We start from the raw sequence: 57671 nt of genomic DNA on the forward strand, positions 1-57671 counted from the left end.
AAGAGCCTGATTAGAGAAGAGGGTAATAAGTCCTTGGACGTTCTTCTCTATATGACGGATAAGAAGAAGCTAGACAAAGCAATCAAGTTACATGAGAATGGAGAATTTACGGTAACATAAATTGAGGAAATGACAGGTGTAAGTAAGGGCTCACTTTACCGCGAAATCAATCGGAGAGAGCAAGAAGTAATACACAAGTAACCGAGACTGTTTGAGAAGCTATTGAGGGGATGTTTAGGGGCTTATAAATGGCGTGCCACCTTTAATGAGGGTGGCTTTTTAACTTTGCTCCAATTGGCTTGTAAAGGATACTCATTTAGACCCCCACCCAGTGCCAAATGAAACGGATTTGGCTATCTTGGTCAAGCTAACCCTTGTACGCCACGTATCAAATTTGTCTTTAAATAATTGTAAGCCCACGGGACTCATTCTAAAAGGGGATATTGACACATAATCCCACGTAATTTTATCATATTAAAGTGGTGCATCGGTGTTGTGGTGAAGCATTGGTTACTAATAGGGGGGATACTATGATTGAAGCAGTAGTTTTTGATTTTGACGGCTTAATCAGAGATACCGAAACGTTTGAGTTTTATTCATTTCAAGAGTTACTTTTGGATTACGGAATTGAGTTGCCATTAGATTTATACTGTTCTAGAATAGGTGGTCATTATAAATCTTTTGACCCTTATGAATTTTTACAACAAAGCATCGGAAAAACATTAGACAGAGAAATGCTTAGAAGACTAAGAAGGGAAAAATATGATAAGTTAATTATTCATCAAATGACTCTCCCAGGTGTTGAAAACTATTTAAATGAAGCCAAGAGGTTAGGAATTAAAATTGGATTAGCTTCTAGCGCACCGCGAGATTGGGTTATGCCAAATCTTGATGAATTAGGGCTTACACAATATTTTTCATGTATAAGAACTCACGAGGATGCAATAAATGTTAAGCCTGCTCCTGACCTTTACCTACAAGTTTTAGATTACTTCTGTGTTAAACCTATAAATGCAATTGCATTAGAGGATTCACCTAATGGTGCTAAAGCGGCGAAAGCCGCAGGAATGTATTGTATTATTGTTCCTAATAAATTAACAAGTGAATTACCCTTTGAATCATATGATTTACGACTTAAATCTTTAGAAGAGATGGACCTAACAACAGCAATCAGATTATTAACAATCGCGTCTTAAGTTGTGCCACGCTTTGTGTGGGCTTAGATGGCTAACAAGTTTATGTTTTATTTTGTGGTCTATTTTTAAAAGAGCAAACACATTCCTTTGGACACGTATATGGTTGTTGTCACTGTCTACTTGTCACATGCGGGTTTGATGACTTTGTTTTAGCACGGGTTTATAAAACTGAACATAAGGAACAGTTGCAATGTAACAGTAATGTTCAAACATGGTAAGGTCACGATGTATTTGAAGTGCAGTTAGTAGAAGACTTAGCGTAGCTGTGAGAGTGCCGGCAGTCAAAGGTTCAGAGGGTTCGATCACTTGGCTCCGTGATGAAGAAAAGAGCTTGTCCGTGAGGATCAGCCTCTTTTCTTATTTTTCATTATAGCAGGCTTGCGAAAAATCCAAAAAAGAGGAAAAAACCTCTATACATTGAATAAGTTTAAGTATTGAATTGTCATATTGATTAAGGTCGAGGGGAGATTAGCAATGGAGTTAACCCATACTCGCTTGCTCGTGGATTGCTTTAAGGAATGTTTTGTTTTTTACCGGGATGTGATGGGATTTGAGCCCATTTGGGGAACAGAAGAGGGCAAATATGCTGATTTCAATACAGGTAATACCACACTCGCTCTTTATGATAGAAAATCCATGGCTGATGCGATCGACTGTTCTTATTCAGTAAACGATCATTTTAATGATCGGGTAGTAATTGTCTTTCAGGTGAATGATGTAGACAAGGCATTTCTTGAACTGAAGGAGAAAGTCAACTTGATGTCGGAGCCGATTTCTAGACAATATGGGATAAGAAGCGTTAATTTCAGAGATCCCGCAGGAAACTTAATCGAGCTGTATCACGAAATTCCAATAGAATAAAAGGTGTTGCAGACAATGGAAGTATTAAATTATAGGGAATTTGTAGAGTTGGTTGAGAACTATAAGATTCTACCCTTTTCAGGCTTTGTTCCTGAATACCCATCACTAACAGATGTGACGGCAGACGATCATTGGCACACAGGAACCGATACCGATCCTTGGCAATGGCGAGTCATGATCGTTCAAGACGATGTTGCAGCTTATGGAAAATTCTTCGGTGATAAGGCATGTTTTATTCATAAAGATTTATTTCCCTTATTCAAAACTATAGTTACATTGAACAAAACGGTTGAAGAAAGATATAGCGATGGTCATATTTCCAGAACGGCTTTTCATCTCTATAAAGTTTTGATGGAGCATGGAAACATGGATTCACGGAATTTACGGAAAGAAGCGGGGTTAAATGCAAAAGAGGACAAAAAAGAGTATGAAAAATCACTTGTTGAGCTTCAAAATAATGGAGATGTAGTCATCACTGGAGCAGCAAAGCAAAGTGAAAATGATGCTGGTTGGAGCAGCATGTGTTACCAGACATCAGAATTATGGTTAAACTCGGTGAAAGGCACTCAGGACTATGTGTCTATTGAGGATGCCAAAAAACTGATGTTAGCCGAATTATCAATAACCTGTACGGATAAATCCTTAAAGTTTTTCACTCGGAAATTGAAGCTGTAGGCGTCACTGCAAGCTCGTCCTGGAACATGGCAGAGCGAGAACCCGACTGGCAATCGGTGCATGTGGAGAGTGTAGCGGTGTTGGTAAGAGATGTTGTAACCAATAAATAAACCCCAAAAATCGAATATAGACGTTATGAAATCGGGGAAGGGATGAATGGAGAAAGGGGACAACCCAGATCCATCAAGCCTTTCTTTTTTTATATAAGATGTACTTACCACAATTCAGATCTAGCTCTGCGTAGCGAATAGATCTGGATTAATGTTAATTTCACCCATGTAGTCACTAAAATCAATATAATTAATTGTATACACACTTAGATATATGAGGAGGCGAATGATCTGACGATAATGCCTGTTATAATAATGATATTTGTATTTGTACCTACCATTGTACTCATGGTAACTATGCCTTATTTAACAAGAGAGACGATTAGTTTTGGGGTCACCATCAGCGCTTTACAGTTCCACAGTGAGCCTCTGCGCCAGATGCGGAAGTCATATGCAAGGATTAGTGCTATCTTACATACCATCCTATTTATTGTTTGTATCATCTGTCTAATATATGGTGATGAACATTCCAAGCAACAAAGTTGGATCATTGTCGCTTATTCCCTCGTGATGGTCGTAATCTCCCTAGTCATAAACATTAGCTATCATTTCAAAATGAAAAGTTTACTACCTATGCTGCCTATTGCTCCGGAACCATCGATCATCGCAGTGGACACTGGTTTTCGGAAAAGAAACATTGGCTTGTCTAGTAACTGGTTCCTCATTCATGTTGTATTTATTGTTGTTAGTATTGTAACTGTGCTAACCAACTACGATTTGATTCCTGCTCAGATCCCGATCCACTACAACAGCAGTTGGCATGTAGACCGCTATGCAGATAAGTCCTATAGTTCTGTGTTTATGCCTACGCTAATCCAAGTGTTCATAACACTTGTGTTCTTATTTGAGAATTGGAGTATTCGCAGAGTGAAGCAGCAGGTTCAACCCACTAATCCGAACCGTTCCATCAGACAAGACGTAACTTTCCGCCGTGCTTGGTCATGTTTTATGATTACAGCGAGCTTCCTTGTAGTTATCCTGCTTTTCGTCGTGCAACTAAACATGATATCTCTGCTTAATATCAATTTCGCTATCCCCATGGTCCTAATCATAATAGCTTTTATCATCCTATACGCCTTCGCCTTATCGTTCTGGGCTGGCCAGGGCGGAAGCCTCTTGGAGCGATCTGCGGATCACTCGAGTGTCAGACCTGTCCATGATGATGATAAATGGCTATTAGGTATGATTTATTTCAATCGTAAGGATCCAAATCTAATGGTTGAGAAAAGGTTCGGAGTCGGCTGGGGATTAAATTTCGGTCACCCCGTAAGCTGGCTGATTTTACTCGGAATTATTGTACTGTTATTTGTAGTAACAAGGCTTAGAGGATAGTACTAGAGCTCACATCATCTAAGACCTAATAAAAGAACCTTTATAAAATTCTTATTGAGAAATATGAATAACTTTGCTAAGATACCTTTTGGAACAAATTAACCTTTAATACAGTCCAGAGAGGCTGACAAGGGATACTTGATATGTGAAGCTATTATCTAATTAATATCTTTGTTTATTCATGCCCTTTTGTCTATCTGACGAAAGGGCATTTTATTTTGCACGTTAGCTGTGATAACACAACTAACGTATCTCTTTTAAAGGAAGTCCAGTGAGGCTGAAAAGGAGAATGGAAAATTGGTTTTTTACAGGTACATCCATTCATTCGTAAAAAAAGAGAATCATTTCATCTAGAACATACTTGGAGGATCGTAGAATGGATTATCGTAAAAAAACCGTGGTCGCATCGGTAGCTGGTTTAACATTAGAAGGCATGGACATCATGTTTATCTCATTTGCGATGACAATGATTATTTCAGAATTTAACATTGATTTAGCGACTGGAGGACTTATTTCTTCTTTAACGAATGTAGGGATGCTATTAGGAGGAATTATTTTCGGAATTTTAGCAGATAAGTTTGGTAGGGTTAGGGTCTTTACCTACACCGTCATCTTGTTTGCAATTGGTACAGCTTTAACAGGACTTGCTACCAGCATTGAACAAGTATATCTATTCAGATTTATCGCAGGAATCGGTGCCGGAGGAGAATATGGAATAGGTATGGCGCTTGTTGCAGAAGCTTGGCCGAAAAACAAACAAGGGCGTGCGTCTTCATATGTCAGTGTAGGTGCGCAATATGGTGTTATTCTAGCAGCATTACTAAGTGCGATCATTCTTCCTACTTTAGGATGGAGAGCATTGTTCTTTGTGGGTATAGTACCTGTTATTTTCGCCTTTATCGTAAGGAAGAATTTGGATGAATCACCTGAGTGGCTCGCTGCTCAGAAAGATAAAAAGGCTAGTAATAAAGCTGAAAAGAGTAAGCTAACACAATTGTTTGAAACGCCACGGACAGCGATTACAACAATTTCTTTAATCATCATGGCAACTGTTCAAATTGCCGGTTATAACGGATTAATGATTTGGCTACCATCGATGTTGCAAAAGTCACAAGGTTTATCGGTTTCAGGCTCGGCTATTTGGACAATTAGTACTGCCGTTGGCATGATTGTTGGTATGTTAACCTTTGGACTTTTCTTAGATCGATTTGGTGCGAAGCGTTCCTTTGGCCTCTTCCTGATCGCCTCTGCATGTGCAGTGTTTTTATACTCTTATGCGACGGGTAGTATAGGTGTACTCATAGGTGGTGCAATTGTCGGATTCTTCTCCAATGGAATGTTCGCCGGATATGGAGCGTTGATTGGTAGTCTATATCCCGTTCAAATTCGAAGTACGGCAACCAATACAATCTTTAACTTTGGTCGAGCTATAGGCGGTTTTTCACCAATACTTGTCGGCTATATTCTACAAAATTATGATATGAAAGTTGCGATGCTCTACTTAGCAGGCTTATATTGTATTTCCTTTATTGTCATGCTAATGCTTAAAAAAGATGATCTAGGGAATGCGAGCAGCAAAACTATATAATAAAGTAAGTTTATTTAACCATCAATTGAAACGCATTTGCGTTTTAATTGGTGGTTTTTTATTGTAACTATATATTTTTTTGATTGTGGATAATCTAGGGCAGTTGTTGTCTAGGCTAAATCGCTATCAAATATTTATCGTAATTGTTTTAAGGCTTCATCTAGTTGCTCTTTATACTTCTCCAGATCCCCATCGGTGGCAAAATGGACCAGCAATAGATCACCGTTAATGTAATTCCGGAAGTTGGTTAGGGTTGTAATGGTATAATGTTGATCTGTCGTAGCTTGGCGTGCTTCGTCTGCGGATTTGTAGACATACACTAAGATGAAATCTTCATTCTGATCATCTAATTTGATTGTGTACTTAACCGGATATACATCGGCGAGCATATCGCCGGACTGCTTACCTTTATTTCCAAGGGTGAAGCCTTGGGCTTGCAGTGAACGTTCCAAGCGACCAAGAAGTTCAGATGAATTCCCTGTCTCTCTGTTTACGGTATTCTGCTTACTGCAGCCGACAGCAGCAAGCATCAGCAACATAAGCGCTAAAAAACCCAGCCATTTTTTAGTCATTTCTATCACTCCTAGTAAAGGTTTTATTTTCAGACGAAGGCAAAAGCGGATTTGTTTCAAATAGATTATTCATGGGAGATCCGGTGGATATTCAATTCCTCAAGGCGAGATGATATCCACATGTATGTGTAAGGCTGGCATATCTATCTGATGTAGAAGAACTTTTGAGCAATCAAAATTTCAATGAAGTGGTATAATCCATCATATCTTGCTGTTTTTAGAAGGGTACCAATGAAGGAGCCGTAAAATTGAAGAAAAAATACATAAAGATCATAAAAGTAAGTATATCTATGATTGTTTTGCTTCTTGCAATCGGATTGGTTTTTCCAACATGGACACCTTCCATTGAAGGAGACAATAGCATAAGTTCTCTAGAACAGATAGAGATTAATGGTACAGATCATGAAGTCATGATTAGGGGAGTGGATCGAAGCAATCCGATCGTCATCTTTGTGCATGGCGGGCCGGGCTGTTCTGAAATTCCTTATGTACGCAAATATCAAGATTTGCTTGAACAAAACTTTACCATTGTACACTATGATCAACGAGGAAGCGGGAAGTCTTATCACTTTTTTGAGGACTACTCTACATTATCGGCAGACTTGCTGGTAGATGATTTGTTGGCATTAACGGATTATGTTGAAAAGGAATTTGGACAAGAAAAAGTGCTGCTGATCGGCCACTCTTTTGGCACTTATATCGGGATGAAAGCAGCCGCAAAAGCACCTGATAAATTTGCTGCTTATGTTGGAATCGGGCAGGTTGCCGATCAGGGGAACAGCGAATTGGATAGCTTGAATTATTCTATCGAACAAGCAAGATTAGCCGGTAACTTAAAGGATGCAGAACGATTAGAACAGCTTCGAGGTCCAATAGAAAACAGGGAGCAACTTACCCCAAGAGATATGGTTCGAAAATATGGGGGAGCCGCTAGATTAATTGATGATAATAGGGATTATTACACAGGGTTTCTCTTGAATCCGGAGTATAATTTGCTGGATGTCATTCGCTATTTAAAGGGAGTTTCATTATCGCAAGAAATTTTGCTGAAGGAACAATCGAACAATGATATTACAAACATTGTGGATAAAGTAGAGTTACCCGTTTATTTTGTAATGGGACAATATGATTATATGACATCTGTAAACGCGGCAAAGGATTACTTTGAAGTACTAGAAGCGCCTAAGAAGGAATTTGTTATTTTCGAAAAATCCGCTCACTATCCTCAGTTTGAGGAGGAAGCGTTATTTGCGGAATGGCTACAAAAAACATGGAGTCAGGTTAGCCCCCGACCATAGTGATTGTTACATCTTTTGATAGTGATTTGATAGATTCTCTATTCGATCTCGGATCATTTGTTTTAACGATTCAGGTTTCACTGATGTAACATAATGACCAAATCTCATAAAATAGTCGGCTAAAAAATCCTCTTCTCCTGGATTATAAAAACCCTTGATAACGGCCTTATTACCACTTTCTATCCTCATCGAAGGATAATGTTCTTTATAAAAAATATCCTTTGCCTGTTCTAGAATCTCGACTTCAAAGTCAATACTAGTCTCAGAACGGTACATTTCTAATGAACGACTCACGAGTTCATCAAGGGAGAAGTGAGAATCGAAGTCGTCTTCTTCTATAAAGGTAATTCTGTCACATCTGAAAACTCTATGTTTATTCGAATTTAACTCTATTCCAGCAGCATACCATTGACCAAACTTGGCGGAAATTTTGAAAAATTGAACTTGGTAACTTTTTTCTTGATTATTTTTGGCGTATTGAATTCTACAGCTGCTCTCATTAAGAATGCTTTTTAGAATTTTATCTAAAAAACGACTCACATGATGATGTTGGTACATCTCAAATTGCAGGACCTTTTTCATGTTGTGAATCTGCTTGATTTGTTCATTAGAAAGACAGCTTTCAAACTTCTTATTTAGTTGATTGGCACTTAAATGAAATGGCGTGGATTGATAAGCTTCTAACGTCAACATGGCAAAATACAGAGCATAGACTTCATCCATCGTAAAAAGAATTGGCGATAATAATCTGTTTTTTAAAATGCCATATCGTCCGTGTCTGCCATGTTCAGAAAAGATGGGCATACCCAATTGCTCTAATGAACTAATATCACGCAAGGCTGTACTTTTTGAAATATTGTATTGTTCCATTAAGTCACTTAAATTAAAGAACTCCCGGCCATTTAAGTATCTAATCATGTCATTTAATCGCTCTGATTTCTTCACCGTAAATCCCCTTATAATGGTGTCAATAGTTGATACCTTTATATTCTATAATAAGCTTAAGGTATACATCAAATGACCTAACGTTATGATTCAAAAAGGAGACAGGTACAATGAGTTCAACGCTAGAAGTAGCTATTTTCTTGTCCATGAACGGAAAAGCAAAAGAAGCGATCGATTTTTACAAAAAACATTTTAACGCAGAGGAATTGTTGCTTGTAACCTATGAAGATATGGCAAAACGCGATAGCTCGATGCAGCTTACGGATGAAAACAAGCATTTTGTGACTCACTCCGTCTTATCCATCGGAAAAACCAAAGTCATGCTGGCAGAAGATCCAATGGATGCCACAGAAAAATATGTAGTCGGCAACAACACCTCATTGTGTATTCAAAGTGCAGACTTAGAAGAAATTGAACAATTTTACAAGAGCCTGACTACAGATGAAAGGGTGCGTATTATCGTCCCATTATCCAGTAATGTGTTTAGCAAAGCATACGGCATTATCGAAGACCCGTTCGGCATTCATATTCAGTTAATGTACGACGATAGACTAAAATAAAACATGCTTTATTGCTTATCAGGTTACATTAGATTAAAATTATAGATGAAGATTCCCCATTTGGCATTGGATCCTACAGATCTTGGGGAGTACAATAATTAAATGATGGCATTGTTAAAGTAGCTTCCTTTAAGGAACTGCTTTAATAATGCCTTTTTCTTTAAATAACAATAGAGAACAAAAAGTGCTTTGAAAATAAGTTAAAGTTGATCATTTGAAAAAGGTCATAAGGAAGCACCAGAGGGAGCGATAGAGATGGAGTTTGATACAAGTACAGTTGTCATTCAAGTAATCGGTGTGGGTGGCGGAGGTAATAATACAGTAAACCGTATGATCGAGCATGGGACAAAGGGTGTGGAGTTTATTGCAGTTAATACAGATATGCAAGCTATCAAACTATCACAAGCAGAGACTAAGATACAAATCGGTACAACATTGACAAAAGGTTTAGGAGCAGGTGCTAATCCGAAAATAGGTAAAATGGCAGCTGAAGAAAGCCATGAAACGCTCCGGAGGAAAATGAAAGGTGCAGACATGGTGATTGTCACAGCCGGAATGGGAGGTGGTACAGGCACAGGTGCTGCTCCAGCAATTGCAGAAATTGCCCATGAGCTTGGCATTCTCACCGTTGGCATTGTAACATATCCCTTTACGTTTGAGGGTCGTAAGCGTACAACACAAGCGGAAGTTGGAATCGCCTCAATGAAGGAGGCAGTAGATACTTTAATTGTTATTCCAAACGATCGTTTGTTGGGGATGATCGATAAAAGTACACCTATGCTTGAAGCGTTCCGTGAAGCAGATCATGTGCTACGCCAAACGATCGAGGGAATTTCGGATATCATTACCGTACCAGGTTTAATTAATGTTGACTTTGCTGATGTCAAAACAATCATGTCCAATAGAGGTTCAGCATTAATCGGTATCGGTAGCGCAACAGGTGAAAATCGTGCTGCTGAAGCTGCAAAAAAGGTTATTTCCAGTCCATTGTTTGGGGCTGAAACCTCCATAAGTGAGGCTCAGGGTGTACTGATGAAACTTACAGGCGGAACAAATTTAAGCCTATATGATGTACAAGAAGCTGCAAATATTATTGCTTCTGTGGGAGGCGACAAATCAAATATGATTATCGGTGCTGTCATTGACGAAAGCTTACAAGATGAAATTATCATAACTGTTATTGCAACTGGGTTTTAATGATTGGAAAGATCCAGTCCATTCAATCGTATTCCCGCCCTTCAACAGCAGAATAGAGGTCACAACCGGGTAATTAGGTGTTTAAGTAAGATTGTCTAAGAGAACCCAGCTAATCTTTTTTTTATGTTAAGGTAGTTGGGTTTCTCAAATTGGTTACTTCCAACACTAGGGATATTTGTAAGCGTTTTTATAAATTTTGAGCTTGCCCCAATAAAAAAAATTAAAAGAGGAGAGATCCCTTTGACACTATTATTAAAGAATGTGCGTTTGGAAACAGGGTATTTGGTTGACCAATCGTTTGTTACAGCTACAGAAACGAAAATAGTTGATGTCTTAATTGAAGATGGCAAGTTTATTGAAATAGCTCCAAATATCGAATCTAGCGATGCCGTAGTAGTAGATGCCAAAAACCAACTACTCGTTCCTTCGTTCAAAGAAATGCATACACATATTGATAAAACGTACTTCGGTGGTGAGTGGAAAGCGCCAACTCTAGCTACGGAAGGAATTTTTTCTCGTTTAAAAGAAGAAGCGACTTTATTACCTGAACAACTGGATGTAGCTGAAGAGAGAGCTCATGCAATGGTGCGACATTATATTAAAAACGGACATACACATATTCGTACACATGTGAATGTTGATCCCCAAATTGAGACGAAACATATGGAAATAGCCAAGCGTGTTTTAGAAAGTTATCAAGATCAAATTACGTATGAGATCGTTGCATTCCCACAGCATGGTGTATTACGTAACGGTCCAGAATTTTTAACAATCCTTGAAGAAGCATTACAAATGGGAGCTACTCATATCGGAGGGGTGGACCCGGCTTTGGTAGATCGCAATAGCAGGGAAGTTTTAAAAGCGACTTTTCAATTAGCCGAAAAATACGACGTAGCAATTGACATTCATTTACATGAACGAAACACATTAGGGGAATTTGAAATAGGGCAGATTCTAGCTGAAATCGAACAAAGATCTTTTAATAAAGAAGTAACCCTCAGTCACGCATTCGCATTTGCAGACTTGCCCCAACAATCATTAGACAAACTAATAGATCAAATGGCTACTCATAATGTCGGAGTGACAACGACGGTTCCAATTGGGTCAGGTCCGATAACAATTCCTGTGAAATATATGTATGATCGGGGCATCAAAGTTTCTTTTGGACATGACAGCCTTATAGATCACTGGTCTCCTTTTGGAAGTGGGAATATGATTCGAAAATTAAATCAATTTATACAACGTTTTGGCTACATTGATGAATGGCATATTGGACAATCCTTGAAATATGCTACAGGCGGATTAACACCATTAAATGACGCTGGCGAGAAGCAATGGCCAAAAGTTGGCGATACGGCTAATGCGCTACTCGTCGATGCAGTAAGCTCTGCGCATCTGATTGCCAGACAATGCCCTATTTCGAAAGTAATTTCAAAAGGGAATATAATTCACGATGAAGAGATAGAGCTAAAGGGGGAATTTCGATGAGTACGTGGCTACGTAATGTTCGACTGGAGATTGGTGAAACAACGTATGAAGATGGCAGTATTCAAACAATAACCGATTTGTTTCATATTCAAGTTGCAAATGAAGGAGTAATTCAGACGATTATCCCCGCAACTGAGAATGTATCGAATGCAGATGCCATTGATATGAAAGGGAAATTAGCACTTCCTGCATTAAAAGAAATGCATAATCATTTGGATAAAACATATCTCTCATTAGGATGGAGGGCTTGCCGTCCAGTGAAAGATTTATCCGAGAGATTGGCTCTTGAAGCAGCTGAGTTAGAGCAACTTGCTGAAACAGCGGAACAAAGAGCATCTGCCATGATTGAACTGCACTTGAGTAATGGTGTGAATCATATTCGAACACATGTGAATATTGATCCTTTTATTAAATTAAGAAATTTAGAAGGCGTTAAAAAAGCGCTGAAAGCCTACGAACAATATTTAACATATGAAATTGTTGCGTTTCCTCAACATGGCTTGCTAGCTCATGAAGAGATGCCGGACTTATTAAGACAAGCATTGGAGTCTGGTGCAACAATCCTAGGGGGACTTGACCCGGCAGGCATTGATAAAGACATCGAAAGATCATTACAAGTCACAATGGATATAGCTAAAGAGTACGATGTGGATGTCGACATGCATCTGCATGATCGAGGACAAGTAGGTTTCTATACTATGGATAAATGGCTAGACATGGTGAAAGAACAAGATTATAAGGGAGCCACTGCTTTTAGTCATGCATTTGGTTTAAGTAAATTGTCACCTCATATGCAAAAGAAATTTGCCGAAAAATTAAGCGTGCTTAATGTGGGAATTATGTCTACTATCCCTATTTCTATAAACTCTGAACTCATTCCAATTGATATTCTGAGAGAGGAAGGGGTTAAAGTTGCCTTGGGCTGTGACGGTTTTTTTGATTCTTGGAGTCCTTATGTTCCTGGAGATGTTTTGGAAAAAGTGCATAATTTTTGCGACTATACTGGGAAATCAAGTGAACGCTCGTTACGCGAAAGTTTAAGCTTAATTACACAAGGAATAACGCCATTGAATGGTGAAGGTGAACCAGTGTGGCCTAAGACTGGAGACGAAGCAAGTTTTGTATTTGTAGATGCTAGTTGCAGTGCAGAAGCAGTTGCCAGGCTGCCGAAAAAAAGACGGTTGATGCATAAAGGGAAGTTATACAACTCAAGACATTAGAAGGATGTAGATGACAAACAGTTTACTGGATTGTGTTGAGATGTATTAGCGTATACAGCAACGGAGCGGGAGAATTCCTGCTTCTTTTTTTTGTGGCTTTTATTTTCCAACGGTTGAGGGAGCCTAGGCGTTTTTATATATAAAAAATGTTATGTTGAAACTATTCAATGATCCGGAACGAATATACCTGTTGAAGGACAAAATGGAGGTGTGAACTTGAATGGGGAAATCAGGCTTATACGCAAAATACAAAGAACAGGCAGCAAGGCAGCGGCCGACATATTGATACGGGAGTATTATGATGAAATTTACATTTATGTTTTTAGGCAAATCTCTGAAAAACAATCGGCTATGGACTTAACCCAAACGATCTTTATTTCAATGCTGCAATCGATCTCCAATTATGATAGGAAGCAAGCAAGCTTTCGAACATGGCTGTATCGGATTGCGACTAATAAAACGATAGATTATCTTCGCAGCCGATCCGTAAAAAGCAAGCTTGTTCTTCTTGTAGAAGATGTTGATATCCCTGACGAAGCCGAGTTCGCACGTCAAATAGAAATGAAGGATTTATTACTGCGGCTGCAAGGTTATGTCAATACATTGGAAGTGGATATACAGCAAATTTTCAGGTTGAAGTTTTTTGGGGAGTATACCTTTTCTCAGATCGCAGCACTGTTTGCGGTTCCGGAGTCAACGGTGAAAACGAAATATTACCGCTTGTTGAAAATGCTCAGAGAGGAGTTTAAGGATGAATATCATTAAGCCATCTCCATACGAAAAAAACAGATCGATTGAAGATGTTTTATCGAAAGGTTTATCTAAGCCCAAAAGCTTGTGGACCTATATTTACGAGCTCTATTGCGCTCTGGGACTCCGATATATATTTTGGGATTCGGGGCCGGCAATCCTGATAACATTCGCTGTCACTCTGATATGGATTAAGATGTTTCCTCTTCCAGAACAGCACCCGTATGCGGCATTGTTCGCACTTGCTCCGGTTTTCTTTCTTGCTGCGGTGAGCATTACCGAAATCAATGAGCGGGTTCGAGGACTGTATGCCATCAAAATGACCTACAAATATACGATACAGCAAATAACCGCCTTCCGTGTTCTATGCTTTTCACTGCTGGGGGCTGTGTTTTGTACATTGATAAGTCTGTATTTTAGCCGTTCGCCGGTGGATTACAGCTTGCTTAAAGCATTGTCAGTTTCTTTTTGTACCCTATTTCTTTGTGCGGCTTTGACCCTGGTCACGCTACGGCTTTTTAACCGGGTATGGATTTATGGGGCTACTGCTCTACTTTGGTTGGGATTAGGCTTTGTTCTGGGTAATGTTTTCGGCCAGGTATGGGATCAGTTTTTAGCCCGGATACCGGTTGCCGTGATTCTGCTCATCACTATCATTGTGTTTGCTTTTTTTCTGGTCGAAATAAAACGACATATGAAGTTCCATAAAAGAGAGGTTGTATATTATGCTGGCCGTTAATCACGTTACGAAGAAATTTGGTAGTTTTACCGCTCTTGAGGACATCTCACTAGAGTTTACTAATGGGGTGTACGGATTGCTAGCGCCAAACGGTTCGGGCAAAACCACGCTCATCAAATTGCTTACTACTCTGCTGTTCCCTACAAAAGGAGAAATCTTATGGGAGGGAAGCGATATTGTCAGCTTAAACGAAGGCTATCGTGATGTTATCGGATACTTGCCGCAGGAGTTTGGCTACTATAAAAACCAATCACCTCGTCAGTTCCTCCATTACTTGGCCGCTCTAAAGGGGATTGACAGAACCACTGCTAATCACAAGGTTGAGGAGCTTTTGGGGCTAGTTTCGCTGAATGAAGTCATTGATAAAAAAATGCGCAAGTTTTCGGGTGGTATGATTCAGCGGGTGGGCATCGCTCAGGCTATGCTGAATGACCCTAAAATTCTGATACTGGACGAGCCGACTGCGGGGTTGGACCCTAAGGAGCGGGTGCGCTTCCGCAATTTAATTTCCGCTCTCTCCAAAGATCGAATTGTCATTTTGTCCACGCATATCGTATCGGACATCGAAACCATTGCTAATAATGTCATTATGCTCAAAGACCACAAGCTGTTGTGCTGCGATTCCCCCACCAATATCTGCAACACATTAAGCGGTAAAATATTTGAAACATGGGATATCGAAGCGATAAAGCAGCCGTTTCTTTCTTTGACGGAGCGGCAGGAGGATGGACGAAGACTTGTACGGTTTGCAAGCGATGTAGAATTTTCAAGCGAGTCAGTACGTCGTGTAACAACGAATCTTGAAGATGTTTTTTTATATGTCTACCAGGATAAGGTGCTCTGATGCTGATTTATTGGCTTGAACTAAGAAAGCTGCTGTCGTCCCTGGCGGTGTGGGGATTTATCGCAGTCTGTCTGCTGTATAACATTTATTTAGTTACAAGTTATTCTGGCGACCCATACGCGGATTTTGTTGGTACTGTATCCAAGGATACGGGGGATACTCTGGGACAATCCTTTAATGAAAAGCTCTCGCAATTCTCGGCAAGCGGCGAACAGAGAGGGTATTTAGAGCAGCTTAGAGCTGATACTCACCATGTGATCGATGTGTTTGAGGATTACGAGACGAAGGGGATCGGGGAAAGCTATATACTCGCAGGAGGGGCAACAGGCAGATTTGCTGAGGCTATACGGGATAAATACTTGGCCCTTCAGAAAGTTGTTGATGTAAAGGCCGCGAATGATGAAAGTCTGACGCTTTACTTTGGGGAGTCCACTTACAACCAGCATCAAAAGCTTTTTAACGGGTTAACAGGATGGCTGATCGTGGAAGGTGCTCTCATTTCGGTCCTTATGGTTTTTCTTTCAGTGGGATATGAGAATAACCAAAAGACAGGAGCGGTGGTATATTCCACTAGAGTAGGCCGCCGGATTCTACGTACAAAAATGACATCGTCCCTATCAGCTGGGATCGGTGTATATGCCCTTTTAGCTTTGTGTACTTTTCTCATTTATTTCTTGCTCAACGATTATAAGGGGATATGGGGTAGCAGCGTATCAAGTGTATTTAATTACCGGTTTGATGTTTTTGCCGGACACAGGCCATTCGTGACATGGTACAGCTTTAATGTCTTTACGTATTTTCTGGCCATGCTTGGCATGAGCGCAGGCGTAATTGTATGCTTATCGCTTACGGCTATCTGCGTAGGTGTGTTTATACGTAATCACTATATCGGCTTTATGGTTTTTCTTGCGATAAATGCGGCTTTTATCGTGTTCCCGATGCAAATACCTCAGACGATGACTGAAAGTTTATACGTCAAATATTATTCTATGCTCTCACCTGTTTGGTTGTGGCTGAAGCACAGTCTATGGTTTACGGATGGAGACTCTGACATTCTTTGGCCTCATTTTGAATCTCTGGGGCTCTGCGTATCGCTTATAGTATTAATCGCTTTATGCCTATTGGCCTTGATTTACTTCAGAAAGAGGGATTTGACATGAGGATTGTTTTGTATGAGATGAAAAAGATATGGAACGTCAAGATGCTTATAGTGATCGTGCTGATTTGCGTCTTATTTTATTCTATTTTTATGGGATATTACATAAATTATTTTTCGCATGGGCATTCGATGTCCGAGGAAGTCGGGTATAGTGTCGAAATGACGCAGAGGTATGGTCCGACACTGGAGGCTGAAGAGCATTCTGAATTTGTTACAGAAACCCGTGAAGATTTGATTGATAAAGCAGATACGTATATTAAGGTCACGCCAATATTATCTGAAGCTGGGATACATACCTATGAGGATTTTGAAAGGATTAGATTAAAAAGAGATATGACAGAAATGGAGAAGAATGCGATTTGGACATTGTTTGGAAGAGGAGAAGATAGTAGCTTTGTCGGATTTAATCTGCAAGCTATCAATATTATAGAGGGGCGTTTAGACGAATACCAATTCATTTTGGATCGCTTAGCTTCAGAAACCACAAGCGAAAAAAAGCTTGCTCGTATTATGGAAATTCGGGAAACGGAAGAGTATAGAAACATCATGGATAGATGGGTATTCGATAATACGGTCACCTATACCAAAGAACTGGCGATATTGGCGGTATTGGCAGTGCTGATATTCGTTTCGGCGCTTATAGTCACCGACCGTTCCAGAAATGTTCACTTGTTACAGTATACCGCTAAGCAAGGCAGGAGGATTCTGAAGCAGCAGCTTATCGCCGTGATCCTTTCGGCATTTTTATTGACGACAGCTCTAATTTTAGTGTTCGGGGCGATTTACAGTTCAAACGGTACATGGCTCTTTTGGAATAATGGGCTTACCTCTTTCCTTAACCGTCAATCCGTCGCCTTTTGGTTTGATATCACGTACGGCCAATATATCATGGTCTATATTGTGCTGCTCTATATGTTGTGTTTGGGAGCTGCAGCCGCTGCGTTCGTGCTTTCAAGGTTAAGTAAGAATTCGATAACATTGATCCTGAAGCTAATTCCCGCTTTCGCCTTGCTAGTAGCGTTAAGTCGCAGTGTCTTTGTTACATTATTCAGTTTTGATAATATTTTAGTTGAAGTAACAGGAATTATAGGGATAGAGTCTATTGTTTGCGGTGCTGTACTCATCTTAGGGTTAGCATTATCTCTCTACATGGTGCGAAGAGAGAAGAAAGTTGAAGTGATTTAAGCAGATTTGATACAAGCTTTATAGACGCTTATATGAAGCCACAAATTGGCATCACGAACGAAGATCTCTGGCGAAAATAACAGCCGGAGATCTTCGTTTTTGACTATGGCGATTATCGAAGGCAGTTCAGGCATTGGCCGTTATGGCAGCATCTGTCTTGGTATAAAAAAGTGATGTTTGAGAAATCTAATAATTAATGCTAGTGCCAACCATACGTGGTTCGACTTGGTAAATATGCTGAAATGGTTGGAGGATATCAGATGTCATTATTAATCGTGATCGGGATGGTAACGGGAATTTTATCGGGGATTTGGGCGGCGCTAAGCCTGTCACTAGAGTTGATTACTTTTGCTGGTTTCCTAGGATGGTCAACCTTTTTTGCTGTCGGTGGTGGAAATAAGGGGCTCAAGTCCACGTTGATTACGAATTTTAGCGGTGTGATCTGGGGTTTTCTTATGATGCAAATGTCGAGTGCTTTCGCTCTGTTCTTAGGTGAAACGCTAGGTCTCGGTGTTGCTGTAGCGATAGGTGCATGTGGCATGTGCTTGCAGTCGTATTTCAAATGGCTAGGGTTTATACCCGGGACATTTATCGGAGCATCTACATTTTTTGCAACAGGATTTAACCTTAGCGGTAGCACTGCAGCATTGATTCTGGGTGCTTTATTCGGATATATTTCCGAGAAGGGCGTGCATGTATTAAGCCCGAAGAATAGAGGATGAAGGGCTTCGTTGAATGATGAAGTGACATCTGGAAAATAAATAAACCGAAGATGCCATCTAACTTCAAGGCATCTTCGGTTATTTTGTTGTGACGCTTAGAAGCAATATTATGCACTAATCACGTTACCACAATAGTCGCATTCCTTCGCATCGTTAGCATTCACAATGATCCTGGCTCCGCAGCTCGGGCATTCCATGGATATAGGTCCGCGCTCCTGATCCTTGCTTATGTCATATTCATAATATTCCTCATCACCGTATTCGTCTTCCTCATCATACGCTTCATGGTACCCTTCAGGCTCAAGTTCGAGAATGCCATTTTGGATTCGGCCGAAGGGCAGCATCTGCTCTGTGATCATAAAATCCAAGTCTCGAATGACGTGGTTGGGAGATTGTTTCGTCTCCACGGCAATATGATCGATCTCACTGATCCCTTTGTTCATTACAAAGTAGAAATACTGGCGTAATAATCGGCTGAATTTGCGATCTGCCCGGCTCCCCATAATGAAACAAAATATAGCTGGTGTTAGGAGTATGATTCCATATAGCCAGATAGACTCCCAGAAAAGTTGAGCATCCTCAGGGACGTTAAAGTCAATAGAAATCACTAAGAGGCCTTCGAGTAAAACATAAGTATAGACCCAGAGCCATCCGATCAATCGGTGATTTCTTCCCCTGCGAGAGTGGTGAACATGAGTCGCTAGTACACGGATTAATAGCATCAAGAGACCGACGGGATATAATATGAAGGTGAGTGTTAAAATAATCTTGTCGAACGTGAAATATTTTGATTTATAAGGTAAATGATCTTCCATCTTTTCGTTCTCCTTGTAATGAATATTCGTATCATTCTAAGCTAAGCTCAGCGCCGTTCGCTTACCGTTCTGTCAATATCTCTGACCAATAGGAAGGCTTCTTGAATTAACCTCGGTCTTTCAGTTGCCGGGACTTCTATAATCAGCTTCATCTGGTCCTCTAGAAGTGAGAATTTCTGTTCTATTAATTGATTAATTTCATCGCTGGGTGCGTTCAATACCGGATCACTGAATTGAAGAGTTTCCTCTAATTCATGGATTTCAGCAAGCAACTCCTTTTGCTGAGGCAGCTCAGGCATCCTCTGGATTTGCTCACGCACAGAGATAGCTCTGTCACTCATTCTTCGCTTGGAGCTCAGTAATTCTGAGTCTTTACGATGCAGAGCCGCAGCATATTGTCCGAAGCGTTCGATGACAACGAATACAACTGCACAGCCTACAAAGGCGACAACATGCACTGCCATATATGAGCTGGGTGACAGCTTGAGTACAGAACCGAACAGCGTGATCTCTAGAATGCAGAAGACCGCATAGAACAAGATGACTAGCCCAGATGCTATACGAAAAGGAAACGGGGGATGCCCATGGCCCTTCCGAATGACCTGAGATATACTCCATAGAACCACAAGCTCCAAGCAGCCTATAGCCATGTCAAATATCCAGTGTTTCGTGCTGCCCCAACCTCTCACCAGTCCTATTACGACTATGGTAATCACGGATATCATAATCAGGAATAGCAGTTTCCAACGTTTAAACCTAGTTCCTGCATTCAAAATGTTGTTCCCCCCATTCAAGACACCGTTGAGCCACATTCTATACAAAACTTCTGTCCTGGTAAGACTTCGTGATGACAGCTTGTACATTTCAGCACATTGCTACTGCCGCAGCTTGGGCAGAATTTAGCCTTGGGATCCAGTAGCTCACCACAACTTTTACAAGGCTTCGGCAGTTCTGATCCACAGGACGAGCATGACTTTGCGTTAAGCGAGTAGTCCTTTCCACAAGTAGGGCAAGGAAGATGCGGATCGCCACAATGTTCGCAGAACTTAGCATGAGGGGGTATCGGATGGCCACAATCGCTGCATATGATAGGTTTTTCTGAAGATGTAGTAAGCATAGATTGTCCACACCCCGAGCAAAATCGTGCATTCTCTGAATTGAGTGTATTGCACTTATCACAAGCTCTCTGCAGAATGGGGGATTCATTGTTATGTGACGCTCTCAAATTTCCGGATATTTGATTTACCGTTTCGTACATCGTGCCTGCCATTCCGATGCCCATGCCAAGTCCTGAACCCATGATGGCTGCGCTACTTCCTGGATTTTTTGCTGCACCCTCTAGCGTGTCAAAGGATCTCTCTTGCTGATAGGTATAGCCGATGATGTCCATTTCTGCTTTTTTAGCTAAAGCCTCTTTGATTCTCATAGCTGCCGGGTCATTGGCAGGAGTATTGATCGAGTCGATATAAAAATTCAGAAGAGATATACCCATTTCCCTGAACGAAGGCGTAATAGCCTCTTGAATATGCTTGGATATTTCTGCGGCATAGGCATTAATTTCAACTACACTGATTTTTTTGTGGATAATGTATGAAGAAATGATTTCATTGATATTAGACATGAGGACGCCGCGGTAATATTTTATTAATGTATCTTGGTCGAATGTTGGGAGTGTACCCACCAGTTTAAGTAAGAATTTACGTGGATCTTCGATCTGAATTCCGAATTGTCCAAAGGCTCTAACGGATACAATAATATTGAATTTCGGGTCCTGCAGTTGTAGAGGAGTGCTTGTCCCCCACTTGATATCCAGTGAACTCAGCTTATTTATAAACCACACCTCTGCGGTAAATGGAGACTTGCCGCCAAAAGGAAGATTAATAATGTTAGAGAGGATTGGAATATTTGCAGTGCTCAATGTATGACGCCCTGCTGAGAAGGAATCCAAAGCTTGTCCTTCTTTGAAGAGAATCACCTCTTGCGATTCTTGAACAATCAATTGGGTCCATGTTCCTAATTCCTGATTCGGGTAACGCCAAGCGAATACGCCAGGAGGTCCGTCATACTTAACTACTTCAATAATAGCCATCCCTTGCACTCCTTTTTCATACGGTACAATCCATCGAATGTATAATAGTTCCAATATACTATCATTGTATACGATTTATAGCCTTTGTTGTTGCATAATTTGGAAAATCGATGCTGACAATCATAGCAGTGTACAAGTAATCGATCTATCGAATTGTTTTGAGAGGTTCGCAGTGATATAAATGATAGATAGAGCAAACCAAGCCAATAAGAAAGGAATGTGAATACCATGATTAATGATTTAGATATGAAGCATCTTAAGCGTTGTATCGAACTTGCAAGGACGGCTCTGGAAGCTGGTGATCAGCCATTCGGTTCTGTCCTTGTCTCAGAGAGCGGCAATGTACTTGTAGAAGATCACAACCATATTGCCGGTGGCGACCATACCCAGCACCCAGAATTCTACTTGGCACGGTGGGCAGCTGAGAATATGTCTCCAGAGGAAAGAAGCAAAGCAACCGTATATACCTCCGGTGAACACTGCCCGATGTGTGCTGCGGCCCACGGCTGGGTTGGCTTGGGACGGATCGTGTATGCTAGTTCTTCGGCCCAATTTGCACAATGGCTGAATGAAATGGGAATACCTGCATCTCGTGTGCGCAATCTTGCGATCCAGGAGGTTATTCGCGATATCACAGTTGATGGTCCTGTTCCCGAGCTTGCAGAGCAGGTTAAGGAGCTTCATCGTAAGTACTACGAGAAGAAATGATAGAGCTACAAAACTTAGAGCGAATCGTTGAAAGCTCCTCAAGACATTGAGGGGCTTTTTTCCTGTAGCTACAAGAAAAAGAAGACTTCGTTTGAAGATGATAAATGAATAAAGCTAGGGTATACTTTAAAATGATTTCGTTTCTCATTTTTAAATGAAGATTTGACGATTTACTTATCATGAGAGGATTTGAATTTATATATGGCAGAAAATTTCTGGGAGCATTTACCAAAACCGTTCTTCGTACTTGCACCGATGGAAGATGTAACTGATGTTGTATTTCGTCATGTGGTAGCTAAAGCAGGTAGACCGGATGTGTTTTTCACGGAGTTCACCAACGCAGAGAGCTATTGTCATCCAGAAGGAATGAAAAGTGTTCGGGGACGCCTATTGTTTACGGAGGATGAACAGCCAATGGTTGCACATATATGGGGAGACCAACCTGAGAATTTCCGCCTGATGAGCAAGGGCCTAGCGGAGATGGGTTTTAAAGGGATTGATATTAACATGGGCTGTCCGGTTCCGAATGTGGCACAAAGAGGGAAAGGCAGCGGGCTAATTCTTCGTCCGGATGTTGCGGCAGAACTTATTCAAGCGGCAAAAGCGGGCGGACTACCGGTCAGTGTGAAAACTCGTCTTGGCTTTAAGGAAGTAGAAGAGTGGAAAGAGTGGTTAGCACATATTTTAAAGCAAGATATCGCGAACCTTTCTATTCATTTACGTACTAGAGATGAAATGAGTCTGGTTGATGCACACTGGGATCTAATTCCGGAGATAAAAGAGTTGCGTGATCAAATTGCGCCAAATACACTGCTTACTATTAACGGTGATATTCTTGACCGTCAAATGGGGATGGAGCTTGCCACAAAATATGGTGTGGATGGCGTGATGATTGGGCGTGGTATTTTTAAAAATCCGTTTGCCTTTGAAAAAGAACCGAGAGAGCATAGTAGTAAAGAGTATCTTGATCTCTTAAGATTGCAGCTTGATCTGCATGATCAGTATATCGAGGCATTACCTCGCTCTGTTTCAGCGCTTCAGCGGTTCTTCAAAATCTATGTCAAAGGATTCCGAGGCGCAGGCGAACTAAGAAATCAATTGATGAATACGAAATCAACGGATGAAATCCGAGCGTTGCTGGATCATTTCGAAGCAAACAATTTTGAATAATATGAAATTAGAAGTTTGCTATAGCTTTTGGCTATAACTAGATATCGATTATAAGTGTTACTTCGATCGGATTCCTTCATGCTAGAATCAAAGCATTACATAAAGAGCTTTGTGACATGGAGGAGGAACTATAATGTGCAATAGATTTCAAATCGTAGGTAGCCTGTTACGTCCGTCGGATTTATTAGAATATAAGCATCAAATTGAACATCGTGATGATATTAACTATCCTTTTTACGATGATTTAAAGGGGTATGAGCAGTCAGAATCCGATGCGATTCAGGCTGTTGTCGATAAAGAAATTGAGAATGAATTGACCATTTTAACAGATGGGGAATTCTCTAAATCCATGTGGCATCTAGACTTTGTTTGGGGATTCCAAGGGGTTAACCGTTATATCGCAGACCATGGATATTTCTTCAGAGATACCGATGGAACTTCGAAATACGAGACTCGAAAAGATATTGGTTTACGCATTACGGATGAATTGAGTGGGAAGAACCATCATTTTATTCATGTATACAAAAAGCTTCAAGCCCTAGCTGGCGACCGTGAAACGAAGCTATGTGTACCATCTCCATCCCATATTTTTGGCGAGTTATCCTGGTCAGATAATATTGGTGGTAAAGATGCCGTGTATAAAGATAAACAGGAGCTTAAACAGGGCCTTGTTAAGGCGTATAAAGAATTTGTAGAGGAGTTCGCTGCGGCTGGAGGGAAAATCCTTCAATTCGATGATTGCTTATGGGAGCTATTTGCAGATGATAACCCGAACTCCCCCTATACAGGCGAGAGTATCAATCAAGAGGAAGTACAGGCTCTAGCTGCTGAATTTATAGATATTAACAATACAGTCATCGATTACGGTCATAGCCTAGGTTTGAAAATGTGGACCCATAACTGCCGTGGTAACTACGATTCCCGTAATATGGGTGGCGGTTCCTATGCCAAAATTGCGAATTTGTTCTTGAAGCAGCTTAAATACGATCGCTTTTTCCTGGAATGGGATGATGATCGTGCAGGTTCTCTTGAGGCACTTGCGGTGTTCAAAGATAAGCCTGACACGGAAATTGTGCTTGGATTATTATCTTCTAAGACGAACACACTTGACGATGAGGAGCGGGTCGTTAGAATGCTGGATGAGGCATCGAAAATTATTGATAAGGATCGATTGTTACTCTCTCATCAGTGTGGTTTTGCGTCCTGTGATGGCGGTAATGAGTTAACGGAAGATGAGCAATGGGCGAAGATTAAGCAAGGACAGCGTATTGCCGAGCAGTATTGGGCTAAGTAATATTTAACTAAATAAAAAGGGGAGTAGATTCCCTTACTGAGACTGTCGAAGGTTCTTGTCGACAGTCTTTTTTTTGTAAGGATATCTATATATTATGTTTGAAGTTGATTCAGGATAAATATGAAATAATGAAAATTTATTATTGTTGACTTAATATACCAGCTATTTTATCATTAAGGTAACAGATCCGGCCCGCGCCTCTCCGATGGAAGCGTAAAGAGGGCCGGACATTTTTTTTATAAAGGTGATTTTTATGACGATGAGTGATGTTGTGTTGAAGCCTCCTACCACATATGAGAAACAAATCGAAATACTTCGCTCCAGGGGCTTAATCATCTCTGATGAAGCCAGTGCACTTTCCGTACTGAAGCGAGTAAACTACTATAGGTTTACTGCTTATGCTTTAACATTCAAACAAAATGATGAGTTTTTCACTAATACAACCTTTGAGCGGATATATAGACATTATGAATTTGATTCTCTTTTAAGGCAGCACTTAATGAAAGTAATTGAATATGTTGAAATATCATTTAGAACACACATCTCTTATACTATTGCTCATAATTACGGTCCTGATGGGTATGAAGATGAAACTATGTTTAATAACAATACTTGGTGTAAGGATTTTAATGAAGAGCTTTGTAGAAACATAGCAAAATCGAAAGATCCATTTGTAATCCATCATATTTCAAAATACTCTGGTAAATTCCCTGTTTGGGTAGCTGTAGAGGTATTAACTTTCAGTTGGCTTTCTAAGCTTTTTAAGAATCTTAAGAGTAAAGATAAAAAAGAAATATCCAAGCATTATAATTTGCGATATGAGGAAATATCAAATTGGTTACACGTGTTAACTATTGTGAGAAATCGTTGTGCTCATTATAGTAGGTTGTTTAATCAAAAATTACCTATAAGCGTAAAATTCAAGAGACAGGACAAGACTAAAGATATTAAAGAAAATCAGTTATATGCTATGATATTTAATTTGAAATATCTTGTAACAGATTCTTCTACTTGGAATACATGGGTGATAGGATTGGAGTCAATAATAGAAGCATACAATGATGTTGACCTCAGACTATTGGGATTCCATGAGGAGTGGAAATTACAGCTTAAGAAGTGTTAATACGTAGACTGATCGATATTTCTAATCTCTCCAAATAAGGAGAGGTTTTTTTCGGTGTATACGATCGAAGAGAGCCCTAATGGAGAATACTATAAGTATCTTTCATCTTCAACATGCATGTACTAAATTCGCCTCATGATCATGAACTTTTGGGAGTGAATTTTTTTATAATATTCTATATAGAGGATTCAGCTTAACAGTAAAAATAGAGAACAAAGCGGAATAGGTATGGAGGCAGATATGAAACCAATCACAGAAGTTGCAGCACAACTAGGTCTTGAAGCAGATCAGCTTGAGCTTTACGGGAAATGGAAAGCGAAGCTTTCCGAGGATGTATGGGACTCTATATCTCAGCGGCCCAATGGCAAGCTTATTCTTGTTACGGCCATGAATCCGACGCCAGCGGGGGAAGGAAAGACGCTCACAACGATCGGACTTACACAGGGACTGAACCGAATTGGACGGACAGCAGCCGCTGCACTACGCGAGCCATCTCTTGGACCGTGCATGGGCATGAAGGGCGGTGCCACAGGCAGTGGCAAAGCGCAGATTGTACCAGCTGAGGATATTAATCTGCATTTTACGGGGGATATTCATGCGATTACATCTGCGCATAATCTACTTGCGGCGCTTATAGATAATCATCTGTTCCAAGGCAATGTGTTACACATTGACCCATCACGTATAGTATGGAAACGAGCGCTTGATATGAATGATCGGCCACTGCGCCAGATTGTGATCGGTATTGGTGACAACAATGGCACAGTGCGTGAAGATGGCTTTCTGATCTCAACGGCTTCAGAAGTGATGGCAGTGCTATGTTTAGCAGCGGATATGGCGGATTTGGAGGAACGGCTCGGCAGAATTGTCGTGGCATATAATATAGATGGGGAGCCGGTGACGGCGAAAGAGCTTCGGGCGGTAGATGCGATGTGTGCCCTACTAAAGGATGCGATCCATCCGAATCTGGTACAGACCATTGAAGGAGATCCGGTATTCGTTCACGGTGGTCCGTTCGCGAACATTGCCCACGGTTGTAGCAGCATACGAGCAACTCGGCATGCGCTCAAGTTAGCCGATTATGTCGTAACGGAAGCGGGTTTTGGTGCTGATCTGGGTGCGGAGAAATTCATGGATATTAAGTGCCGTAAGGGAAATCTGCAACCAGCAGCCGTGGTCATTGTTGCGACCGTACGTGCATTGAAATACAACGGAGGTGTTCCGAAGCAAGAGCTATTGGAGGACAATGCCGATGCGATCCAGTCCGGATTCGTTAATTTGCGTCGTCACATCGAGAATATGCGATTCTTCAACGTCCCAGTCATCGTCGCTATTAATCGCTTTGCGGCGGATACGGAGAAAGAGCTTACGCAGATTAGCGAACTCTGTGCAGAGCTTGGCGTGAAGGCGATTCTATCGGAAGCTTGGGAGCTTGGCGGCGAAGGGTGCCGTGAGTTAGCGCAGGAAGTGGCAGAGCTGGCCGATGGTTCATCGGCAGATGACTTTGAGCTGCTATACCCTGATGATATGCCACTAGTCGAGAAAATTGAGACGATCGTTACACGTATCTATCGTGGAGCTGGGGTTAGATACCGCCCGGCTGCGAAGCGAGCACTTCAGGAACTGGAACGCCTTGGTGTGCAGGATCTTCCGATCTGTATGGCGAAAACGCCCTATTCATTTACAGACCGACCGACTGTGCTCGGGGCTCCAGAGCAGTTCACCATTGAGGTGCAGGATGTCCGCTGGTCGGCAGGTGCTGGATTCGTTGTTGTATTAACAGGGAAGGTCGTCACAATGCCGGGACTACCTGCGGAACCAGCTGCATGGCGCATACGGCTGGATGAGGCAGGACATATTGAAGGCTTGAGCTGATTATGCAGTACAGAGAGATGAAGGACGTTAACGAATTATTGGATACAACGGTGAATGAATAAGACGTGATATAATCGAGGAAGGGATTATGGATGAGGGGATTTCCGATCCATTAATTCCTTCCTCTATTTTATAGGGTAGTATTTAAAGGTGTTAAAGTCGAAAAAAAAACGAACCTACCTGACAGTCACATATCTTATAGTCAGGCCTAGAGAACATAGGAGGATATATGTCCTGGAGTAAATTGAAGCAACAGTTGGAGAGTTTTCTCTGTCCTGCGCTCATCGGAAGAGTAGAATACCGAGCAACGGGTTATCGGTATGTACCGGATAAAGCGGGACTTTGTTATATTTCAGTAGATAAAAAGAACATACTCAATATGAACGATAAATCTAGCGTGATCAAATGGTATCAGACGGAGCTCGAAATTAAGAATGATCCAGAATTCCAGATTCCAATCAGCGAAGAAGAAATTGAAGCGGTCAGAAAAGATACGAAGGGGCCTGTCCCGGAGGATCGCCTAGTAGTCATTGCGAGAAACAGGAAAATAACAGAATGTGCAAAGGAACTATTGTCAGCACAGGCTGCATTAAGCAAGTCGAATTTCATTGTGGTGGCTAACAAGTTTTTATCTACATCCATAGATGAGAGTATCGAAAGCGACGATATCTTATTGAACATTCTAGCATTGGTTGATCGTCGTGTTGGTAAGAAGCGAATCTTAAACATGAGCGAGAAGATGAAGTTAAAGCATCCAGCAGTACAGTATTTTTATGAACTACGTCGTAGTATATGATGAAATGTTAGGTTAACGAATGGAAAGTATTTACAAAGTATGAACTCCAACTTATAATAAGTCCAAGTGTGGTTGAGGAGGTTGTTCTTATGATCGGTTGTGTAGTCATGCTTCCTAAATCCTATAGCCATCATCATCGTTAGGCGTTTGTATTACGGATTTTCTCCGTAGGTACAAGCGCTTATTGGCGTTATACCTACGGACTTGAATGATAAGAGTCATGTGGGTATTTTTATCCACGTGGCTCTTTTTTTGCTTATATCTAACACTGGAGGTAAAGATGATGCGAAGCCAAAGTATGATTTACACCATCCCAGAACAGAATGAAATCATTAAAGAACGGTTCAAAACACACAAAACATTGTTCAACAGGGATGTTCTAGATGGGGTTTTATCGATCTTTGATGAGGTTGCAAGTCACGGCGATGATGGGATTAGAAGTCTCACCAAGAAATACGACGATGCTGTATTGGATGAACTGATGCTATCAAATGAATACATTCAGAATAGCATTTCTTCACTGTCACCATCCTTTCGAATTGCTATAGAACAAGCGATTAACAATGTGCAGGATGCTAACTTAGCGATGTTGCCGAAATCCTGGGAGAAGGAGATAAGGCCTGGAACCGTGATCGGTGAAAGCATAAGTCCGTTAGAGTCTGTCGGTATATGGATACCTGCAAGAAAAGGTCCGCTAATCTCGACTGCCATCATGTTGGTCGTAGCTGCGAAAGTAGCAGGTGTTAGACAAATCGTTGTGGGGATGCCTCCGTTACCTGACGGAACTGGAGATCCGGGAACAGTCGCTGCCGCAAGACTTGCTGGTGCTGATCAATTCGTCGTAGGCAATGGGGTAGCCATCATAGCAGGATTCGCGCAAGGAACTGCTTCCATTCCTGAGGTTGATGGGATCTTTGGCCCTGGACCTGGAGGAATTGCAGCAGCCATGAGTGTTGCAATGACCTATGGGAAGAAGAGTGTGCTAGGTATTGGTCCCACAGAGTGTGTGATATTTGCAGATGAAACGGCTGATCCATTAAAGGTGGCATATGATCTCATCAATGAAGGGGAGCATGGTCCAGATTCTTCTTCTATACTGGTCACCACATCGGGAAGCCTTGCGCGAAAAGTCGAAGAGCTTCTATGGAGATGTATTGATGAGGTTGAGGGCGTGCGAAGATTATATTTAGAGAATGTCTTCGGTCCTCAAGGTAAGGGGGCAATCGTTGTTGCCTCAAGCGTGGATAAAGCTTGTGCGTTTATCAATTGGTTCGCTCCAGAACATGTCATGGTCGTGTGTGAGCATGATATTGAGGATCACGTGTTGACCCAGATACAACATGCAGGTGAAATTCTTATCGGTGAATACACCCCTTTTTCGGCGGCTAACTACGGGATCGGAATTACAGCCGTATTGCCGACCAACCATTTTGCTAGAGCCTTCTCGGGCATCACATCTAAGGATATGGTGAAGTATTCAACGATCGGAAGACTCAGTAGGGAAGCATTACAAGAGATTTATCCAATGATTAAAGAAATGGGTACATATGAGCAATTACCAGGTCACGTCAAAGCGGCTGATATTAGGCTTTTTGAATAGTCGTTCTATTCATTTTATTGAAGCTTCTTATCTTCTACATGCTCTTTACCTACTTTGATTTCATCAAATAAATTGATGCGATCTGATTCTGATTCTGAGTTGGAAGTATACACGGGACCATCTGTATGATTTATGTACTTGGTAAATAACTGTTCTAGCTGTTGGAGGGTAACTGGTTTCGCGGAATCCCGCAGTTCGTAACCGAGTTGACCATTGGATTCGATCGTAGCTGTCTTGATATCTTTCAGATTCGAAATGCCCTGTTGTCTCAGTTTCATCTCAAGACCATCAACGGTTAATCTTAATTTTTTTAAATTACCGACTACAAGTTGTCCATCTTCGATCACAATAATAGCGGGTCCTGTAATAAGCTTCTCAAAAAAGTTCCACTTCACTTGTATATATTCAACAAAGATCAGAACAGAAATAAAGATTACAGCTGCGATTAGAGTAAGAAATATATTTTCTTCAGCAATAGGCTGAACAATAATAGTACCAATTGAAATCATTGCTATGGTCGTAGGTACCGTCATTTGTGAAATGGATTTTCGACCGGACAAACGAAGAATTAGCATTCCAAATATGACCAAGCTTAGCGATTTCCATATTTCGTTCCAAAAATCATTCATATCTACAACTCCTTCACGTTCATTCAACACATGTATCTTTTGTTTTATTTGCTTAGGTTATTCCAATCTAGGAAGTACTCTTTCTAGAGAAAGTTTGATATTTCGTATATACTGATAAGGCCAATTTACTTTCTAGGAGTTGTGTATAGAACGATGAACAAGAAAGAAGTCGCACATATACGTAAGCAGTTTAAGCTGGATAATGATCTAATGAATATTTACGATATTCTGAATGTGTACATCATGAAAGAAACGAACGAAATCTATCACTGGGAGCGGCATCCCTTTGAATTAGTGGATAGAGAGAAGCAAGACTTATACATGGGGAATTTCAAAAAACTATTGACCGGGGAATTGGATCATAAGCTATTTGAACTAAAGTTTCTGCAGGAAACAGAAGATCCTACGCAGGTACTCCTTCACCAAGGGTTGTTGACTGGTGATCCCGAGGAATGGACGGATCTGATGTTGCTACTAGTGGAGAAAATGCTGGTGGATACCAGATATGAGCGGGATACCGTAGTTACGTTTATTCGAGGCCAGTATTATCGGCCGACCAAGGCAAGGAATGAAGATACCGAGGAGAGCGTGAAGGATGAAGTGTTCGGGCACCCGTTCATTTTATGCAGTGTGAACTCTACAGAGAAGCAGCGCAAGGCTCTCTTGTTTGATTATGTGGAGCGGGAATATAAGTACAATGTCATTGTAGATCCGATTATTAAGCTGAGTACACCGGAGCAAGGCTTCTTTTATCCTAGCGTAACTGACAATTATTCAGACGTGAACCGAGTTCTATATTGTACAGGGAAATCGAATGATCCGAATCCTCATTTCATCGAACAAGTCTTGACGGCCGAGAGGAACATGACGGCACTAGAAGAGAGAGCGATCTTTGAAGATATTGTGAGAGAAGTGGCGGGCGAGCAGGTGGACGCAGCTATCATCGGGCATGTGTATGAGGAGATTCACCAGATTATTGAGAGTAACCAAGAGGAGGAAGAACCTCCGAAGCTTGACTATAAAGATGTAGAGCGTGTGTTGACTGTAAGTGGTATAGAGAACGTGACACCGGAAAAAGTGGAACGAGCGTTTGAGACGATTGTCGATGATAAGAACTATGAGCTGAAAGCGAATAGTGTCATGCCGAAATTCACGACCAAATCGATCAAGATCGATACCAAAGTAGCTACCATTTCGGTCAGCCCGCAGGATTTAAAGTATGTGAGACAAGTCAGTTTCCAAGGCAAACGATGTATTATGATTGAAGTCGACGAAGATGCCGTCATTGAGGGCTTTACGCTCAGTACAGAGACACTATTGGAAAAAGCGGATTAAGGCGAGAGTAGCCTTTGGTCCTTATATAGCACCGAGACATACAATAAGTCCCCCATAAATAGCTTTTTTAGCTATCAATGGGGACTTTTTTTATGATATGGGGAGGATATTGAATTAATATTCTTGTTTAGAAATCTTTGGGAAAATGATATGATCAAAACGTACAATATATTTGGCGCCAAATTGGCTAAGGGGAATGGTGGAAAAAGTGACAAAGCTTAAAGATATAGCTGAGAAAGTAGGAGTGTCTATATCTACGGTCTCACGGGCAATCAGCAATGATAAAAACCGCCCGGTAAATGAACATACGAAACAAAAAATATACGAAGCGGCCATTGAACTGGGGTACTCTTTCAAAGAAAAAATTAGCCCGGTTATTCATGATAATGATACGTCATTGAAGCAGATTGCTTGTATTGTTCCTCGGCAACTCTTAGGAGACCACCCTTACTTTTCTGAAGTGTTGGCGGGATTTCATGATCAAATCAATGAATTGAAGAAGTTGCAAGCCATCATCCGTACTTCGGATGAAATTACAGGATCCGATGGAATCAGGGCACTCATCCAAGAATCGGGTGTTCAAGGGATCGTTGCGATCAGTTGGTATGATAAAGAGCTGTTTGAGCTTCTCGAGCATATGGATATTCCAGTGGTGGGAGTTAGTTTTAATGACGAAGAACTCTCAATACCTGTCGTAGATTGTGATCGAATTTATTCTTCTAGGGTAGCTGTCAGACATTTGATAGAGCAAGGGCATTCCAAAATTGGATTTATTGGTGGTCCCCCACATTCAGAATGTATGGACAATGAAGAGCGTTATATGGGGTATAAGTTTGCCATGCTTGAAAATAACTTTCCCTTACCCAAAGAATGGATTATTAATACCCATTGGAATTTAGACAACAGCTATAGCATGCTGTCCGAGTTGCTATTAACCCACCCTAAAGAGGAGTGGCCGACCGCGTTCTTTTGTGCGAGTGATATGATGGCTATTTCTGCGATGAGAGCTGTTGTGGAAAAGGGAGGCCAAATTCCGCAAGATATCGCCTTTGTTGGAATGGATGATATTACGGTTGCACAGTATACCAGTCCTCCACTTACTTCGGTGCGTGTTCCTAAATATGAAATTGGAAGAGGGGCCGCACAGTTTATGGCTAACTATTTAGACGGTCAGTATTCATTTTTGCCCAAAGTTTTGCTGCCCTGTGATCTGATTGTGAGAGAATCATCTACGTATAATCGAAGATTATATAACTCGGTGAGTTAAGCGAATAAGGATAAGGGAGAACCTGATGTCGATACAATGACATCAGGTTTTTTGTATCCAAAATACAATAAATAAAATCACATTCGATCCAAATATCCAAAAAATATTCTTGACACACCAAATATGGCTATATTATCATGAATGAAATCCAACTTGTTTGGAAAAAAATCCAAATAATACGAAAGGTATAGGAAATAACATAAATTATTATTTTTCTCTTCTCAATTATAACAGCGTTTACATTACTTGATAGAAGCCACCTCTGTATATACTCCTCTTGATACTACATCCTAACTTTTCTCAAGACGCTGGTAACCAAACTCTTATCCAAAAAAATAAATACGAACTGAGTCCCAACAAGAAACATCTAGAAAGGCAGGAAGACACATGAAGAAATTGTCAGCTGTTCTTATTGGAGCGGGAGACAGGGGAGCGCGTGCATATGCTCCATTTGCACTTAAGAATCCGCATGAGCTTAAGATTGTAGCCGTTGCAGATCCGAACGCGGATCGAAGGCACAAAGTTATGAAGGAGCACGAAATTGCTGCCGACAACGGTTATGAATCGTGGGAAGCACTACTGGAGGGTAATCAAAAGGCAGACATTGCGATTATCTGTACGATGGATCGAATGCATCTCGGGCCAACAATCGCAGCATTAAAGGCGGGCTATCATGTTCTGCTTGAAAAACCGATGTCTCCAGATCCGCTTGAGTGTATCGAAATGGAACGGACAGCGAGAGAGCACAACAGACTCTTAACGATTTGCCACGTATTACGTTATACCGAGTTCTGGTCAAATGTTAAGAAGATCATTGAAACTGGACAGATCGGGGAAGTCGTTTCGGTTCAATTAAATGAAAATGTTGAGTTTATGCACATGTCACACAGCTTTGTTCGCGGGAACTGGAAGAACAAGGAGCAATCAAGTCCGATGATTTTGCAGAAGTCTTGTCATGATATGGATATTCTCTCCTGGATTATTGATAAACCTTGCTTACGAGTGAGTTCATACGGTTCACTAATGCATTTTAACGAGAGTAACGCTCCCCTAGGTGCGCCAGAACGCTGCCTTGATGGGTGTCCAGCGGAGAATGATTGTCCATTTCATGCCGGTCGATATTATCTTGGAGAAGGTAAAGGCTGGGCGAGGAAATTCACCGAGGATCATACGAACGAAGGGATTATTTCTGCACTGGAAACAACGGACTACGGGAAATGTGTTTACAGATCGGATAATAATGTCGTTGACCATCAAGTCGTTAACATGGAATTCGAAGGCGGGGCTACAGCCACATTCAGTATGTGTGGTTTTACAAGAGAACAGACAAGAATTGTGCAGATTATGGGGACCAAAGGTGAAATTCGCGGGAACATGGACGACAATTCAATTTCTCTGTTTAACTTCTTGACCAAGCATGAATCGATTCTACGTCTATCTGAGCCTGTTGGTGGACATGGTGGTGGAGATGCGAAAATCGTTAGAAGCTTTTTGAATGAAGTAAGAAGTTACGGTGAAGGAGTCGCAAGTTTGTCTTCGGCAAGCGTATCTTTACGAAGTCACTTAATGGCTTTTGCAGCAGAAGAGTCTCGTATGCACAAGGGTAAGTCGATTGAACTGGATGAGTTCTACCGGGAAATCGCGTTGACAAGGGTTTGAGTTTTGAGAATAATCTTAAAGCTCATAGAGTCCAAAGTGTAAGAAGCAGTGAAGAGCAATCTCCAGAATGATGTATAAGGAAGTGAAATCGTAGATGAGTGAGTTAACACAGATTGAATCTAACAAACTGGATCCTAATCAAGTTCACATTCAACCTTCCCGCAACAAAAAGAATAAACTGAGAAATTTATGGAGCGAGCGTTATCTATTCCTGCTATTGCTTCCAGGCCTTGTCTATTTCATTGTTTATCGCTATCTACCGATGGCGGGAAACATCATAGCTTTTCAAGACTTCAGTCCCTTTCAAGGGTTTCTGAAGAGCGACTGGGTCGGATTGAAGCATTTTAGTACCATTTTTGAAGATAAAGAAGTCGTGCGCGTATTATGGAATACTTTATATTTATCTTTCCTTCAGATTCTCTTTGCCTTCCCAGTTTCGATAATACTGGCCTTGATGCTGAATGAATTGCGGAGTAATACACTCAAGAGAGTTGTGCAATCCATCGTGTATCTACCGCATTTCTTATCCTGGGTTATTATCGTGGGAATTTCGACTGTTCTTTTGAAGTACAACGGGATCCTTAATGGATTTCTTGGTAGCGTTTTCAACATGGAGCCTATCGCTTTTTTACAGGACCCTAATTGGTTTATGCCTTTAATTGTACTTCAAGTTATTTGGAAGGAATCAGGCTGGGGAACGATTATCTTCCTTGCTGCTCTTTCCGGAATCAATCCAAGTTTATATGAAGCTGCAGCAGTTGACGGGGCAACGCGTCTAAAACAAATATGGCATATCACACTGCCAGCTCTGAGAGCCACGATCGTTATCTTGTTAATCTTGAGACTCGGAAGTGTGCTCGATGTTGGATTCGAACAAATCTATCTCATGTTAACCCCATTCACAATGGAAGTTGGTAATGTTCTAGATACCTTTGTCTACTTCAAGGGGATTCAGGATTCCGACTTTAGCTTTGCTACAGCAGTAGGATTGTTTAAATCCGTTATTGGATTCATTTTGATCGTTGGAGCGAACCGGTTGTCGAAGCGGTTTGGCGGTGACGGAATCTACTAGAGGAAAGAGGGGAAACCTGTGCTCCAAAACACAAAAACGGACAAGTTACTTGATATTTTCAATATTGTTCTCTTGACATTCATTGCACTTGCGATGCTCTTCCCGTTCTATTATATGTTTGTTGTGTCTTTTGCTAGTTATGAAGATTATGTAGTATCTGAATTTCTTTTGTGGCCTAAAAAATGGGTACTTGATGCTTATGAATTCATTCTGTCCTCCAAAGAATTTATGCGATCGATTGGGGTGACGGTCTATGTAACGATTGTAGGTACAATTGTCAGTCTACTCGTCACAGCCATGATGGCGTATGCATTGTCAAGAAAGATAACAGGTCAAAAAGTATATATGTTCATGGTGCTGTTTACGTTCGTATTTAGCGCAGGTATGATTCCTTCCTACATGATTGTTCAGGAAACCGGTTTGATGGATTCCCTGTGGGCTTTGATCATTCCGGGAGCTGTTAGTTCTTTCAACCTGATTGTCATGCGGCAATTTTTCGTGAATGTTCCTTATGATTTAACAGAAGCCTCTATCATTGATGGCGCCAATGATCTTCAAATATTCGGGAGAATTATTCTTCCGTTATCGAAACCTGCATTAGCTGCATTTGGATTATTTTATGCGGTGGGGTTATGGAATTCATATTTCAATGCCCTGCTGTATTTAAATGATCCGGCAAAATGGACCTTGCAGGTCATTCTGAGACAAATGATTATCCTAAACCAAGGTAATCTTGTGGATCCTGGGACCCAAGCTGGTTTTGTAAATCCACCTCCAGCAGAAACGATTGGTATGGCGGCTGTGCTTGTGGCGACAGTTCCAATATTGATCGTATATCCATTCCTGCAAAAGCATTTTGCGAAGGGAGTGATGCTAGGTTCTGTAAAGGGATAGAGCATTATACTTCATAATTATTCGCGTTAGCTGTTTTGAAAAAATGAAGGGGGATCATAACATGAAGAAAAAGTATATGATGCTAACTTTGGCAGCAGTTCTGGCTACTGGGGTATTAAGTGGATGTACATCGAAAGGTGAGCAAGGTGCTTCAGGCGGAGACAAAGATTCAGCTACTGGAGATAAACCAATGGCAGTTACTTGGTTTGATGGAACTTGGTCATCTCCTGTTCCAGAGCTTAATAATGAAGCGAATAAGAAGCTTAATGAAAAGTTCAATATTGAGTTCAAAGCTCAATATATTCCATTCGATTTATATACAGATAAACTTACCGTAAAGATGGCTTCAGGGGATATCCCGGATGTTATTGGTACGGAAGGTGCTGATGCGAACTATGTAAAGTGGGCAAGACAAGGCGCATTTTTACCTCTAAATGATTATGTCGATAAGTATGAAACTTTTAAAGCTATCCCTCAATCCGTATGGGATACAGTAAGCGTTGACGGGAAAATCTACGGCATCCCGCTTTATTTCCCTGCAAGTGGAGGGAAGAAGCCGGTGATTCGTAAGGATTGGCTAGATAAGCTAGGTCTTGAAATGCCGACAAATTTCGAAGAGTTAAAAGAAGTTGCAATTGCGTTCGCTACGCAAGACCCTGATGGAAATGGGAAAAATGATACCATTGGATTAGGTTTAGCAAAAGGTATTGTGTATGACCCATCCTTCGGGTCGTACTGGGCTAACACTTGGTATCATAAGAACAGTGAAGGCCAACTCATTCCAGGACAAATCTCACCAGGCTCCAAAGAGAAGGTCACAGCAATCAATGAATTATATCAAGCTGGGGCAATGGATAAAGACTGGACGACCAAGCCGTACAATGATGTGTTTAAGGACTTCAACGCAGGTAAAGTGGGGATTTGGTACGAACAGGTAGGAACGAATAAAGGAGCACAGGCTGGAAATCTAGATATTCCAACATTGAAGAAAAATGTTCCGGGTGCAGAAGTTGTCTCCATGCCAGCATTTACGGCTCCGGATGGAACGAAGGGATACGTTGCCGGTTCAGGTTATTATCGAATTTGGATGCTCAGCTCCGCTCTGAAGAAGGATGAGCAGAAGGTAAACAAAATCCTAGAGGTAATGGATTACATGGAACAATATGTTCCAGCAAAAGATCAAAACCCTAGTAATGAATACTATGACTGGACATATGGCGGAGAAGGAAAAGGCTACAAAATGGTCGATGGTGTACCAGAACCGACGGAAGAATTCACGAAGTATGCTCCAATGGCTCTTTTCAATGAGAAGCTCGGTGGCTGGGCTGCTGGAGACGAATCGATGAGAGCTTATGAAGTTCAATCCAAAGATCCAGAATCCAAAGCATTTAACAAAGACATGGTTGGAATGCTCGAAAACTCCGATTTCTTCATTAGTCCGGTTGGTCGGGTCCATTCTTCCGTGTATTATTCAAAAATCAATGCATTGAATGAATTTGCAACCAATGAAATGACTAAATTTATGGTAGGCCAGCGTCCAATTGCAGATTGGGATAAATATGTTAATGAATATTTGGCTAAGGGTGGCAAAGAGGTTATTGATGATGTAAACAAGCTGCTGAGTGAGGCAGGTATTGAAGGTGAGTGGAAAAAAGCGGGACAATAAATAGAATAATCGCTGTTATCATTTGAATTGTTAATTAGCTAAGTAGCCAGTCATCCGGTAATCAATCAGGTGACTGGCTTTTTCGTTTTGTTGAATACGAATGATAGCAGTATCCTTAAAATGAAGAGGGGGATTATGATGAAGAAAAAGGTTACGATGCTGACTTTGGCAGCAGTTTTGGCTACTGGGGTACTTAGTGGATGTACATCTAAAGGTGAACAAGCACCTTCGTCTTCAGGAGGAGATAAGGCTTCAGCTAGTGGAGATAAAGCGATGACGATTACTTGGTTTAATGGGACCTGGGCAAATCCTGTCCCAGAGCCTAATAATGAAGCGAACAAGAAGATCAATGAGAAGTTTAATGTTACGTTCAAGCCTCAATATATCCCGTATGACTTATATACAGATAAGCTTACCGTAAAGATGGCTTCAGGGGATATCCCTGATGTCATTGGTACAGAAGGGGCGGATGCGAATTTTGTGAAGTGGGCAAGACAAGGCGCATTTTTACCTCTAAACGATTATGTTGATCAGATCGAGTCTTTTAAAGCTATTCCTGATTCCGTATGGGATGTAGTACGTATCGAAGGGCAAATTTACGGTATCCCCCACTATTTCCCTGCAAGCGGAGGGAAGAAACCGATTATCCGAAAGGATTGGTTAGATAAACTAGGACTTGAAGTTCCAACAAACTTTGAAGAGTTAAAAGAAGTCGCAATTGCTTTCGCCACACAGGATCCAGATGGAAACGGGAAAGATGATACCATCGGATTGGGACTTGCGAAAGGCATTGTTTACGACCCATCCTTTGGAGCGTACTGGAGCAACACTTGGTATCATAAGGACAGTGAAGGCCAACTCATTCCAGGACAAATCTCACCAGGCGCGAAAGAAAAGGTCACCGCAATCAATGAGCTGTTTAAAGCGGGGGCAATGGATAAAGACTGGACCAACAAGCCATATAATGACGTATTTAAAGATTTTAACGCTGGCAAGGTTGGGATTTGGTACGAACAGGTAGGAATTGATAAAGGAGCGCAGGCTGGAAATCTAGATATTCCAACATTAAAGAAAAACGTTCCGGATGCTGAAGTTGTCTCCATGCCTGCATTTACGGCGCCAGATGGAACGAAAGGTTATGTTGCGGGTTCAGGATATTATGGCGTTTGGATGCTCAGCGCTACTTTAAAGAAGGATGAGCAAAAGGTTAAAAAAATACTTGAGATGATGGAGTATATCGAACAATATGTACCTGCAGAAGATCAGAATCCTAGCAATGAGTACTATGACTGGGCAAACGGTGGTGAAGGAAAAGGCTACACGATGGTCGATGGTGTACCAGAACCGACAGCAGAATACACGAAGTACGCTCCAAAGGCCCTTTTCAGTGGCGATTTAGGCGGATGGGTTGTAGGAGATGAATCGATGAGAGACTATGAAATTAAAACCAAAACACCGGAATCTAAGGCCTTTAACAAGGACATGGTAGGAATGCTCGAAAACTCCGATTTCTACATCAGTCCGGTTGGAAGGATTCATTCATCGGTTTACAACTCTAAAATCTCTGCATTAAATGAATTTGCTACCAATGAGTTAACGAAAATGATGGTTGGCCAGCGTCCAATTTCCGATTGGGATAAATATGTTGATGAATATATAGCTAAGGGTGGCAAAGAGGTTGTTGATGATGTAAACAAGCTGCTGGGTGAGGCAGGTATTCAAGGTGAGTGGAAAAAAGCGGGTCAATAATTAGAACAATCTCAGTTATCATGTGAATTCAAAAAAACCTTGAGGGAGCAGTTTCTGACCCTTCAAGGTTTTTCATATTTCTAACTATTCATTGATCAGCGTCTCGAGCGCTACAGTAATCATGTCATTGAATGTGGTTTGACGCTCTTCCGCTGTTGTTTCTTCCCCTGTGATCACATGGTCGCTTACGGTCATGATACTTAATACATCAATGTTGTATTTAGCGCCAAGTGTGTAAAGAGCAGATGTCTCCATGTCTACACCGAGCACACCGTAATCAGCCAGTTTGTGGATCATCGTTTCATCATCTTCATAGAAGGAATCGCCAGTAAATACGTTACCTACATGCACTTTCAAGCCTTCATTCTGTTTGGATAGACGATAAGCACGCTCCAGAAGCGTAAAGCTTGCATTTGGTGCATAGTTGATCTGTGGGAAGATGATGTTTTGCATCTTGGAGTCATTCGTAGCCGCCATGGCCATGATGATGTCGCGGATTTTCACTTCCCGCTTCATCGCACCGATGGTTCCGATCCGGATAATGTTTTTCACACCATAATCTTTAATTAGCTCAGTAGCATATATGCTCATGGAAGGCGCGCCCATCCCGGAGGACTGGATCGAAATCTTATGTCCTTTATAGGTGCCTGTATAGCCATACATTCCGCGAACGGTATTATGACACTCTACATTTTCAAGAAAGGTATCCGCAATATATTTCGCGCGCAGTGGATCTCCTGGCATCAATACTTTATCAGATAGTTGACCTTCTTTGGCATTCAAGTGGATACTCATAATAAGGGTTACCTCCAAAAATAAATTTATTTAAATGGTCGTTTCATCTTTATTTCTAAGATTGTTTGCGCAATTGTGACGATGAATAAATCCAGCTCAAGACTAACCCAACGGCGAAGGTGAGTAATACGCCCAAGCTGTTCCCTTCAAAAATGCCTTTGGCAAACGGAGCAGGGAAGATTGGGTTTGAGGTGAATAAGAATCCTACAATAACACTCACAAACCATATGATAACGTTCCCTTTGTTCACAGCGATATTCTTATCACCAGAAATGATGTCTGGATCATAACCTTGCTTTTTGCGAAGGATGATGTAATCTGCGACGAATACAGCGGTCCATGCAGCCAGCCCAATACCGACAAGTCCCAAGAACATTTGGAATGCGCCTAAGAAGTCACCGTTGATGAACAATACGTAGGACGGAAGCAGAATCATAATCGCACCGTGAAAAATGATCGAGGTCCGATCCGAAAGCTTAATATTTGTCGCTTCTAGCGCGTTACGTCCGGACCGTAGAGAAATAACAGCTGGTGGAATAATGCCGCCTAGAGCTGTGATAAAGTACGGAATGACCATCCATTTTGGCATCTGTAACGCTAACGCCGCGATAGGGTCAGCGGAGCTAACCAGTTCAGGATTGGTTGCGTTCATGAGAACACCCAAGAACATGATGACGAACAGCGGTGTAGCTGATGCGAATGTAGTGGTCCAGAATATCGATTTGTTCGAAGATTGAGGACTTTGGTAACAAGAGTAGTCACTCGCACACATGGCCCAGCTAAGCGCAGATCCCGCAATAATAATGGATATCGCAGGGAGGACACCACCAATCCAGTCCCCGTTAGGCATATTCACAAGGGCAGACCAATCCGTCTGTGGAACCAGAATGATTAGTACCACGATAGTTAGCGCGCCAAAAATATAAGTGAAGATCGTCTGAGCTTTAACTAACGTCTCCTGTTTGACTAGAGACAGGGCCATGATCGCAATGGCAAGAGCGACAAGCCCGATGATTTGCGTTGTTGTTGTGACTTCCATACCAACAGCAGTAACGATGGCGTTAATGGAGAAGATACCTGTTGGAACGTTTCCTACACTCAACCATCCAATTAAGCAGATCCATGCTAATACAGCAGGAATCAAGTTTCCTTTATTTCCGAAGGGAGCTCTGGATAATACAAAGGTTGGCGCCTTTCCAAGTTTACCTGGCAAGCTAAGATATCCAATCAGTGCAAACGATGCAGCACCTAGAAAAGCAGCTACCACAGACTGAACGAAGCTTAAGCCGTAGCTTACGATAATACCCCCGTACACCAATCCCATAATACCGATATTTAGTGCAAACCAAATCCAGAATAACTGTTTGGGTTGTCCAACCCGTTCATGTTCTGGAATTAGATCAGGATGTGTTTGGCTCATTACCGAAAACCTCTTTCTCATTTGATGTTAAAGTTAACTTTTACGAAAGCGACGAAAATTATGAGTGATTAACAATTATTCGAATTATTCAAAGCAAAATACATGACCTCTCTTTAAACGGGGATATTTAATGCTCAAAAGCATGATTATTCTACCTTGATTTCTTTTGTAAGCGCGATCAAGGCCGATTGGATTTTTATTTTAACGTGCTCTTGAAAACGTCTACAGTGATTTTTTTAACACGGTATTATTTAACAGTTGTTGCTCATATAGATTCGCAAAATGTCTTGGTAGTCATTGACAATACACATGAATATGCTAATATCAAATCAATAGACAGACAGTCGGTCTAATGGAGGAGGTATTCAATGAGAGTTATTAAAGAAGCTGAGGAACGCAGGAACGAAATCCTGGATGCGGCGGATGAGCTTTTCTTTCAGAAGGGGTTTGATGGTACGAGTACCAACGATATTCTAGGTAAGGTCGGTATTGCAAGGGGAACCCTGTATCATCACTTCAAGTCTAAAGAAGATATCATGGATGCCCTCATTGAGAGGTACAGAATTCGTATGTTGGATGGTGCGCAGAAGATTGCCTCAGATAAAGGTATACCTGTCGTTGAGCGTATTATCCAAGTGGTGATGGCATTGAACATAAGTGGCGAAAGCAGCGCAGAAATTATGGATCATATTCACAAGCCGCAAAATGCACTTATGCACCAGAAGATACAGAAGGTTATGATCAGCGGCATCACACCGATTCTGGCGGATATTATTCGCGAAGGCACCAAGCAGGGATTGTTTAATACACCGTTCCCTTATGAATGTATGGAGATGGTTGTGATCTATGCAAATACGGTTTTTGATCATGAGTTTGAATTGACACAGGAGGAGCTCGCGACGCGGATGCACGCATTTGTCTTCCACATTGAAAGAATGCTCGGGGTTGAACAAGGTAGCCTTATGCACACCATGAGAATGTTCGACAACAACAAGGCCTAATCCGATCGAAGTCATGAATAATTGTTATTGGTTTTATTCAATTTTATTCAAGTCATTACATTCACTTGAAGACAGAGGTGACCTATGTATTATCGGATCATTCGCAGTGATGTGCTAAAGAGTAAAGTAATTACACTCGCAACCACCATTTTTGTCTCTGCTGCAGCCATGCTTGTCTCTCTTGCGGCCATACTTATTATCAATCTTACAGGTGCGCTAGATACGCTAATGACGCAAGCAAAAACTCCGCATTTTATGCAAATGCACGCAGGTGAAGTGAATACGGCCCGGCTTACCTCATTTGCGGAGCAGAATCGTAATGTCGATGAGTTCCAAATTGCCGAATTTCTTAACATAGACGGCGCTAAGATTATTATCGGTGATCAATCACTTGCAAGTAGTGTTCAGGATCATGGATTCAGCGTCCAGAATGAGCAATTTGATTATCTCCTCGATCTTGAAGGTAACAAGATAAGTGTGCTAGACGGAGAGGTTTATGTTCCAATAAGTTACATGAAAGATAACACGACGAAGGTTGGGGACAAGGCATTCGTAGCGGGTAAGGAATTTACCGTGGCGGGATTTCTGCGGGATTCGCAGATGAATTCTGCGCTCGCTTCTTCCAAGAGATTTCTTCTCAGCAACAATGACTATACCGAGATGAAGAGCCTTGGCAATACGGAATATCTAATTGAGTTCAGGCTGAAAGATATGTCGGAGCTCGGCGCATTCGAGACAGCTTATGCCTCAGCAGGACTTGAAGCGAACGGACCAACCATTACATACCCACTATTAAAGATGATTAATGCTCTTTCTGATGGCATGATGATCGGCGTAATTCTTCTGGTCAGTATTCTTATCGTTACCATCGCATTAATGTGCATACGCTTTACGCTTCTTGCGAAAATCGAACAAGATATCCGTGAGATCGGCGTGATGAAAGCCATCGGGCTTCGTGTTTCCGATATCAAGAAGATGTATCTTGCTAAGTATGCAGCCATAGCCGCTGCAGGTAGTGTGATCGGATTTGCATTATCGCTTATGGTGAAAGGGATGCTTCTTGAAAATATAAGCCTTTATATGGGGGATAGCGGGAATGTATCTCTTGCCATCCTGTTCGGACTTATCGGTATACTTCTTATATTCCTAACGATTATGGTCTATGTAAACGGCGTGCTGAGACGCTTTCGAAAGATATCTGCTGCAGAGGCCATACGTTATGGCACTACACAGGAGAAAAATGCAGGAACGAAGCGGTTTCGCTTGAGCGAAAACAAGTGGTTTACCACCAATGTTTTTCTCGGTATACAAGATGTGCTTGCAAGGAAAAAACTTTATGGCACCATGCTAGTAGTTCTCATCATTTCGGCATTTATTATGATGGTTCCTCAGAACTTGTACAACACAATTTCTTCAAAGAACTTCATTCAATATATGGGGATTGGAAACTACGATATGCGGGTGGATATTCAACAGACGGATGACATCTCTGCAAAAACAACGGAAATCGTAAACCACATGAAAAATGACAGCTCCATTTCTAAATACGCCGTCTTAACGACTAAAACATTCAAAGTAACAACAGATAATGGTTCAGAAGAGAATATTAAAGTTGAACTCGGAGATCATTCGAAATTCCCAATAGCCTATTCTAAGGGAAAGGCACCTGTTCAAGTTAACGAAATTGCGCTGTCGACAATTCAAGCCGATGAACTAGGTAAAAAGATCGGTGATCACCTAACCCTTGTCACCCGAGGGCAGGAGAAAGATATGACGGTAAGCGGCATTTACTCCGATATTACGAATGGCGGCAAGACTGCAAAGGCCGTATTTTCAGATAACACGGCGGATGTCATGTGGTCTGTGATTAGCGCAGATCTGTCAGACCCAACGCTTATCGTTCGCACAACAACGGAGTATGGAGAAAAGTTTTCTTTTGCCAAGGTATCCGATATTGATGAATTTGTTGCACAGACGTTTGGCTCTACGATAAATTCTGTCAAAAAGGCATCCTTTACATCAATCATCATTGCATTAGTAATAGGTCTGCTTGTAACTCTATTGTTTATGAAGCTCCTTGTTGTGAAGGATAGATACTCTATTTCTGTAATGAAGGCGCTTGGTTTTACGAACTCAGATATAAGGAAGCAGTATGTTACCCGTTCGGTTGTTGTTCTATTGATAGGTATCGTTCTGGGTATTCTTCTGGCAAATACGGTTGGAGAGCTGCTAGCTGGTGCGATCATCTCCTCCTTTGGAGCTTCGTCTTTCCGCTTTACTATCAATCCGTTCTCATCGTACTTGCTTATCCCATTGATGATGATTGGTGTTGTACTTATCGCGACGATCATCGGTACATCTGGCGCGGGAAATATCAAAATATCCGAGAATATAAAGGAGTAGGCATATGAAGAAAGTAATTATCGGGGAACAACTTGTAAAATCTTTCGGCGAGGGCAATGAACAGCGGCGTGTTCTCGATCAAGTGTCTGTTGAGATCAACGAAGGAGAGTTTGTTGCGGTTATGGGCCCTTCGGGATCAGGGAAATCAACGCTGATGTTTGCACTGAGCGGGACAGATGGTATTGATAGTGGAACAGTGATGGTGGATGGGAAGGAACTTTCAACGATTGGAGAGAATGAGCTGTCGGATCTTCGTAGAAGAATGATGGGGTTCATATTCCAGCAACCAACGATGCTCAGTAATCTGAATATTCTCGATAATATCATCCTTCCAGCCATGCGGGACAATCGAAAGAACGTAGTAGAAATTTCGCAAAAGGCAAGAGCACTGATGAATAGGGTTGGGATTACAGAGCTTGAGAAGCGAGATATTAAACAAGTTTCCGGCGGTCAGCTTCAGCGTGCGGGAATATGCCGAGCGCTGATGAACAACCCGAGAATTATATTTGGCGATGAGCCTACGGGTGCGCTTAATTCCCAATCTGCACAAGAAATCATGGATATATTATCTGAGATTAATGCGGAGGGGACTGCGGTGATGCTTGTAACGCATGATGCTAAGGTCGCTGCTCGAACGGAGCGTGTAATGTTTATGAGAGATGGTGCGATCGTAAACGAGCTGAAGTTTCCGAAGTTCGAAGGGACGGATATGGATGGAAGGGTGGAGGAAGTAACAGAGAGGATGCGAGAGATCGGAATATGATCGAGAACAATAAAACAGACCATCGTTTAAGATGATCTTTGTGTTGAAATATTTAGATATCCTTCGTACGAAGTGTTTTAAATTCTTTTGGTGTGACGCCGCTGTACTTCTTAAATACCGTTGAGAAATATTGTGCACTTGAAAATCCAAGTTTGGAGGATATCTCAGTGATGGAGAATTCAGAATTGCAGATATAACTCATCGCTTTATCTACTTTCGCAATACATATGTAATCTTTTACGGTGATATTCACATACTTTTTAAAAATTTTGGATAAATATCTCGTCGTTACGTTACAATTCTGAGCTACATCATCCAGCGAAATATTACTCTCCATATTTTGATTAATGAAATGGATCGCTTTAATCGCAATCGGATTATCAACACTAAATACTTGGCGAACACTTCGTTCTATCTCACGAGATAGTAGAAACAGCAATTCGTAGATATAGATATTAGCGAGTGGGACGTGATATTGATATGATTCATTATTCGTTTCTTCACAGATTCGCTCTACACAGGAGAGAAGCTGGTCAGTAAATGAATGGATCGTATACGCGCTATGTTTATCGGCCATATACTGCAGGAACTTTATATTCTCGTTGATTTTTGAGTCGGTTGCAATAAAGTTTTCAGGATTAAAGTGAATCTGTAGGAAGACGGCTGTTTGATTCGCCTTGACATGAAATGAATGAATCATATGAGAGAAGATGACCATCAACTCACCCTTGTGAACGGTAACCGTCTCACCATTTACAATGATGTCACATTCGCCTTCTTTCATTAAACAGATCTCCACATTACTATGGCAATGAGGTCCAAAAAAATATCCCGGCTTCAGCGTGCGCTGTAGTGCATTGTAGATCATGTTTTGTTCTAACTCATGGTATAAGAGTTCAACAGCCCTCTTCACATTAAGCGCCCCCGATCGTCTGAAGAAATTCAAGATCCTGTTTTCTATTTTTTTCTTATTTTGTGTGGTGGATGTATCCATGTCAAGTAGACAACACAACTAGAGTAGCGATTGAATGTCGTTTTTTTTTGAATAAAACACGAATTTTAGTTCCGTATTTCAAACAGTTTATCCATTTCGAGTACCTTTTTGGAAGCTAGTAAAAGAAAAACTTTGATAAGATTAATACGTTGTTGTAGGAATTACTCTAATTTTGTAATTAGAGTTTAACACTAAATAGAGAAGGGAGGATCAATCTAAATACATAAACATGAAACCGCATTCAATAGTTTTTAGTTGATTAATTGCAAACGCTTACTTGATATGCGAAGGAACTTGAATTCTAGACATTAGGGGGAATACATTAGTGCGAAGAAAACATAGTCGGATGATATCCAAATTATTTATTTGGATGATGGTTTTGTTGGTTGCTTCAAGTCAGCTGACGGTGCTCCCAAGTACGATTTATGCTACAGCAGGAGAGACGGGTGATCTGCCAATGATCGAAATTGAAAAAACAATCGAAAGTATCCCAGAAATCACGGTTGAGACTTTCGTGGGTGAACAGCCAGAACTTCCATCGGTAGTAGAGGCCGTATACAATGACAGTACAACTACGGAAGTTGCTGTGATCTGGGATACAATAGAGCCTTCTGATTATGCTCAGGTAGGTACATTTAACGTAGAGGGCAGTGTTGAAGGCACGGATATCAAAGCCGAGGCAATCATCTCGGTTATGGATAAAGAATCATCAGGTGACGACATAACGGAGAATAAAGATCTTGAAAATTTCCTAGCGGAAATTAAAAGTAATGTTCCAGTGGATCAAGTCCCTGCATCCTATACAAATAACTATCAATCTATGGAACCGGAAGCCATGACTTTTCTCAAAGGAAACGGATCAGCTTCCGTTAATAACGGATTGACAGTATCAATTAGCAATTTGGGAAGCGGAGCGGTAGCCACTTGGGATAAGGCTCCATGGCTTTCTTCAGGAATCATAGATACAACGATGCGTTATACGAGCACAAGCCAAGGAAATGTCGGTTTTGTTATTGGAGCTAGTGATCGTAATCAAGGCATGGCTATTCGTTATGATGCTGACACGACTTGGGTAATTCAGAGTCCGGATGGTTCAGGGGACTGGGAGCCATTTGCCGGACCCGAACTCAAGCGGGACACCGAGTATAACATCCAGCTTGGTTACAGTGGGAAGAAGCTGCTTGTCATTGTAAACGGTAAGACTTACTACAATAAGGAAACGAATTTATTGAGTCAGGTGTCTGGCTTAGGCCAGATCGGTCTGTATAAGCGCTATGCAACAGGAGATATCTCGATTAAGAGTCTGCGAATTGAAGGTGTAGGGTCCAAGGATAAACCTTCAAATATTATTAACTATGTGCAAGATTTTGAAGGTGAAAATTATATCCCGAACTGGAAAGGGCTAAATGCCAATGTTGTGACAGATCCTTTTACCGGGAATAAAGTACTTTCTCTTAAAAGAGGAACAAGTGAACGTGGTGTCGATTTGGATTCGCCTCAGATCCAGAAAGGTACCCTCTCATTAGATTTCAAACTGGTGGACCCGGTGAAATTGGGTAGTGGGGAAGGATTTGCTTTTGGTTTTAGAATGAATGATTCAGCGAGCATCTTCAATGAACTCGGGGTGGACCCAAGTAGCTGGATTCCAGAATCCAATACAGGCTGGGGATCGAAGCAGGAGATTCCTTATCCGATTCAAGGTCGCTGGAACAATCTGATGTTTAATTTTAATGAAAAGACAATCACAGTCTATTTGAATAAAAAGCTGATTGGTAATATTACCTTTGATAAATTTTCTGATGTAGCTGGGCGTTTCGGTCTTCGCATTCGAAGCAAGGTAGAGCTTCACATCGACAATGTACAGTATACGAATCAGATCATCGAGCCTAAGAAAATAGCACAGTACAGCAATGATTTCGAAGATGGAATTAAGGGAATCTGGGAGGGTGCTGTTTCAACCATTATTAAAGAAGGCAGCAACCGAGTATTGAAGCTTTCTGAGATCACAGACAAAGCGATGAATATGGATGCAGTGTCTTTACCAAGTGGAACATTATTGTTAAATGTGAAGCCTGCAACAAGTGAGATTGGGTTTGTGATTGGGAATGGTTCCGTTGTTAGATATGACGGTGCGAAATGGGTATTGCTCAATAAAGATGGAGGCAGCACTGACTTTGTTCCTTCTGCTTCTAATAACTCAGCTCCTTTACCTTATCTCTGGAATAAAGTTGGACTTCAATATTCCGATAAGTCGGTAACTTTAAGTATAAATGGCGCTGAATTGCTTGCCACTTTGCCGGAAGGAGAGCAATTCGGAGAAGGACGCTTTGGGGTCATCTCCCAAGATGATATTTACGTGGATAACGTGCTCTTTACCGAAGAATTCATTGATATGGATACATCTTCATCTCATACGGAGAAACTGAGCTATGAAGCGTATTATGAAGGTCTTTCCATCTTGAACTGGGATGGTTTTAATGAAGACCCGCAAATTTCAAACGGTTATTTGCAAGGTACAATTGCTGCGGGAGGCACTGCAATTAATCAGGATGTAACGAGTGTACCGAATGGCATATACCAAGTGAAGATGCACGCAGATAGAGCACTTGGCTTGAAACTCGGAAATATCGCGGTATATGAGGAAAGTCCGGGAGAATGGACATATAAGCTAGAAGGCAGTAACAATGCTAATTCTATTGGTAGCGCTGCAGCTCTTGAGTCCGGGAAAGAGTACACACTCCGTGTAGAAATGATTGAGAATGAGCTTGTTCTTTATGTCAATGGAATGCTGGTTGGCCGCGTCATTGTGGATGGGTATGTACCAGGTTCATTCGGCATTTACAATTCGGGTAACCAAGCAGTTCAGGTTAAGATTGATGCAATCACTGCAGAAGAGATTCGTGTGTATGCACCCGATTATAACTCACAGAACTGGGGGCCTTTGGATAGCAGTAAACCAACCGTGCTCTCTCATGGCGATGGTACAATCCAAGTCAACATGCCAGGCGTTTCATTAGCGGTGGATAAGGATAGCCCTAAATTCGCTGATCAGCGGCTTGAATTTGATGTTCAGACGAATGTGTCTGCTGGAGCAGATGGTGGTCGATATGGTTTTATTTTAAGAGGCTCGGCTGCTGACAAATATGTTGGTGTTGTTCACGATATCAATGGAAAGTGGAAGATCACTGCAAGTAGTGGTAACGAGGTGTCCTTCCCGAACACGTATCAGATGGAGGCAAATACGGAGTATCATATCGAGCTTCGTCTGGTGGGATCTACAGTCAGCCTCGCGATTACAGATCCGAAGGGTGTTACTACGGATATGGGCTCCGTATCGGAAGAGACACTGACTTCTATTCCAGGTTCGTTTGGTCTTCGTTCCTGGTATTCCGCCAAGAATATGACGGTGAGTAACCTGAAAATGGTGGAATTAGAGTCCCTGCCTAGACTTAAACTGGCACAGGAGACAGATACGATTGAGAAAGATGGTCTGATCGTTACTGTCTATCAAGACTTCCCAGGCATTGTAGATTATCAAATGGATAATCACACACTTCAGGCTGACGTGGAGCAAACGAATAGCTTGAAGATTAATAATATGGAATATGTACCAAGTACAGTATCGAAGAAGTTGGGCGAGAGCACATATCAGTACACCATGACGATTGATGAAATCGGCGTTGTGATTGATGGACATCTCGAAGTTAAGCGCAACCATATCGTTCGTTTTGAAATCGATAAAATCACTGAAAACTCAAGTTTCTTGGTGCGTTCGATTCAAATGAACAACTCTCTGATTCATGTGAATAGCGCGATGAAAGACGCTACGTATGCATGGAGCAAGTCAGACGGAGCGTGGCACGGAATCACGGAAGAAATCGTTGATAACATGTTGAAAATGAAACAAAGCGGAACATCCGGCGTTACGATGGCTATGGTCAGTGCCGAAGGCCTCGGCGCATCCGTAGAGAACAATGTAATGAGCGGTGGTAATAAACTAATCCTGACCTCAGAGAAGAAACCTCTCGTTAATAAACTGACGGTGAAGCCGGGCAGCTGGACTTATCGCCATCTTCAAAGCAGTGAGACGGAAGCATTGCCATGGTATGAAGTGGTGGTGACTGGGGAACGCAATAACGATGGAAAAACAGATTGGCAGGATGCAACCGTCGCTTACCGGACGGACATCTACAAAGAGCCATTTGGCGCACAGGACATCAAGAATAATATGATGTACATTGCATTCAACTTCGCAAGCCAAGCGAATGATCCATTTGTGAACAGTCTGGACACAGGGAAAGTTCTGTATAACTATACGGATGGATTTGGACAGATGGTTCTGCATAAGGGTTATCAGGCAGAAGGACATGATGACGATATTCCTTCCTACTCCAATATTGGTGTAAGACAAGGTGGAGTGGAAGATTTCAACTATCTGATCAATGAAGGGAAAAAGTACAACCTGAACATCGGTGTGCATCTGAATGCAACAGAATATCAATTGGATGCGAACGAACTGAAATACTCCAATTTAAGTGGCGCAACAGCGAATGGTCCGAAGACAGACAGGCTCCTTAAAGGTTGGGACTGGATTGATACCGCGTATTATGTAGATCAAACGAAGGATGTCCTGAGTGGCGAATTGAATTCACGATTTACGAATCTATATAATCTCACAAAGGATTCTAATGATCCAAACGATCCTGGGCTAGATTTCTTCTATGTAGACGTGTATACCGGCAATGATTATAACGCTTATAAATTGTTGCAGTATGCGAATGACCTTGGAATCAAGATCGGAACAGAATTTGCGGGTCCACTGGAACCGGGTTCAACTTTTGTTCACTGGGGTCCGGATTTAGGATATCCGAATAAAGGGAACAACAGCATCCTGTCTAGAATGGTGAAGAACAACCTGGATATTTTTGTGGGTAATGCACTATTTAAAGGGCAGAAGATCCCGGTTGTGACCACTTGGGGTGACTCCAAGCCGGATCTACAGCAAGGGGTAACGGTATTCTTCAATGAAGTATTGCCAACGAAGTTTATGCAGCACTTTGGTGTACTGAAATATGAAGAAGATCAAATCACTTTTGATAACGAAGTTGTATCGAAGCGCAATAAGAAGTCCGGAATGATTGAGCTTACGAAGAACGGTAAGCTGATCTCTTCTTGGAAGGATACAGGAACAACGACTGATGAATCGGTACGTCACACAGGCGAAGCGAACTCATTGATTCCATGGGTGTGGGATATTAAGACTAATAACACCTTGGGTGCGAATGAGGGTGCGAAGCTTTACCACTGGAACACAACAGGGGACCCAACGACTTGGGAGTTGACCGATGAGTTTAAAAATGTGACTAAGTTCAACATGTATGAGCTGACCCAACAAGGTAAAGTACTTGTCGGCACGGTGGTTGCTCAGAATGGATCGCTTACCATTAACAAGGCTAAGAAAAATACGCCATATGTGTTGTATCCAGCCTCAGCGGAGGCCTTGAATTTGGTCCCTAGTGCAGGAAATTGGGGAGAGGGCAGTCTGATCAAGGATTTCGCCTTCAATTCAGAGAAGTTTAATGTTCCTGGTTCATGGACCGTGGATGATGAGAATAACATTGCCATCAAGACCGTTGAAGGTGATGTGGAGTATGATACGACAAAGGAAATGAACCGATCGAACTGGAATAGATATGCCGAGGTCGGAAGTAAGGCGGGTGTCCTATCGCAAGAAATTACCGGACTTCAGCCAGGTCAGGATTACACCGTCGGGGTGTGGACTCAGACTGAGAAGGGAAGGAAATCTTCAATTCAAGTTACGATTGATGGTAAGACTTACATCAATGAAGTCACAGGGATGGATGGAACTCACAAGTCATCGTTCAAATACGTGGATACGAAATGGCAGCGAATGAGTGTTGAATTCAAGGTTCCTGCAGGAGTGACAACGGCTACAGTGAAGCTTGAAGCCGAGGCCGGAGCGGGTACCGTACAATTTGATGATGTGCGTATTTGGAAGCATACAACGGCCGAGAAAGATCCGACGAATAAAGGTTATGTGGTATATGAGGATTTCGAGAATGTGTATGAAGGATGGGGACCATTTGAGTACGGTGGTGGTTCTAGACAAATTCATATTGCGAGCGATCGAAGCAATCCACTTGACAATAATCCAATCGCTCAACCATCCGAGGACCGAGTAGGTCCGGTTATGACTTGGGTTCTAGATGGAGAAAATTCGCTCAAAGTGAATGAGACGGATGTTGGGAAATTTATTCAAACGAATGAATCCAGCGTCAAATTGAAACCAAACACAGAATATGACTTAGGCTTTATCTATACTCAGGAGAAGAGCGCCGTTTACGAGGTTTCTGTACAATCCCGCTCTACAAAGGAGATTTTGTTTAAGAAAGCACTTGAAAAAGTAGAAAATCCGGGTAATAAAGCAGGGAAAGATGGAGGCTATAAGTCATTCCAGCAGAACTTCACAACAGGTGATCAAGATGATTACCAAGTCATTTTCAAAATGGTGAAGAAAAATGCAGATAGTGGTCCTACATCGGATTTCGCTTTTATTCTAGATAACTTCTACATTAAAGCGTATAGTGTGGAGACTTCCAAAGAGATTCTTCAGGGATCCATCGAGTATGCTCTTACACTGAAGGACTCTGATTATACAGCCGAGACATGGGCTGTAGTTGCTACAGCTCTGGATAAAGCTCAGAAGCATCTCGACGATCCAAGCGCTACGATCGCATCACTAGATGCGGTGAGAGAAGAACTAGACAACGCAATGGCAAGTCTTGTATTAGTCAGAACAATTATATCCATTGCGGATGTACAGGTTGAAACGGTAGCGGGTACAGCTCCGAGTCTGCCTAAACAGGTGACGGTAACATGGAGTAATCATACGACAGAGAAGGTTTCGGTTGTATGGGATGCGATTAATCCTTCCAAGTATGCACAAGCGGGTACTTTCCAGGTGAAAGGATCGGTCGATGGAACGGATCTGAAAGCTACTGCGACTGTAAAAGTGAAAGCGAAGGACACCGGTAATCCGGGTACAGATCCAGGAACAGATCCAGGAACAGGGTCTAACCCTGACCATGGATCGAACCCAAGTCCAACTCCGAAACCTGAGGTTAATCCGAAACCAGATCCAGAAGCGGGTGGTGGATCGGATACGGAAGGAAACAAGCCTGAAGAGGGTAACAACAAGCCGAAAGTATTCGTGGATACAGTCGGTCACTGGGCGAACAAGCATATCGAAGCGCTTGCGAGTCGAGGAATTATCATGGGCGTAAGCGAGCAGAAATTTGCTCCGAATATGACCATCAACCGCTCTGAAATTGCGGCGATGTTAACACGCGCTCTTGGTCTTAAAGCAGGTGGTAGTGCCGTATTCAAAGACGTGGCAGAAGATAAATGGTACAAGGATGCTATCAGTGCAGCAGCAGATGCAGGTCTGCTTCAAGGGTACGCAGGGAATGTGTTTGCTCCTACGAAGCCTTTAAGCCGTGAAGAGATGGCTGTTATTATCGTAAGAGTGCTTGAGATGAAAGGGAAATTGCCAGAAGTTTCGGGTACGACACAGCAAATGCTTTCGAAATATAAAGATGCCGATCAGGCTGGAAATTGGTCTAAGAAAGCATTAGCCATTTGTACTGAGCTTGGTCTCATCCAAGGAACACCTGATCAGAAGCTCAATCCGAAGAAGCATCTGACTCGGGCTGAGGCCGCAGTATTATTTAACAAGTTATTAACGATTGTAGAATCAGATAAGAACGTGGACTAAAGAACTTGTGTAACACATAACAAACGAGCCTTGGGTGTATTCCTAAGGCTCGTTTTGTTTTTTCTATTATATAGCTATCCTCGTTACTACACGCGCCCTTTGGTCATAATCCGATAATCTCGTGGCGTGACGTCACAGCTGCGGCGGAAGCTTTGTGAGAAATAACTCTGAGAGGAAAAGCCCGTCGATTCAGCAACTTGTGAAATGGAAAGATCCGTTGTTTCTAGGAGCTCTTTGCTGGCACGAAGCCTGACCTCATTCAAATAATTGATAGGGGACATACCATAATATTTAGTGAATGTATGAGATAGATAGTATTTACTTATATGAGCTCGTTCTGCAAGAGAGTCGAGCGAGATATCTTCTGAATAGTTGGAGTCGATATAGCGTTTGATCCGGCTACAGACCTTGTTCGCCTTTTGAGTAGTGACGACAGAGAAGGGATGACCCGAGCTACGCATTAAGCTAATCACAACAACCTCAAGTAAGTTTTGACAGATGGCCTCGTAGTTTTCATGCTTATTCTCCGTTTCTCGAAGCATCGCGTTGAAATAGAACAATAGCTCATCCCGCTGATTTTGATAGTTAATGATCTCATGATTACGACTTCCTGTTCGATCTCCGAAATCGAAGCTCATTCCCTCGACCCCAAGAACAACATACTCCAGCGGATTATTGCTAACAGATACCTCGGTATGCTCTACATTCGGATTGACGATGACAAGATCATCTTGCTTCACTGGAAACATCTCATCCTCTACGATGAAATTGCCTTGCCCGCTTCGGACATAGAACAACTCAGAAAAATTATGAGAATGACGTATGCTGGACCAATCGCCTTCATAGATTGCGGAACTGACATAGATGAGCCGAGCTGGAATCTCTCCTTGTCTCTTCCCAGGTATCCAATATCGTACATTCCCCAAATATCTCAGTCCTTTCCTGTCATATAATTTCACTCTACCACTAGATTCGACAACAATAAACAAGGATCGTTATTAATTTATAAAATTGTAATATAGCAAGATATATAAAATGAAAGGCAATATGTCTGTTGAAATAAAACGACTTGGTGGGATAAGATGAAACAGTAATGTATACGGTTACACTATTCACAAAAAAAGATAAATACGGAGGGGTATTGTGAAAAAAGTTATTAGCCTTGCAGTTACAGCTTTATTGTCGCTTAGTCTTGCAGCCTGTGGTAGCACTTCAGAGAATGGTTCTGGTTCTACATCGACAGATACGCCTAATACACCATCGGATACGACAACTACAGAGACGCGTACGCTTAAGTTAGCCGCACTCGAAACGGCTTATGGCGCTGATGTGTGGGGAGAGATTACAGCAGCATTTGAAAAGGCAACCCCTGGAGTAAAAGTAGAAAGTACGATTGATAAAAATATTGAAGATGTCATTGGACCTGGCATGAAATCCGGCGAGTTCCCTGATGTCATCCATTTAGCAACAGGTCAGAAAAAGGGTCTGACTGAAACTTTTGTTAAAGATAACAACCTAACAGATCTTACCGATGTTCTATCGATGACTGTTCCTGGTGAAAGCGTTACCGTAAAGGACAAGTTGATCCCTGGATTCACGGATACGACAATTACGAATCCTTATGGTGACGGTAAGACTTACCTTATGCCAATGTTCTACAGCCCTACGGGATTATTCTACAATGCAGGTCTGTTTGAACAAAAGGGCTGGGAAGTTCCTAAGACTTGGGACGAAATGTGGGCTCTAGGTGATAAAGCTAAAGCGGAAGGTATTGCACTATTCTCCTACCCAACGACAGGATACTTTGATTCTTTCTTCTATGCTTTGCTTAACGAAGTAGGTGGTGCGGAATTCTTCACGAAAGCGACGCACTATGCTGAAGGAATCTGGCAGTCCCCAGAAGCGACACAAGTATTCGATATCATTACAAAACTAGCAACATATACAGAGAAAACAGTCCCAGCGAACGGTAACAAAGATAACTTTACTAAAAACCAACAACTTATTCTAGACAATAAAGCACTGTTCATGCCGAATGGTACTTGGGTCGTTGGCGAAATGAGTAAAGCACCTCGTGCAGAAGGTTTCAAATGGGGCTTCACAGCTCTTCCTGCCGTAAAAGATGGTGGCGACAGCTACTCTTACACATTCTTTGAACAAATCTGGGTTCCTGCAAAAGCGGAGAACGCGGATCTAGCAAAACAGTTCATCGCATATCTGTACTCTGATGAAGCAGCAGCTATTTTTGCCAAAGTGGGTGCAGTTCAACCGATTAAAGATATGTCCAATAAACTTGATGGTGACAATAAACTCTTCTA

At 41.7% G+C, this 57671-nt stretch carries 45 protein-coding genes and 1 pseudogene (2 of these 46 only partly in view); 36 read left to right on the top strand and 10 right to left on the bottom strand.

The features are described 5' to 3' along the window. The 6 genes from ACK8P5_RS04545 to ACK8P5_RS04570 all read left to right on the top strand — a co-directional run. Window positions 1-120, top strand: partial view of a hypothetical protein gene (locus tag ACK8P5_RS04545; RefSeq protein ID WP_422659798.1) — the 3' portion only. 24 nt of this gene lie to the left of the window's left edge; the window shows 120 of its 144 coding nt (coding positions 25-144); the start codon falls outside the window, past its left edge; the stop codon is at window positions 118-120. Between the two features lie 410 nt (window positions 121-530). After that, window positions 531-1196, top strand: a complete 666-nt coding sequence (locus ACK8P5_RS04550; protein ID WP_422659799.1) for an HAD-IA family hydrolase — start codon at window positions 531-533, stop codon at window positions 1194-1196. 474 nt (window positions 1197-1670) lie between these two features. After that, window positions 1671-2057, top strand: coding sequence for a VOC family protein (locus tag ACK8P5_RS04555; RefSeq protein WP_422659800.1), 387 nt, complete (start codon window positions 1671-1673; stop codon window positions 2055-2057). Window positions 2058-2072: 15 nt separating this feature from the next. Next, window positions 2073-2732 (top strand): AlkZ-related protein, encoded by a 660-nt coding sequence (locus ACK8P5_RS04560; RefSeq protein ID WP_422659801.1) that lies wholly within the window; start codon window positions 2073-2075, stop codon window positions 2730-2732. A gap of 365 nt (window positions 2733-3097) precedes the next feature. Beyond that, window positions 3098-4174 carry a DUF1648 domain-containing protein gene (locus tag ACK8P5_RS04565; protein ID WP_422659802.1) on the top strand — a complete coding sequence of 359 codons (1077 nt, stop codon included), beginning with the start codon at window positions 3098-3100 and terminating at the stop codon, window positions 4172-4174. 376 nt (window positions 4175-4550) lie between these two features. Then, window positions 4551-5762 carry an MFS transporter gene (locus tag ACK8P5_RS04570; RefSeq protein ID WP_422659803.1) on the top strand — a complete coding sequence of 404 codons (1212 nt, stop codon included), beginning with the start codon at window positions 4551-4553 and terminating at the stop codon, window positions 5760-5762. Window positions 5763-5896: 134 nt separating this feature from the next. Here ACK8P5_RS04570 and ACK8P5_RS04575 read toward each other — a convergent pair whose 3' ends face one another. Continuing rightward, window positions 5897-6334 carry a hypothetical protein gene (locus ACK8P5_RS04575; RefSeq protein ID WP_422659804.1) on the bottom strand — a complete coding sequence of 146 codons (438 nt, stop codon included), beginning with the start codon at window positions 6332-6334 and terminating at the stop codon, window positions 5897-5899. Window positions 6335-6624: 290 nt separating this feature from the next. On the opposite strand from ACK8P5_RS04575, the gene ACK8P5_RS04580 reads away from it, so the two are divergent. After that, window positions 6625-7632 (top strand): alpha/beta fold hydrolase, encoded by a 1008-nt coding sequence (locus tag ACK8P5_RS04580; RefSeq protein ID WP_422661371.1) that lies wholly within the window; start codon window positions 6625-6627, stop codon window positions 7630-7632. A 6-nt stretch (window positions 7633-7638) separates the two neighbouring features. Here ACK8P5_RS04580 and ACK8P5_RS04585 read toward each other — a convergent pair whose 3' ends face one another. Then, window positions 7639-8577, bottom strand: coding sequence for a helix-turn-helix transcriptional regulator (locus ACK8P5_RS04585; protein WP_422659805.1), 939 nt, complete (start codon window positions 8575-8577; stop codon window positions 7639-7641). A gap of 110 nt (window positions 8578-8687) precedes the next feature. Between ACK8P5_RS04585 and ACK8P5_RS04590 the strand changes: the two genes are divergently transcribed. The 10 genes and pseudogenes from ACK8P5_RS04590 to ACK8P5_RS04635 all read left to right on the top strand — a co-directional run bounded on the left by ACK8P5_RS04590 (window position 8688) and on the right by ACK8P5_RS04635 (window position 18441). Further along, entirely contained in the window at window positions 8688-9137 is a 450-nt protein-coding gene (locus ACK8P5_RS04590; protein ID WP_422659806.1) for a VOC family protein, read from the top strand. 255 nt (window positions 9138-9392) lie between these two features. Beyond that, window positions 9393-10331: pseudogene (gene ftsZ, locus ACK8P5_RS04595) on the top strand (cell division protein FtsZ); the annotation flags it as partial. A 243-nt stretch (window positions 10332-10574) separates the two neighbouring features. After that, window positions 10575-11822 carry an amidohydrolase gene (locus tag ACK8P5_RS04600; RefSeq protein ID WP_422659807.1) on the top strand — a complete coding sequence of 416 codons (1248 nt, stop codon included), beginning with the start codon at window positions 10575-10577 and terminating at the stop codon, window positions 11820-11822. After that, window positions 11819-13042 carry an amidohydrolase gene (locus ACK8P5_RS04605; RefSeq protein ID WP_422659808.1) on the top strand — a complete coding sequence of 408 codons (1224 nt, stop codon included), beginning with the start codon at window positions 11819-11821 and terminating at the stop codon, window positions 13040-13042. Before ACK8P5_RS04600 ends, ACK8P5_RS04605 begins: the two co-directional genes overlap by 4 nt. A 216-nt stretch (window positions 13043-13258) precedes the next feature. Further along, on the top strand, window positions 13259-13807 hold the full coding sequence (locus ACK8P5_RS04610) for an RNA polymerase sigma factor (RefSeq protein WP_422659809.1): 549 nt from the start codon (window positions 13259-13261) through the stop codon (window positions 13805-13807). Then, on the top strand, window positions 13794-14531 hold the full coding sequence (locus ACK8P5_RS04615; protein WP_422659810.1) for a hypothetical protein: 738 nt from the start codon (window positions 13794-13796) through the stop codon (window positions 14529-14531). The genes ACK8P5_RS04610 and ACK8P5_RS04615 overlap by 14 nt, the downstream gene beginning before the upstream one ends. Then, the gene (locus ACK8P5_RS04620) at window positions 14518-15375 is read left to right on the top strand and encodes an ATP-binding cassette domain-containing protein (RefSeq protein WP_422659811.1); all 858 of its coding nucleotides are present in this window, start codon (window positions 14518-14520) and stop codon (window positions 15373-15375) included. The genes ACK8P5_RS04615 and ACK8P5_RS04620 overlap by 14 nt, the downstream gene beginning before the upstream one ends. Then, on the top strand, window positions 15375-16535 hold the full coding sequence (locus ACK8P5_RS04625; protein ID WP_422659812.1) for a hypothetical protein: 1161 nt from the start codon (window positions 15375-15377) through the stop codon (window positions 16533-16535). Before ACK8P5_RS04620 ends, ACK8P5_RS04625 begins: the two co-directional genes overlap by 1 nt. Before the next feature lie 17 nt (window positions 16536-16552). After that, complete coding sequence (locus ACK8P5_RS04630) at window positions 16553-17719, top strand: hypothetical protein (protein WP_422659813.1); 1167 nt, start codon at window positions 16553-16555, stop codon at window positions 17717-17719. Window positions 17720-17979: 260 nt separating this feature from the next. Next, entirely contained in the window at window positions 17980-18441 is a 462-nt protein-coding gene (locus ACK8P5_RS04635; RefSeq protein ID WP_422659814.1) for a DUF1097 domain-containing protein, read from the top strand. A 107-nt stretch (window positions 18442-18548) separates the two neighbouring features. Here ACK8P5_RS04635 and ACK8P5_RS04640 read toward each other — a convergent pair whose 3' ends face one another. The 3 genes from ACK8P5_RS04640 to ACK8P5_RS04650 are packed head-to-tail and all read right to left on the bottom strand — an operon-like array spanning window position 18549 to window position 21345. Continuing rightward, entirely contained in the window at window positions 18549-19256 is a 708-nt protein-coding gene (locus ACK8P5_RS04640) for a hypothetical protein (RefSeq protein WP_422659815.1), read from the bottom strand. Between the two features lie 47 nt (window positions 19257-19303). Beyond that, window positions 19304-20029 carry a hypothetical protein gene (locus tag ACK8P5_RS04645; protein WP_422659816.1) on the bottom strand — a complete coding sequence of 242 codons (726 nt, stop codon included), beginning with the start codon at window positions 20027-20029 and terminating at the stop codon, window positions 19304-19306. Window positions 20030-20046: 17 nt separating this feature from the next. After that, window positions 20047-21345, bottom strand: a complete 1299-nt coding sequence (locus ACK8P5_RS04650; RefSeq protein WP_422659817.1) for an SPFH domain-containing protein — start codon at window positions 21343-21345, stop codon at window positions 20047-20049. Between the two features lie 228 nt (window positions 21346-21573). On the opposite strand from ACK8P5_RS04650, the gene ACK8P5_RS04655 reads away from it, so the two are divergent. The 7 genes from ACK8P5_RS04655 (at window position 21574) to hisD (ending at window position 29911) form a co-directional block, all read left to right on the top strand. After that, window positions 21574-22053 (top strand): nucleoside deaminase, encoded by a 480-nt coding sequence (locus tag ACK8P5_RS04655; RefSeq protein ID WP_422659818.1) that lies wholly within the window; start codon window positions 21574-21576, stop codon window positions 22051-22053. A gap of 201 nt (window positions 22054-22254) precedes the next feature. Beyond that, window positions 22255-23223, top strand: coding sequence for a tRNA dihydrouridine synthase (locus ACK8P5_RS04660; protein WP_422659819.1), 969 nt, complete (start codon window positions 22255-22257; stop codon window positions 23221-23223). Window positions 23224-23356: 133 nt separating this feature from the next. Then, complete coding sequence (locus ACK8P5_RS04665; RefSeq protein ID WP_422659820.1) at window positions 23357-24517, top strand: cobalamin-independent methionine synthase II family protein; 1161 nt, start codon at window positions 23357-23359, stop codon at window positions 24515-24517. A 259-nt stretch (window positions 24518-24776) separates the two neighbouring features. Next, window positions 24777-25640: an Abi family protein gene (locus ACK8P5_RS04670; RefSeq protein ID WP_422659821.1), complete on the top strand. Its 864-nt coding sequence runs from the start codon at window positions 24777-24779 to the stop codon at window positions 25638-25640. Window positions 25641-25868: 228 nt separating this feature from the next. Next, entirely contained in the window at window positions 25869-27515 is a 1647-nt protein-coding gene (locus ACK8P5_RS04675; protein WP_422659822.1) for a formate--tetrahydrofolate ligase, read from the top strand. A 229-nt stretch (window positions 27516-27744) separates the two neighbouring features. Next, the gene (locus ACK8P5_RS04680) at window positions 27745-28311 is read left to right on the top strand and encodes an SF0329 family protein (protein WP_422659823.1); all 567 of its coding nucleotides are present in this window, start codon (window positions 27745-27747) and stop codon (window positions 28309-28311) included. A 298-nt stretch (window positions 28312-28609) separates the two neighbouring features. Beyond that, complete coding sequence (gene hisD, locus ACK8P5_RS04685) at window positions 28610-29911, top strand: histidinol dehydrogenase (RefSeq protein WP_422659824.1); 1302 nt, start codon at window positions 28610-28612, stop codon at window positions 29909-29911. A gap of 14 nt (window positions 29912-29925) precedes the next feature. Here the strand turns inward: hisD and ACK8P5_RS04690 are convergent, their stop codons facing one another. Then, window positions 29926-30540 (bottom strand): DUF421 domain-containing protein, encoded by a 615-nt coding sequence (locus ACK8P5_RS04690; protein WP_422659825.1) that lies wholly within the window; start codon window positions 30538-30540, stop codon window positions 29926-29928. A gap of 153 nt (window positions 30541-30693) precedes the next feature. Here ACK8P5_RS04690 and ACK8P5_RS04695 point away from each other — a divergent pair, with 153 nt between their 5' ends. The 7 genes from ACK8P5_RS04695 to ACK8P5_RS04725 all read left to right on the top strand — a co-directional run bounded on the left by ACK8P5_RS04695 (window position 30694) and on the right by ACK8P5_RS04725 (window position 40182). Further along, on the top strand, window positions 30694-31875 hold the full coding sequence (locus ACK8P5_RS04695; protein ID WP_422659826.1) for a DUF4317 domain-containing protein: 1182 nt from the start codon (window positions 30694-30696) through the stop codon (window positions 31873-31875). Between the two features lie 208 nt (window positions 31876-32083). Then, window positions 32084-33142, top strand: coding sequence for a LacI family DNA-binding transcriptional regulator (locus ACK8P5_RS04700; RefSeq protein WP_422659827.1), 1059 nt, complete (start codon window positions 32084-32086; stop codon window positions 33140-33142). Between the two features lie 387 nt (window positions 33143-33529). Continuing rightward, window positions 33530-34801 (top strand): Gfo/Idh/MocA family protein, encoded by a 1272-nt coding sequence (locus ACK8P5_RS04705; RefSeq protein ID WP_422659828.1) that lies wholly within the window; start codon window positions 33530-33532, stop codon window positions 34799-34801. Window positions 34802-34895: 94 nt separating this feature from the next. Then, window positions 34896-35873: an ABC transporter permease gene (locus tag ACK8P5_RS04710; protein WP_422659829.1), complete on the top strand. Its 978-nt coding sequence runs from the start codon at window positions 34896-34898 to the stop codon at window positions 35871-35873. 18 nt (window positions 35874-35891) lie between these two features. Beyond that, window positions 35892-36767, top strand: coding sequence for a carbohydrate ABC transporter permease (locus tag ACK8P5_RS04715; RefSeq protein WP_422659830.1), 876 nt, complete (start codon window positions 35892-35894; stop codon window positions 36765-36767). Window positions 36768-36828: 61 nt separating this feature from the next. After that, the gene (locus ACK8P5_RS04720; RefSeq protein WP_422659831.1) at window positions 36829-38433 is read left to right on the top strand and encodes an extracellular solute-binding protein; all 1605 of its coding nucleotides are present in this window, start codon (window positions 36829-36831) and stop codon (window positions 38431-38433) included. A gap of 138 nt (window positions 38434-38571) precedes the next feature. Further along, window positions 38572-40182: an extracellular solute-binding protein gene (locus tag ACK8P5_RS04725; RefSeq protein WP_422659832.1), complete on the top strand. Its 1611-nt coding sequence runs from the start codon at window positions 38572-38574 to the stop codon at window positions 40180-40182. A gap of 84 nt (window positions 40183-40266) precedes the next feature. On the opposite strand, the gene deoD is transcribed toward ACK8P5_RS04725, so the two are convergent. After that, window positions 40267-40977, bottom strand: coding sequence for a purine-nucleoside phosphorylase (gene deoD, locus ACK8P5_RS04730; protein WP_422659833.1), 711 nt, complete (start codon window positions 40975-40977; stop codon window positions 40267-40269). Window positions 40978-41032: 55 nt separating this feature from the next. Continuing rightward, window positions 41033-42397, bottom strand: coding sequence for a purine-cytosine permease family protein (locus tag ACK8P5_RS04735; RefSeq protein ID WP_422659834.1), 1365 nt, complete (start codon window positions 42395-42397; stop codon window positions 41033-41035). A gap of 368 nt (window positions 42398-42765) precedes the next feature. Here ACK8P5_RS04735 and ACK8P5_RS04740 point away from each other — a divergent pair, with 368 nt between their 5' ends. The 3 genes from ACK8P5_RS04740 to ACK8P5_RS04750 all read left to right on the top strand — a co-directional run bounded on the left by ACK8P5_RS04740 (window position 42766) and on the right by ACK8P5_RS04750 (window position 46564). Then, complete coding sequence (locus ACK8P5_RS04740; RefSeq protein WP_422659835.1) at window positions 42766-43398, top strand: TetR/AcrR family transcriptional regulator; 633 nt, start codon at window positions 42766-42768, stop codon at window positions 43396-43398. Between the two features lie 84 nt (window positions 43399-43482). Then, window positions 43483-45801, top strand: coding sequence for an ABC transporter permease (locus tag ACK8P5_RS04745; protein ID WP_422659836.1), 2319 nt, complete (start codon window positions 43483-43485; stop codon window positions 45799-45801). Window positions 45802-45805: 4 nt separating this feature from the next. Continuing rightward, entirely contained in the window at window positions 45806-46564 is a 759-nt protein-coding gene (locus ACK8P5_RS04750; RefSeq protein ID WP_422659837.1) for an ABC transporter ATP-binding protein, read from the top strand. A gap of 52 nt (window positions 46565-46616) precedes the next feature. Here ACK8P5_RS04750 and ACK8P5_RS04755 read toward each other — a convergent pair whose 3' ends face one another. Continuing rightward, window positions 46617-47477 carry an AraC family transcriptional regulator gene (locus tag ACK8P5_RS04755; RefSeq protein ID WP_422659838.1) on the bottom strand — a complete coding sequence of 287 codons (861 nt, stop codon included), beginning with the start codon at window positions 47475-47477 and terminating at the stop codon, window positions 46617-46619. A 406-nt stretch (window positions 47478-47883) separates the two neighbouring features. Here ACK8P5_RS04755 and ACK8P5_RS04760 point away from each other — a divergent pair, with 406 nt between their 5' ends. Beyond that, the gene (locus ACK8P5_RS04760; protein ID WP_422659839.1) at window positions 47884-55353 is read left to right on the top strand and encodes an endo-alpha-N-acetylgalactosaminidase family protein; all 7470 of its coding nucleotides are present in this window, start codon (window positions 47884-47886) and stop codon (window positions 55351-55353) included. A gap of 86 nt (window positions 55354-55439) precedes the next feature. Here the strand turns inward: ACK8P5_RS04760 and ACK8P5_RS04765 are convergent, their stop codons facing one another. Next, the gene (locus tag ACK8P5_RS04765; protein ID WP_422659840.1) at window positions 55440-56279 is read right to left on the bottom strand and encodes an AraC family transcriptional regulator; all 840 of its coding nucleotides are present in this window, start codon (window positions 56277-56279) and stop codon (window positions 55440-55442) included. 217 nt (window positions 56280-56496) lie between these two features. Here ACK8P5_RS04765 and ACK8P5_RS04770 point away from each other — a divergent pair, with 217 nt between their 5' ends. After that, a protein-coding gene (locus ACK8P5_RS04770; RefSeq protein WP_422659841.1) for a carbohydrate ABC transporter substrate-binding protein crosses the window boundary here: on the top strand, window positions 56497-57671 show its 5' portion. It continues 193 nt past the right edge of the window; the window shows 1175 of its 1368 coding nt (coding positions 1-1175); the start codon lies at window positions 56497-56499; its stop codon lies off the right edge, out of view.

Origin of the sequence: Paenibacillus sp. EC2-1, assembly GCF_049311625.1 — a bacterium.
Lineage (GTDB): Bacteria > Bacillota > Bacilli > Paenibacillales > Paenibacillaceae > Paenibacillus_AQ.

Excerpts from the sequence above, each read along its gene's own strand:
- ACK8P5_RS04690 (WP_422659825.1), bottom strand. The coding sequence starts at position 30,540 with ATGAATGATTTTTGGAACGAAATATGGAAATCGCTAAGCTTGGTCATA.
- ACK8P5_RS04550 (WP_422659799.1), top strand. The coding sequence starts at position 531 with ATGATTGAAGCAGTAGTTTTTGATTTTGACGGCTTAATCAGAGATACC.
- ACK8P5_RS04675 (WP_422659822.1), top strand. The coding sequence starts at position 25,869 with ATGGAGGCAGATATGAAACCAATCACAGAAGTTGCAGCACAACTAGGT.
- ACK8P5_RS04615 (WP_422659810.1), top strand. The coding sequence starts at position 13,794 with ATGAATATCATTAAGCCATCTCCATACGAAAAAAACAGATCGATTGAA.
- ACK8P5_RS04720 (WP_422659831.1), top strand. The coding sequence starts at position 36,829 with ATGAAGAAAAAGTATATGATGCTAACTTTGGCAGCAGTTCTGGCTACT.
- ACK8P5_RS04695 (WP_422659826.1), top strand. The coding sequence starts at position 30,694 with ATGAACAAGAAAGAAGTCGCACATATACGTAAGCAGTTTAAGCTGGAT.
- ACK8P5_RS04565 (WP_422659802.1), top strand. The coding sequence starts at position 3,098 with ATGATATTTGTATTTGTACCTACCATTGTACTCATGGTAACTATGCCT.
- ACK8P5_RS04555 (WP_422659800.1), top strand. The coding sequence starts at position 1,671 with ATGGAGTTAACCCATACTCGCTTGCTCGTGGATTGCTTTAAGGAATGT.
- ACK8P5_RS04630 (WP_422659813.1), top strand. The coding sequence starts at position 16,553 with ATGAAAAAGATATGGAACGTCAAGATGCTTATAGTGATCGTGCTGATT.
- ACK8P5_RS04605 (WP_422659808.1), top strand. The coding sequence starts at position 11,819 with ATGAGTACGTGGCTACGTAATGTTCGACTGGAGATTGGTGAAACAACG.
- ACK8P5_RS04670 (WP_422659821.1), top strand. The coding sequence starts at position 24,777 with ATGAGTGATGTTGTGTTGAAGCCTCCTACCACATATGAGAAACAAATC.
- ACK8P5_RS04640 (WP_422659815.1), bottom strand. The coding sequence starts at position 19,256 with ATGGAAGATCATTTACCTTATAAATCAAAATATTTCACGTTCGACAAG.
- ACK8P5_RS04665 (WP_422659820.1), top strand. The coding sequence starts at position 23,357 with ATGTGCAATAGATTTCAAATCGTAGGTAGCCTGTTACGTCCGTCGGAT.
- ACK8P5_RS04735 (WP_422659834.1), bottom strand. The coding sequence starts at position 42,397 with ATGAGCCAAACACATCCTGATCTAATTCCAGAACATGAACGGGTTGGA.
- ACK8P5_RS04705 (WP_422659828.1), top strand. The coding sequence starts at position 33,530 with ATGAAGAAATTGTCAGCTGTTCTTATTGGAGCGGGAGACAGGGGAGCG.
- ACK8P5_RS04710 (WP_422659829.1), top strand. The coding sequence starts at position 34,896 with ATGAGTGAGTTAACACAGATTGAATCTAACAAACTGGATCCTAATCAA.
- ACK8P5_RS04635 (WP_422659814.1), top strand. The coding sequence starts at position 17,980 with ATGTCATTATTAATCGTGATCGGGATGGTAACGGGAATTTTATCGGGG.
- ACK8P5_RS04740 (WP_422659835.1), top strand. The coding sequence starts at position 42,766 with ATGAGAGTTATTAAAGAAGCTGAGGAACGCAGGAACGAAATCCTGGAT.
- ACK8P5_RS04680 (WP_422659823.1), top strand. The coding sequence starts at position 27,745 with ATGTCCTGGAGTAAATTGAAGCAACAGTTGGAGAGTTTTCTCTGTCCT.
- ACK8P5_RS04655 (WP_422659818.1), top strand. The coding sequence starts at position 21,574 with ATGATTAATGATTTAGATATGAAGCATCTTAAGCGTTGTATCGAACTT.
- ACK8P5_RS04725 (WP_422659832.1), top strand. The coding sequence starts at position 38,572 with ATGAAGAAAAAGGTTACGATGCTGACTTTGGCAGCAGTTTTGGCTACT.
- ACK8P5_RS04660 (WP_422659819.1), top strand. The coding sequence starts at position 22,255 with ATGGCAGAAAATTTCTGGGAGCATTTACCAAAACCGTTCTTCGTACTT.
- ACK8P5_RS04560 (WP_422659801.1), top strand. The coding sequence starts at position 2,073 with ATGGAAGTATTAAATTATAGGGAATTTGTAGAGTTGGTTGAGAACTAT.
- ACK8P5_RS04745 (WP_422659836.1), top strand. The coding sequence starts at position 43,483 with ATGTATTATCGGATCATTCGCAGTGATGTGCTAAAGAGTAAAGTAATT.
- ACK8P5_RS04590 (WP_422659806.1), top strand. The coding sequence starts at position 8,688 with ATGAGTTCAACGCTAGAAGTAGCTATTTTCTTGTCCATGAACGGAAAA.
- deoD (WP_422659833.1), bottom strand. The coding sequence starts at position 40,977 with ATGAGTATCCACTTGAATGCCAAAGAAGGTCAACTATCTGATAAAGTA.
- ACK8P5_RS04570 (WP_422659803.1), top strand. The coding sequence starts at position 4,551 with ATGGATTATCGTAAAAAAACCGTGGTCGCATCGGTAGCTGGTTTAACA.
- ACK8P5_RS04625 (WP_422659812.1), top strand. The coding sequence starts at position 15,375 with ATGCTGATTTATTGGCTTGAACTAAGAAAGCTGCTGTCGTCCCTGGCG.
- ACK8P5_RS04650 (WP_422659817.1), bottom strand. The coding sequence starts at position 21,345 with ATGGCTATTATTGAAGTAGTTAAGTATGACGGACCTCCTGGCGTATTC.
- ACK8P5_RS04580 (WP_422661371.1), top strand. The coding sequence starts at position 6,625 with ATGATTGTTTTGCTTCTTGCAATCGGATTGGTTTTTCCAACATGGACA.
- hisD (WP_422659824.1), top strand. The coding sequence starts at position 28,610 with ATGATTTACACCATCCCAGAACAGAATGAAATCATTAAAGAACGGTTC.
- ACK8P5_RS04750 (WP_422659837.1), top strand. The coding sequence starts at position 45,806 with ATGAAGAAAGTAATTATCGGGGAACAACTTGTAAAATCTTTCGGCGAG.
- ACK8P5_RS04575 (WP_422659804.1), bottom strand. The coding sequence starts at position 6,334 with ATGACTAAAAAATGGCTGGGTTTTTTAGCGCTTATGTTGCTGATGCTT.
- ACK8P5_RS04620 (WP_422659811.1), top strand. The coding sequence starts at position 14,518 with ATGCTGGCCGTTAATCACGTTACGAAGAAATTTGGTAGTTTTACCGCT.